The organism is Bradyrhizobium sp. SZCCHNRI3043, from assembly GCF_032377735.1.
GTDB lineage: Bacteria > Pseudomonadota > Alphaproteobacteria > Rhizobiales > Xanthobacteraceae > Bradyrhizobium.
In genome coordinates this window covers 226,919-284,589 of sequence record NZ_JAUHID010000005.1, presented here as the reverse complement: position 1 = coordinate 284,589, position 57,671 = coordinate 226,919, and the positions used below count along the sequence as shown (strand labels likewise).

43 protein-coding genes, 1 tRNA gene and 2 pseudogenes (1 of these 46 cut by a window edge) are annotated in these 57,671 nt (G+C 64.5%); 25 read left to right on the top strand and 21 right to left on the bottom strand.

The features are described from left to right. Nucleotides 1-68: 68 nt before the first annotated feature. The 3 genes from QX124_RS14230 to QX124_RS14220 are packed head-to-tail and all read left to right on the top strand — an operon-like array spanning nucleotide 69 to nucleotide 3,213. A complete protein-coding gene (locus QX124_RS14230; RefSeq protein ID WP_315797479.1) occupies nucleotides 69-251 on the top strand; it encodes a hypothetical protein in 183 nt (60 codons plus the stop codon). Next, nucleotides 248-2,179 (top strand): ethylbenzene dehydrogenase-related protein, encoded by a 1,932-nt coding sequence (locus QX124_RS14225; protein ID WP_315797478.1) that lies wholly within the window; start codon nucleotides 248-250, stop codon nucleotides 2,177-2,179. Before QX124_RS14230 ends, QX124_RS14225 begins: the two co-directional genes overlap by 4 nt. Further along, nucleotides 2,179-3,213 (top strand): 2Fe-2S iron-sulfur cluster-binding protein, encoded by a 1,035-nt coding sequence (locus QX124_RS14220; protein WP_315738084.1) that lies wholly within the window; start codon nucleotides 2,179-2,181, stop codon nucleotides 3,211-3,213. The genes QX124_RS14225 and QX124_RS14220 overlap by 1 nt, the downstream gene beginning before the upstream one ends. A gap of 40 nt (nucleotides 3,214-3,253) precedes the next feature. Here QX124_RS14220 and QX124_RS14215 read toward each other — a convergent pair whose 3' ends face one another. Then, nucleotides 3,254-4,111: a VOC family protein gene (locus tag QX124_RS14215; RefSeq protein WP_315797477.1), complete on the bottom strand. Its 858-nt coding sequence runs from the start codon at nucleotides 4,109-4,111 to the stop codon at nucleotides 3,254-3,256. Nucleotides 4,112-4,261: 150 nt separating this feature from the next. Here QX124_RS14215 and QX124_RS14210 point away from each other — a divergent pair, with 150 nt between their 5' ends. Further along, nucleotides 4,262-5,572, top strand: coding sequence for an NAD(P)/FAD-dependent oxidoreductase (locus tag QX124_RS14210; RefSeq protein ID WP_315797476.1), 1,311 nt, complete (start codon nucleotides 4,262-4,264; stop codon nucleotides 5,570-5,572). Here the strand turns inward: QX124_RS14210 and QX124_RS14205 are convergent. From QX124_RS14205 to QX124_RS14175, 7 genes are all read right to left on the bottom strand, one after another. Then, nucleotides 5,569-7,197: an ABC transporter ATP-binding protein gene (locus tag QX124_RS14205; RefSeq protein WP_315797475.1), complete on the bottom strand. Its 1,629-nt coding sequence runs from the start codon at nucleotides 7,195-7,197 to the stop codon at nucleotides 5,569-5,571. The two genes, QX124_RS14210 and QX124_RS14205, sit on opposite strands and share 4 nt — an antisense overlap. Next, a complete protein-coding gene (locus QX124_RS14200; RefSeq protein ID WP_315797474.1) occupies nucleotides 7,194-8,024 on the bottom strand; it encodes an ABC transporter permease in 831 nt (276 codons plus the stop codon). Before QX124_RS14200 ends, QX124_RS14205 begins: the two co-directional genes overlap by 4 nt. A gap of 2 nt (nucleotides 8,025-8,026) precedes the next feature. Further along, complete coding sequence (locus QX124_RS14195; RefSeq protein WP_315797473.1) at nucleotides 8,027-9,004, bottom strand: ABC transporter permease; 978 nt, start codon at nucleotides 9,002-9,004, stop codon at nucleotides 8,027-8,029. A gap of 24 nt (nucleotides 9,005-9,028) precedes the next feature. Further along, on the bottom strand, nucleotides 9,029-10,645 hold the full coding sequence (locus QX124_RS14190; RefSeq protein ID WP_315797472.1) for an ABC transporter substrate-binding protein: 1,617 nt from the start codon (nucleotides 10,643-10,645) through the stop codon (nucleotides 9,029-9,031). A 276-nt stretch (nucleotides 10,646-10,921) separates the two neighbouring features. Continuing rightward, entirely contained in the window at nucleotides 10,922-12,532 is a 1,611-nt protein-coding gene (locus QX124_RS14185) for a sensor histidine kinase (RefSeq protein WP_315797471.1), read from the bottom strand. Next, nucleotides 12,529-13,230, bottom strand: coding sequence for a response regulator transcription factor (locus QX124_RS14180; RefSeq protein ID WP_315738076.1), 702 nt, complete (start codon nucleotides 13,228-13,230; stop codon nucleotides 12,529-12,531). The genes QX124_RS14185 and QX124_RS14180 overlap by 4 nt, the downstream gene beginning before the upstream one ends. A 23-nt stretch (nucleotides 13,231-13,253) precedes the next feature. Then, nucleotides 13,254-14,729: a DUF4173 domain-containing protein gene (locus QX124_RS14175; protein ID WP_315797470.1), complete on the bottom strand. Its 1,476-nt coding sequence runs from the start codon at nucleotides 14,727-14,729 to the stop codon at nucleotides 13,254-13,256. A gap of 210 nt (nucleotides 14,730-14,939) precedes the next feature. Between QX124_RS14175 and QX124_RS14170 the strand changes: the two genes are divergently transcribed. Further along, a complete protein-coding gene (locus QX124_RS14170) occupies nucleotides 14,940-16,301 on the top strand; it encodes a glycoside hydrolase family 3 N-terminal domain-containing protein (protein ID WP_315797469.1) in 1,362 nt (453 codons plus the stop codon). A gap of 20 nt (nucleotides 16,302-16,321) precedes the next feature. On the opposite strand, the gene QX124_RS14165 is transcribed toward QX124_RS14170, so the two are convergent. Next, the gene (locus QX124_RS14165; RefSeq protein ID WP_315738073.1) at nucleotides 16,322-16,609 is read right to left on the bottom strand and encodes a hypothetical protein; all 288 of its coding nucleotides are present in this window, start codon (nucleotides 16,607-16,609) and stop codon (nucleotides 16,322-16,324) included. A 289-nt stretch (nucleotides 16,610-16,898) separates the two neighbouring features. On the opposite strand from QX124_RS14165, the gene QX124_RS14160 reads away from it, so the two are divergent. Continuing rightward, nucleotides 16,899-17,093, top strand: a complete 195-nt coding sequence (locus QX124_RS14160; protein WP_315797468.1) for a hypothetical protein — start codon at nucleotides 16,899-16,901, stop codon at nucleotides 17,091-17,093. Between the two features lie 103 nt (nucleotides 17,094-17,196). Here QX124_RS14160 and QX124_RS14155 read toward each other — a convergent pair whose 3' ends face one another. Next, complete coding sequence (locus QX124_RS14155; protein ID WP_315738071.1) at nucleotides 17,197-17,781, bottom strand: hypothetical protein; 585 nt, start codon at nucleotides 17,779-17,781, stop codon at nucleotides 17,197-17,199. Here QX124_RS14155 and QX124_RS14150 point away from each other — a divergent pair. Next, nucleotides 17,774-18,334 carry a type 1 glutamine amidotransferase domain-containing protein gene (locus QX124_RS14150; RefSeq protein ID WP_315774903.1) on the top strand — a complete coding sequence of 187 codons (561 nt, stop codon included), beginning with the start codon at nucleotides 17,774-17,776 and terminating at the stop codon, nucleotides 18,332-18,334. The two genes, QX124_RS14155 and QX124_RS14150, sit on opposite strands and share 8 nt — an antisense overlap. Before the next feature lie 266 nt (nucleotides 18,335-18,600). Next, a pseudogene (locus QX124_RS14145) lies at nucleotides 18,601-20,890 on the top strand (FdhF/YdeP family oxidoreductase). A gap of 14 nt (nucleotides 20,891-20,904) precedes the next feature. Here QX124_RS14145 and QX124_RS14140 read toward each other — a convergent pair. Together QX124_RS14140 and QX124_RS14135 are read right to left on the bottom strand one after the other, a co-directional pair. Continuing rightward, entirely contained in the window at nucleotides 20,905-22,398 is a 1,494-nt protein-coding gene (locus QX124_RS14140) for an HWE histidine kinase domain-containing protein (RefSeq protein ID WP_315797467.1), read from the bottom strand. 13 nt (nucleotides 22,399-22,411) lie between these two features. Continuing rightward, entirely contained in the window at nucleotides 22,412-28,591 is a 6,180-nt protein-coding gene (locus tag QX124_RS14135) for a HAMP domain-containing protein (protein WP_409997701.1), read from the bottom strand. Between the two features lie 650 nt (nucleotides 28,592-29,241). On the opposite strand from QX124_RS14135, the gene QX124_RS14130 reads away from it, so the two are divergent. After that, nucleotides 29,242-29,433: a hypothetical protein gene (locus QX124_RS14130; protein WP_315797465.1), complete on the top strand. Its 192-nt coding sequence runs from the start codon at nucleotides 29,242-29,244 to the stop codon at nucleotides 29,431-29,433. Nucleotides 29,434-29,457: 24 nt separating this feature from the next. Beyond that, complete coding sequence (locus tag QX124_RS14125; protein ID WP_315756589.1) at nucleotides 29,458-29,589, top strand: hypothetical protein; 132 nt, start codon at nucleotides 29,458-29,460, stop codon at nucleotides 29,587-29,589. A gap of 10 nt (nucleotides 29,590-29,599) precedes the next feature. On the opposite strand, the pseudogene QX124_RS14120 reads toward QX124_RS14125, so the two are convergent. After that, nucleotides 29,600-30,027: pseudogene (locus QX124_RS14120) on the bottom strand (SDR family oxidoreductase); the annotation flags it as partial. A 211-nt stretch (nucleotides 30,028-30,238) separates the two neighbouring features. On the opposite strand from QX124_RS14120, the gene QX124_RS14115 reads away from it, so the two are divergent. Both QX124_RS14115 and QX124_RS14110 read left to right on the top strand, forming a co-directional pair. After that, nucleotides 30,239-30,403 (top strand): hypothetical protein, encoded by a 165-nt coding sequence (locus tag QX124_RS14115; RefSeq protein WP_315738065.1) that lies wholly within the window; start codon nucleotides 30,239-30,241, stop codon nucleotides 30,401-30,403. Nucleotides 30,404-30,475: 72 nt separating this feature from the next. Beyond that, entirely contained in the window at nucleotides 30,476-30,844 is a 369-nt protein-coding gene (locus tag QX124_RS14110; protein ID WP_315797464.1) for a PRC-barrel domain-containing protein, read from the top strand. Between the two features lie 85 nt (nucleotides 30,845-30,929). On the opposite strand, the gene QX124_RS14105 is transcribed toward QX124_RS14110, so the two are convergent. Together QX124_RS14105 and QX124_RS14100 are read right to left on the bottom strand one after the other, a co-directional pair. Beyond that, nucleotides 30,930-31,205 (bottom strand): hypothetical protein, encoded by a 276-nt coding sequence (locus QX124_RS14105; protein WP_315738063.1) that lies wholly within the window; start codon nucleotides 31,203-31,205, stop codon nucleotides 30,930-30,932. A gap of 265 nt (nucleotides 31,206-31,470) precedes the next feature. Then, the gene (locus QX124_RS14100) at nucleotides 31,471-31,626 is read right to left on the bottom strand and encodes a hypothetical protein (protein ID WP_315738062.1); all 156 of its coding nucleotides are present in this window, start codon (nucleotides 31,624-31,626) and stop codon (nucleotides 31,471-31,473) included. Nucleotides 31,627-32,755: 1,129 nt separating this feature from the next. Here QX124_RS14100 and QX124_RS14095 point away from each other — a divergent pair. The 3 genes from QX124_RS14095 to QX124_RS14085 all read left to right on the top strand — a co-directional run bounded on the left by QX124_RS14095 (nucleotide 32,756) and on the right by QX124_RS14085 (nucleotide 35,750). Then, nucleotides 32,756-34,792: an acyltransferase family protein gene (locus tag QX124_RS14095; protein WP_315797463.1), complete on the top strand. Its 2,037-nt coding sequence runs from the start codon at nucleotides 32,756-32,758 to the stop codon at nucleotides 34,790-34,792. Between the two features lie 149 nt (nucleotides 34,793-34,941). Continuing rightward, nucleotides 34,942-35,415, top strand: coding sequence for a hypothetical protein (locus tag QX124_RS14090; protein WP_315759349.1), 474 nt, complete (start codon nucleotides 34,942-34,944; stop codon nucleotides 35,413-35,415). Nucleotides 35,416-35,537: 122 nt separating this feature from the next. Next, nucleotides 35,538-35,750 (top strand): hypothetical protein, encoded by a 213-nt coding sequence (locus QX124_RS14085; protein WP_315738059.1) that lies wholly within the window; start codon nucleotides 35,538-35,540, stop codon nucleotides 35,748-35,750. Nucleotides 35,751-35,832: 82 nt separating this feature from the next. Here QX124_RS14085 and QX124_RS14080 read toward each other — a convergent pair whose 3' ends face one another. The 3 genes from QX124_RS14080 to QX124_RS14070 all read right to left on the bottom strand — a co-directional run bounded on the left by QX124_RS14080 (nucleotide 35,833) and on the right by QX124_RS14070 (nucleotide 37,412). Beyond that, on the bottom strand, nucleotides 35,833-35,994 hold the full coding sequence (locus tag QX124_RS14080; protein ID WP_315797462.1) for a hypothetical protein: 162 nt from the start codon (nucleotides 35,992-35,994) through the stop codon (nucleotides 35,833-35,835). Between the two features lie 472 nt (nucleotides 35,995-36,466). Beyond that, on the bottom strand, nucleotides 36,467-37,204 hold the full coding sequence (locus tag QX124_RS14075) for an FkbM family methyltransferase (protein ID WP_315797539.1): 738 nt from the start codon (nucleotides 37,202-37,204) through the stop codon (nucleotides 36,467-36,469). Nucleotides 37,205-37,335: 131 nt separating this feature from the next. Further along, nucleotides 37,336-37,412, bottom strand: a tRNA-Arg gene (locus QX124_RS14070). Nucleotides 37,413-37,897: 485 nt separating this feature from the next. On the opposite strand from QX124_RS14070, the gene QX124_RS14065 reads away from it, so the two are divergent. The 6 genes from QX124_RS14065 (at nucleotide 37,898) to QX124_RS14040 (ending at nucleotide 49,080) form a co-directional block, all read left to right on the top strand. Continuing rightward, nucleotides 37,898-43,117: an alpha-2-macroglobulin gene (locus tag QX124_RS14065; RefSeq protein WP_315797461.1), complete on the top strand. Its 5,220-nt coding sequence runs from the start codon at nucleotides 37,898-37,900 to the stop codon at nucleotides 43,115-43,117. Nucleotides 43,118-43,206: 89 nt separating this feature from the next. After that, entirely contained in the window at nucleotides 43,207-45,321 is a 2,115-nt protein-coding gene (gene pbpC / locus QX124_RS14060; RefSeq protein ID WP_315797460.1) for a penicillin-binding protein 1C, read from the top strand. Nucleotides 45,322-45,372: 51 nt separating this feature from the next. Further along, the gene (locus tag QX124_RS14055; RefSeq protein WP_315797459.1) at nucleotides 45,373-47,115 is read left to right on the top strand and encodes a glycosyltransferase family 39 protein; all 1,743 of its coding nucleotides are present in this window, start codon (nucleotides 45,373-45,375) and stop codon (nucleotides 47,113-47,115) included. Next, nucleotides 47,116-47,907, top strand: coding sequence for a phosphatase PAP2 family protein (locus QX124_RS14050; protein ID WP_315797458.1), 792 nt, complete (start codon nucleotides 47,116-47,118; stop codon nucleotides 47,905-47,907). Nucleotides 47,908-48,004: 97 nt separating this feature from the next. Next, the gene (locus QX124_RS14045) at nucleotides 48,005-48,742 is read left to right on the top strand and encodes a glycosyltransferase family 2 protein (protein WP_315780016.1); all 738 of its coding nucleotides are present in this window, start codon (nucleotides 48,005-48,007) and stop codon (nucleotides 48,740-48,742) included. Further along, a complete protein-coding gene (locus QX124_RS14040) occupies nucleotides 48,742-49,080 on the top strand; it encodes a lipid-A-disaccharide synthase N-terminal domain-containing protein (RefSeq protein WP_172109779.1) in 339 nt (112 codons plus the stop codon). Before QX124_RS14045 ends, QX124_RS14040 begins: the two co-directional genes overlap by 1 nt. Nucleotides 49,081-49,225: 145 nt before the next feature. Here QX124_RS14040 and QX124_RS14035 read toward each other — a convergent pair whose 3' ends face one another. Together QX124_RS14035 and metC are read right to left on the bottom strand one after the other, a co-directional pair. Beyond that, nucleotides 49,226-50,920, bottom strand: a complete 1,695-nt coding sequence (locus QX124_RS14035; RefSeq protein WP_315797457.1) for a Na/Pi cotransporter family protein — start codon at nucleotides 50,918-50,920, stop codon at nucleotides 49,226-49,228. Nucleotides 50,921-51,040: 120 nt separating this feature from the next. Next, the gene (metC, locus tag QX124_RS14030; RefSeq protein ID WP_315797456.1) at nucleotides 51,041-52,234 is read right to left on the bottom strand and encodes a cystathionine beta-lyase; all 1,194 of its coding nucleotides are present in this window, start codon (nucleotides 52,232-52,234) and stop codon (nucleotides 51,041-51,043) included. Nucleotides 52,235-52,549: 315 nt separating this feature from the next. Between metC and QX124_RS14025 the strand changes: the two genes are divergently transcribed. From QX124_RS14025 to QX124_RS14010, 4 genes are read left to right on the top strand one after another with little or no spacing between them, the layout of a single operon-like run. Beyond that, nucleotides 52,550-53,566, top strand: coding sequence for an amino acid ABC transporter substrate-binding protein (locus QX124_RS14025; RefSeq protein WP_315738050.1), 1,017 nt, complete (start codon nucleotides 52,550-52,552; stop codon nucleotides 53,564-53,566). Nucleotides 53,567-53,594: 28 nt separating this feature from the next. Beyond that, nucleotides 53,595-54,800 (top strand): amino acid ABC transporter permease, encoded by a 1,206-nt coding sequence (locus tag QX124_RS14020; RefSeq protein WP_315757537.1) that lies wholly within the window; start codon nucleotides 53,595-53,597, stop codon nucleotides 54,798-54,800. Further along, complete coding sequence (locus QX124_RS14015) at nucleotides 54,797-56,317, top strand: amino acid ABC transporter permease (protein ID WP_315797455.1); 1,521 nt, start codon at nucleotides 54,797-54,799, stop codon at nucleotides 56,315-56,317. Before QX124_RS14020 ends, QX124_RS14015 begins: the two co-directional genes overlap by 4 nt. A gap of 22 nt (nucleotides 56,318-56,339) precedes the next feature. Continuing rightward, on the top strand, nucleotides 56,340-57,083 hold the full coding sequence (locus tag QX124_RS14010; RefSeq protein ID WP_315711850.1) for an amino acid ABC transporter ATP-binding protein: 744 nt from the start codon (nucleotides 56,340-56,342) through the stop codon (nucleotides 57,081-57,083). A 71-nt stretch (nucleotides 57,084-57,154) separates the two neighbouring features. On the opposite strand, the gene QX124_RS14005 is transcribed toward QX124_RS14010, so the two are convergent. Next, a protein-coding gene (locus QX124_RS14005; RefSeq protein ID WP_315797454.1) for a cysteine synthase A crosses the window boundary here: on the bottom strand, nucleotides 57,155-57,671 show its final stretch. Its footprint extends 518 nt past the window's final position; the window shows 517 of its 1,035 coding nt (coding positions 519-1,035); its start codon lies beyond the right edge, outside the window; it ends in the stop codon at nucleotides 57,155-57,157.

Here is a 57,671-nt window from a genome sequence, read left to right as displayed (position 1 = left end):
ACGGCGCTGTGACGCCGAAGTCGGACGAAGTTGCTCACTTAGTAAAGCGTATCCGGGGGACGACAAAGTTGCTGGACGACATCACCATCGAGACGCGTGATGCGGGAATGGATTCGGGTCGAGGGGCGGCCTGCAGGGTTGACTACTTAATCATCCCGCGCCGGATCGATCCGCTGAGACGAAATACGGTCGCCGGGTCGGCGGTGAATCGCGCCGATCGCGTGCGCGCAGCTCTGGAGGCGCACGCATGAAGATCCGCAAGACCGACTATGGAACGATCATCCTGCACTGGACCCTGGTTGGGGCCACTGTGATCGCCTTCATGACAGGGCTTCGCATGGCGACCGAAGCGCCTGGACACGCGTGGATCGCCAACAATCTCGACTGGCTGCTGCCCCGGCACCGGACCTGGACCTGGCACATGCCGGCTGGGGTCGTGCTCGCGAGCGTGGCCCTCGCCTACATGATCTATATCTCGAAGTCAGGGCTCGGTCGCCGCGTCACCATCGACAAGATGCGCTTCAAGGGCTTGCTCGGCCGCCGGCCGGCGCGGCTGGGATCGATCAGTGTGATGCTGCATTGGGTGCTTTTCATCTCCATGGCGATCCTGATCGTCACCGGAGGCATGCTCTTCTTCGGCGTGGCCTCCGGCTACGTCACCATGATGATCCACTGGTACGCGACCTGGGTGATCCCGGCCTTCGTGGTGCTGCACGTCCTGGTTCACTTCAGCATCGGCGGAAAGATGCAGCTCTATCGCGTGTTCCGGCCGGCGCCCTTGCCGCCCCCGCCGCCGAAGCTCGATCCCGTCGAGCTCCTCACGATGCTGGTCGAGCAGTCGGAAAAGCTGGAGGAGGCGGAGGCGCCTCCGAAGAGGCCGGCGCCCGCTGCACGGCCTGCAGCGCGTGAGCCGATGCCGGCGCCGCGGCGCATGGAGGAGCCGATGCGGGCGCGCTCCGAGCCGCGCGTGCCGCCAGGCCGCATGCGTCCGCCGTCGGCACCTGCAAAGGGTAATTCCCGCCGCCGCAATCCGAGCTTCCAATCCAACCCGTTCATGGTCGCGATCGCCGCAGCCATCGTGATTGGTTCGGCGATGTTCGCCGCTGACTACTACGCCGAGGACACCGTCACGGTGTACCGGATTGCCACGTCCGACGCGCCGACCCTCGACGGCGATTCGTCGGATCGTGTCTGGCGCAACATCCAGCCGCACATGGTCACGACCAACCAGGGCGACAATTTCGACGGTACCGGCGAATCGCGGGTGTGGATCAAGGCAGCGCATGACGGCACGTGGGTCTACTTCCTCGTCATATGGGAGGATCCGACGCGGTCGTTGAAGCAGCTGCCGCTGATCAAGAAGGCGGATGGCTGGCATCTCCTGCAGAACGGATTCGACAAGGGCGACGAGAACGACTTCAACGAGGACAAGTTCTCGCTGTTGTTCACGACGCTGCCGATCACCTTGGCCGCGGACCGAACGTTTCACATGAGCTCGCAGCCGATGCCGGACAAGCCGCCGACCCTGTCCGGTCGCGGCATCCACTACACGCCGGCGCCGAATCTCTATGCCGACGCCTGGCTGTGGAAGGCGACGAGCGGCGGCCCGACCGGATGGATGGACGATGATCATTTCGGTCCGCCTGCGGAGCCGACACCGGATCAGGTCAAGGGACTCACGCCCTACAAGGGTGGGTTCGCATCGGATCCGGGCACCGCGAACTATTCGGACAATTTCGTGATCGACAGGGAGGCCGCAAGACTAGGGAATCGGGGTGTGAGACCGAAGCGTCTTCCGAAGGACGTCGCCGCGATGACCGCGGCGATGGGCGAGATCAATCTCGATCCGAACATCGGCGAGAGTGAAGGCGCACGCTGGTTCATGACGGAGGCCGAATCCGTGCCGTATTCGGCCGAGGCGGATGCGCAGACGCCGATCGGGACCGTCGTGCCCGGTGTTCTCGTCAGCGGCGAGTTCACCGGTGATCGCGCGGACATCCGTTGCGCGGCGCGTTGGGCCGCGGGCCATTGGACGCTCGAAATTGCCCGCAAAATGGACACGAAAAGCAAGTACGACGTTCCGATCAAGAATGGCGTGTTCATGCGTGTCGCAGCGTTCGACCATACCCAGATCAGACATACGAGGCAGATCCGGCCTATGCGACTTGAGGTGCAGTGATGGGTAAGATTTGCAAAATCCAGTACAACAGGGAAACGTTCTACGCGAATGTGGGCGATATCCTGCTCGACGGCGCCATCAACAGCGGCGTGGATCTGCCCCATGACTGCCGCAGCGGAATCTGCGGATCCTGCAAAGTGACGGTCGTCGACGGCAAGCTGTTCGGCGGCATGGAAGGCGACATGGCGCATGCTTGCCAGGCGCGTGTGGTGTCCGACCTGAAGATCATCACGGAGCCCGTGCCGGACACGGTGACGATGAATTGCGAGGTGGGTGATCTCGTCCGGCTCGCGCCCGATGTCGTCGGTGTCACCATCGAGATGCCGAAGCCGCTGCGATTCTTCCCCGGGCAATACGCCAAGGTCCAGTACCGCGGTTTTCCGACGCGTTGCTACAGCCCGACCTATCCGATGGTCGGCGCGCCTGACAGCCATCTGCTGTATCTGCACATCCGCATCCTGAAGGATGGCTTGGTGTCGTCGGCGCTTGGCCGCGACATCCAGGTCGGCCATCGCGTCAAGCTGACGGCGCCGCTGGGCACTGCGTTCTTCCGGCAGAAGCATCGCGGTCGAATCATCCTGGTCGCGAGCGGCACGGGCTTTGCCCCGATGTGGGCGATCGCGGTCGCCGCCATCACCGAAAATCCGAAGCGCGAGATCGTCTTCATCGTTGTGTCGCGCACCTTGCAGTCGTTCTACATGCATCAGGCGCTGTGCCGGCTCGCGCGCTTCCCGAACGTGAAGATCATCCCGATCGTGTCGGAGCCGCAGAACGTCTCGCCGGCGATTCGCAGCGGCCGGCCGACCGAACACATGCCGGAGCTCACACCGAACGACGTCGTCTACACCTGTGGCGCGCCGGCCATGACGGAGGCGGTCGCGAAGATGGCGCGCGGGGCCGGAGCGAAGTGTCACTGCGATCCGTTCGTATCATCGGCGCAGCCCTCCGAGTCGAGCGGCGGACTCATGAATCGGCTGGTCGGGTGGCTCGACAGCCAGCGCGGCCGGCCGGCCATGTTCCAGCCGGCGGAATGAGATCGTGGCGGCCGCGACGCGCGTGGCCGCAGTCCGGCGCTCAGCCGGCCACGAAAGCGAGCAGAGTGCCCGTGGCCGATACGGGCGGCACGACCAGGCTCGCACCGCTGCGCACGGCTGCAGCGCTCAGAGTCTTTTCGGTCGTGGTCAGATCATGTGAGGCCAGCACGAGGCCGGCGCCGCCCCGCTCCGGCAGACCGGCAAGCGACACGCCCGGATAGCGCGCTGCGAGCTGGTCCCTGGTCAGGAACACGAAATCGGCGCGGTCACCGCCCGAGGTGACGGTCACTGCGCCGTCGGCTTCGTCTCGCCCGTCGCGATCGATCAGGCGCGACAGGTGAGCCGCGTCCTTGGCCGGGTCCGGCGTCACGATCAGCGCCTGCTTCAGTTGCCTGGCGGCGTTGGCATGGCGCATCAGTTCCGGGATCCACACCGTCTCGCGCGTCTTGTGCTGGCAGGCGAAAATGCGCAGGCCGCCCGGAGCCTCCGCGACCGGCCATTGAAACACGCGGAATTTCGCTGCCGAGATGGTCCCGTTGGGCAGCGGCACCGGTCGCTCGAAATCGATGGGACCAATCGGCTCAAAACCTTTCGCGCGGATTTCCTCGGCGCCGGCCGCGGAATCGATCGCCGTGAAGGCGATGCGCTCGATGCCTTCGCCGCGCTGGGCGAGGAAGTTGCGGGTCGGAACGTTATGGTCGGTCTCGGCGAGGATGCCGAGCAGCTCGATGTAGTCCGGATCGAGCATGATGGTGTAATTGCCGGATCCCATCTTGGCGCTGTGCGTGCCGCGCGGAGACAGCGTAAAACCCAACCGCTTCCAGGTATCCGCCGCCGCGTCGAGATCCTTCACCACGACGACCGCGTGATCGATACCGATGACATTCTTGAGGGCCACGCGTTTGTCTCCTTGCAGCGAACTTGGCATATTGGCGGCCGAACTATGCCCAATCGACCCATGCACCGCAACCGGCGCAGCCGGGCGCCGGGCGCAAGGCAAGATCGACCTCCGGGATGTTGGTCGATCAGCAAGGATGAGCTGTCCTCCATGAGCATGACCGCAGAAAACGTTCAATGGCCGCCGTCCTTGTGGGCCGCACAGACCCCGCCTGGCCCTGATCTGCCCGTGCTACAGGGCAGCTTGCAGGCCGATGTCGTGATCATCGGCGGCGGCTTCACCGGCTTGTCGACGGCGCTGCATCTGCGCGAGGCCGGCGTCGATGTCGCGATCGTCGAGGCGATGGAGCCGGGCTGGGGCGCATCCGGCCGGAACAACGGTCAGGTCATTCCGACGCTGTCACGCCCGGATCCCGAGGATCTCATCGCCCGTCACGGCGCTGCCGGCGAGCGCTTCGTTGCGATGCTGCGCGACAGCGCCTCCGCGCTGTTCGAGACCGTCAGGCGCTACAGGATCGATGCGGAGCACGAGCAGGCCGGGTGGGTGCAGCCGGTGCATTCGCCCGGGCGGATCAAGATTGCCGAGCGCCGGTTCAAGCAGTGGTCGAAGTTCGGCGCCGATGTCGAGCTGCTCTCACGCGACCAGACGCGCGACATGCTCGGCTCGGACGCCTGGCATGGCGGCTTCTGGAACAAGACCGGCGGCCACATCAATCCGCTCGCGCTGGCGCGTGGCTTGGCGCGGACGGTGCTGAACCTGGGAGGCCGGATCTATGCGCGCTCGCCGGTGATCGATTTCGCCCGGCGGGGGGATCGCTGGATCGTGCGCACCGCACGAGGGGAGCTGTCGGCGCGCGCGCTGGTGCTGGCGAGCAATGCCTATAGCGGCGAGTTCTCCAAGGCGCTCGCACCGGATATCGCGCACGAGGTGATGCCGGTGCTGTCGTGGCAGATGGCGACGCAGCCGCTGTCGGACAATGTGCGGAAGACCGTCATCCCGGCGCGGCAGGCGATGTCCGATACCCATGGCGAACTCTATTTTGCGCGTTACGACGCCCGCAACCGACTGGTCACCGGCGGCGCCGTGATCGGCCCCGGCAATAAGGCCGAGCGGCTGAAGGCGCGGGTCGCCGAACGCCTGCAGCGCCTGTGGCCGCAGATCGGCGAGGTCAGGTTCGACTACGTCTGGAACGGCTATGTCGGCATGACCACGGACTACATGCCGCGGATTCATCGCCTCGGTCCTGATGCCTATGGCTGGACCGGCTGCAACGGCCGGGCGGTCGCGCTCACGATCCCCCTCGGTGCGGAGCTTGCGAAAGCGGTGCGCGGCGTGTCGGCGAACGAGCTGGCGCTGCCATTCACGGAGCCGGTCACCATTCCGGCGCACGCCCTGCTGCGTCCGTTTGCGCCGCTGATGCTGCTCTTGTACCGATACCGTGACGCGCGCGAGATCAGCTAAGAGGTGGGATGTTCGGTCCGGGCGAAGTCGCCGCCCGGAATGGCCTCGAGCAGAGCCTGCGTATACGGATGCTGCGGGTTGCCGAACACGTCGTGCGTGGGTCCATGCTCGACGACGACGCCGTCCTTCATCACCGCGACCAGATCGCAGATCTGGGCTGCAACGCGCAAGTCATGCGTGATGAAGATGATCGACAGGTCGAGCCGCTCGCGCAGGCTGGTCAGCAGCTTCAACACCTGCGCCTGGACGGAGACGTCGAGAGCGGACACCGGTTCGTCCGCGACCAGCACCTTGGGCCTTAGTGCCAGCGCGCGCGCCAGCCCGATGCGCTGACGCTGACCTCCGGAGAACTCATGCGGGAAGCGATCGGCGGCGGACGGGTCGAGCCCCACCAGGCTGAACAGCTCGCGCGCCTCGGTCAGCGCCTGGTCTCGCGCGGCGCCATGCACGATCGGTCCCTGCGCCACCAGTTCGACCGCCTTGCGCCGGGGATTCAGCGAGGCGAACGGGTCCTGAAACACCATCTGCATCTGCCGGGTCCGGCTTCTGATCTCGCTGCGCGAGAGGCGAGCCCAGTCCTGACCGTCGAGCAGGATCGTTCCTGCATCGGGATCGATGAGGCGGATGATGCAGCGGGCGAGGGTGGATTTTCCGGAGCCCGATTCGCCGACAATGCCGAGCGTTGCACCCTTTGGCAGTGCGAGCGAGACGTCCCTGACCGCATGAGTGACGCGCTCGCCGCGGCCGAGGAAGCCACCGGTGCGATAGGTCTTCGAGACGCCGGAGATGGTGAGGATCATCCGGTCCGACAGCTCGCGTGCCGGGGGCGCCGCCACGGGCGGCACCGCGGCGATCAACTGCCTGGTGTAGTCATGCTGCGGCCGTTGCAGGATATCCGCCGCCGCGCCCTGTTCGACGACGATCCCATGCTGCATCACGACGACGCGGTCGGCGATCTCGGCGACGACACCGAAGTCGTGGGTGATGAACAGCACCGCGGTCTTGCGCCGCTGCTGCAGCTCGCGGATCAGCTTGAGGATCTGGGCCTGCGTCGTGACATCGAGCGCCGTGGTCGGCTCGTCGGCGATCAGCAGCTTCGGATCGAGCGCCAAGGCCATGGCGATCATCGCGCGCTGGCGTTGGCCGCCGGACAACTCGTGCGGATACGCCTTCGCCGCGCGCGGCGGATCGGGAATATGGACGTCGGACAACAGGGACAGCACGCGCGACCTGATCTCGGCCTTGGAGAGATCGGTATGGATGTCGAAGACCTCGCCGATCTGGTCGCCGATCGTGCGCAACGGATTGAGCGCGGTCATCGGCTCCTGGAACACCATCGCGATCTCGGCGCCGCGAATGCTGCGCATCTCGGCCGCCGTGGCGGTGCAGAGATCGCGCCCGGTAAACAGGATGTGTCCGCCATCCGTGCCTACACCGTCGGGCAGCAGCCGCATGATGGCATTGGCCATCATCGACTTGCCGGAGCCGGACTCCCCGACGATGCAGACGATCTCGTTTTCGGCGATCGCAAGCGAGACCTCGGAGATGGCATGCGTTCGGTCGGCGCCTTTCGGCAGCCGTACGCTGAGGCGATCGACGGTCAGAACGGGCTTGGCTGGACTCATCGCTGCTTCAGCCGTGGGTTCAGTGCATCGTTGAGGCCCTGGCCGACCAGCGACACCGCAAGCACGGTGATGAGGATGGCAACGCCGGGGATCGCCGACACGTACCACTGCACGCGCAGCACATCGCGCCCGAGACCGATCAGGTTGCCCCAGGAGGCGACGTTGGCGTCGGACAGCCGCAGGAAGGCGAGTGCACTCTCCAGGAGGATCGCAACCGCCATCACGACGCCGGCATAGACGATCACCGGCGGCAGCGCGTTGGGCAGGATCTCGCCCAGCATCAGCTGGGTGTCGCGCATGCCGAGGGTGCGTCCGGCCTGGACGAATTCGCGGCCGCGCAGCGAGAGGAACTCAGCCCGCGTCAGCCGCGCCGGCGCCGGCCATGAGACGATGCCGACGGCGATCGTGACCGTCGTCAAGGTCGAGCCGAACACCGCGACCAGCACCAGCAGCAGCACGAAATTCGGCAGTGTCTGGAAGGCCTCGGTGATGCGCATCAGGATGTTGTCGACCCACCCGCCGTAGTAGCCGGCGAGTGCGCCGACCATGATTCCGATCGCCACGGCAATGAACGTGGCGACGCCGCCGATCAGCAGCGAAATGCGGGCGCCGTGAAAGACCTGGGCGGCAATGTCGCGGCCGGAATTGTCGGTGCCGAGCAGGAAGCGCGGATTGGCGAACGGCCAGATCAGCGGACGCCCGGCGAGCGCGAGCGGATCGCGCGGATAGAGATAGCCGGCGCTGATCGCCATGCCCACCACCACAAGAAGCAGGATCAGGCCGAACACCGCGGAGGGACTGCGGAAATAGCGCTTCACGGCGTCCATGCTCAGTTCTCCGCCGTGATGCGCGGGTCGAGCCGCGCATAGAGCAGATCGGTGATGAAGTTGACCGCAATCACCAGGAGCGCGGAGACGAACACGATGCCGAGCAGGGTGTTGAGATCGCGCTGGACCACCGATTCATAAGCAAGGCGTCCGAGGCCAGGCAGCGAGAACACGGTCTCGACGACGACGGAGCCGCCGAGCATCGTCCCCGCCTGCAGTCCGATCAGCGTGACCATCGGCAGCAGCGCGTTGCGCAGAACGTGGCGGGTGATGATGCGGGTCTCGTCGAGGCCCTTGGCACGTGCGGTGCGGACGAAATCGAGGTTCTGGACCTCGAGCATGGATGCGCGCATGATGCGCAGATAGATGGCCAGGAAGATCAGGCCGAGCGTCAAGGACGGCAACACCAGGTGGCGGGCGACGTCGAGCACGCGCCAGAGGCCGCTCGTGACCGCGCCGATATCCTCGAAGCCGCCGGCTGGCAGCCACTGCAGGTAGATCGAGAACACGACGATGGCCATCAGACCAAACCAGAACGACGGGGTCGCGTAGAAGATCAACCCCACGGTGGAGATCAGCGTGTCGGGCCACCGGTTGACGTCGCGCGCAGCGATCACCCCGAAGACAAGACCGAAGAAAAAGGCAAAGGACAGGGACGAAGTCATCAACAGCAGGGTCGGCGGCAGCCGCTCCAGGATCACGGCGGCGACGGGCTTGCCGTAGATCGCGGAGAATCCGAGATCGAGGCGCACCAGCCGCCACAGGTAATTGGCCAGCTGCATCGAGACCGACAGATCCAGCCCATAGAAGCGGCGCAGCTCGCGGGCAGTCGCAGCATCGCCGCCGCCCATCTGGGCCATCATCGCGTCGACCGTGTCGCCCGGCGCGAGTTGCAGCAGGAGAAAGACGCCGATCAGGATCAGGAACAGGGTGGGGATCGAGGCAGCGAGCCGCCGCCCCGCAAGGCTCAAGATGCGCATGGCCTTATCCTGACGGATTCCGGCTCAGGCGGAAAGCCACAGATCGTGCCAGCTCGACGATCCCCAGCGCGGCGTGTTCGAGTGGTTGCGCGCCTTGGCCGTGATCACGGTGACGAAGATCTGCTCGATCGGCATCCACACCGGCAGCTCGGTATTGGCCTCGCGCACGAAATCGGCATAGAGCGCCTTGCGCTTGGCCGGATCGACCTCGGTCGCCGCGTCATCGATGATCTTGTCGATCTTGGCGTCGTCCCACCCCCACTGGTTGGTCCACGGCGCGCCCTTGGGCTGCCCGGAGCGGTACCAGACCGTGGTCGAGACGGCCGGATCGTTGCGATACTGGTGCCAGCCGGTCGCGAGGTCGAAGGCGTGCTCGTCATAGACCTGCTTCAGGAAACCGCCGCCATCGTTGCGCACGATCTCGATCGCGATGCCGACCTCGCCCAGCGATTGCTGGAGGAAGGTCGACCACAGCGAGATGTCCTCGCCCCATGGCGCGGGCAGCAGCCGCAGCGAGAAGCGGCTGCCACCGGCGCCGGGCTTGTAGCCGGCTTCGTCCAAGAGCGCCGCCGCCTTGGCCTTGTCGTAGGGATATTGCGGCGTATTAGCGCCGGGGTAGAAGTCGGTCGAGGTCGACGGGATCGGGCCGGTGCCCAGCTTGGCGAAATCGCCGAGGAAGTTCTCGATGAAGAAAGGAACGTTGATCGCATGCGCGATGGCACGGCGGACCCTGACATCCGCCAGCTCCTTGCGGCGGACGTTGAACTCGAGCGTGTTGGTGCGCGCGTTGCCCTCGTTGCCCTTCGTCGAGACGATGAAGCGCTTGTCCTTGCCGAGCCGCGCCATGTCGGAGATGGTCAGGCCAGAGAACGGGCTGTAGTGCAACTCGCCGGCCTCCATCTGCGCGGCTGCGGCGGCGCGGTCGGTGATCACTTTCCACACGATGCGATCGAGGTAGGGCGTGTTCGGCCGCCAATAATCGGTGTTGCGCTCGGCCATGATATATTGCCCGCGCTCGTACTTCACGAACTTGAACGGACCGGTGCCGATGGGGGCGAGGTTGGCGGGGTTCTGCCGGATGTCGCCGCTCTCATAGATGTGCTTGGCCGAGACGTAGCCGAGATCGGGTAGCGCGCGCAGGAGCAGGTTGAGCGGCATCGGCCGCTCGTAGCGGAAGATCGCGGTCTGCGGATCCGGCGTGTCGACCGCTGTCAGGAACAGCTGCAAGGTCGATCCGTAGTTGAGGATCTTCTTCCACATGTTCATCGCGGTGAAGGCGACGTCCTCCGACGTGAACGGCTTGCCGTCATGCCAGGTGATGCCCTTGCGCAGCTTGAAAGTGACGGTCTTGCCATCCGGCGTCGCCTCCCAGCTCTCGGCAAGCACGCCGACCGGCTGGCCGTTGGCATCGAGGTCGACGAGGTTCTCCTGGATCTTGCCTCCGATGATGTAGACGCCGGTCGATGCCTGAAGGCTCGGGTTGAGCTGGCGCTGCTCGGCGCCGTAATGCACGTTGAATACGCCGCCTTTGCGCGGGGTCTCTTGGGCGAAGGCCCGGAATGGATTGACCACGTTCGCGGCGATGGCGGCGGAGGTCAGGAGGGCGGTCCGGCGGCTGATCTCGAAACGGCTCGAATTCATCAAGGTCTCCCGAAGGCCAAGCGGGGACGCTGGCCGATGGTGCAATTGCGGCGAAGATTACGCGGATCGCGGGTCCAAGTCATTTGCGAATTGCGATGCAGATCTGCGGCATTCTCGGCCGGTCCATGCAGCCGGCGGCACCGTGGCATACATTGCTCGTATACAAACGAATGGGAGAAGATCTTCGCCGACGGGGACTTGAATGAGGTGGGGATTGCCGGCTGCCACGAACCGACCGGAGGCAACTCTGACGCGGCGCCAATAGACTGCGCTATCTCAGGTCGACGTCATGGGGCCTTCGATCGGCAGCCGCAGCTCGAACGCAACACCGTTGTCGCCCGGCCGCAGCGAGATCTCGCCGCCATGGCTTGCCATGATGGCGCGCACGATCGCCAGCCCCATGCCGGTACCGCCGCTGTCGCGCCGGGTCGTGAAGAAGGCATCGAAGATGCGGTCGCGGTTCTCCGGCGAGATCGGATCGCCATCATTGCTGGCGATGACGATCAGCATCTCCTTGCTCTCCTCGGCCTCGAGGCGGATGCGCCGGGCGCCGTGCCGGACGGCGTTGTCGACGAGATGCGTGAGCACGATCAGCGCGGTCTCGTTCGGGAGCATGGTGCTGCGCTCGACCGGGCCGGACGTCTCGATGACGGTCGAGGGGAAACGCGCTCGCAGCGTGCTGACGGCCTCGGCTATGCTACCGGCCTCGACCGTCGACACCGTCTCCGCCCGTGCCAGCTCGCGCAAGCGTTGGGCCAGCGCCGCGAGGCGGTCGGCGTCGCCAAGGATGTTGGTGAGGAATTTCTCCTGCTCGGCGCGTGTCAAGGTCTCGGAAGGGCTGGCCAGAGAGTCGAGCAGCAGCTCGGCTGCACCCTTGATCGAGGTCAGCGGCGATTTGAGCTCGTGCGTCAGATGCGCGGAAAAGCTCCGGATGTAGTTGGAGCGTTGGGCCAGTTGCTCGGCCATGGCGAAGAAGTGCTCGGCGAGCTCCGCGAAGTCGCGGGTGCCGTAATGGGCGAGCGGACGGAAACCCGCGGGATCGTTGCGTCCGATCCTGCCGGCGCGATCGACCAGCTCGCGCATCGGCCGTGTGATCGTGCGTGCCACGATGAGGCCAACCAGCAGCGTCGTGAGGACGATGGCGGAGCCTGCGGCAACGAACTTGCCGCGCTCTTGATAAAGATGCTCGAAGATGTTGCGGGGCGTCCGCGAAGTGTAGATGACGCCGGCGACGCGATCGTTGACGACCACCGGCATGGCCGAGAAGACATGAACGCCGACGCCGCGGCTGATCGAATAGATCGGTGGCGGCGTCTTGTCGGGGATACGAATGCGGAGCGCCGCGCTGTAGCGTCCCTTCAGCGCGACGGCCACTTCATCGACATGGGCGAGTGACTTGCCCATTTCATCGCGGCCGGCGATCACGACGCCTTGCGGATCGAGCACACGGAATCCGGCCAAGGTGACCTTCTGCGTCTCCCTGACGATCGGAAGCAACCGCGCGCCGATCGCGACATAGGCGGGATCCGCAGGATGGATCGCGTCGCGGGCGTCCGGGCGGCGGACGAACAGATCGTTGGCCAGCAGATCGAGCAGGGGACGGATGGGTGTCACCTCGTCTGCGGAATCGGGGCGTGCCTCGGGCGGGATTTCGGCGCCGAGCGGAAGGCCAGCGGCAAGGCGCGCGGACACCTCCTCGGCAAAGACCGCCGCGAGCACACGGCTCTGCGCGATCAGCTCTGCCTGTGTCTGACGGATCAGCTGGTTGTCGTAGATGCGAAAGAAGAACAGCCCGACCAGGGGCAGGGTGGCGACCAGCGCCAGCACGCCGAAGACGATCTGTCCCAGCGACGGCCGCCATTTCGCCCTGGGCTTGGGCGCGATCATGAGGCGCCGCAGCGGCCGAGCCGGAAGCCCACGCCATGGACGGTCTCGATCGCGTCGTCGCAATGCGCGGCTGCGAGCTTCGCTCTGATGTTGCGGATGTGGCTGTCGATCGTTCGGTCGGAGACCTGGATGTTGAGCTGATAGGCGGCGGTCATGATCTGCTCGCGACTGAAAACGACTGCAGGACGCGTCATCAGCGTGCGCAGGATGCTGAACTCCAGCGCTGTGAGCGTCAGCGGCGTATCGCCGAAGCGCGCCAGATGCTGCTGCGAGTCGAGACGAAGCCTGCCGTGCGCCAGCTCCTCCGGTTCGAGCGTACGATCCGCAGCACCGGAGTTGACCCGACGGAGAATGACGTTGACGCGGGCAACCAGCTCGCGCGGGCTGAACGGCTTGGTCACGTAGTCGTCGCCGCCGATCTCGAGCCCGAGAATGCGGTCGATCTCCTCGTCGCGCGCCGACAGGAACAGGATCGGCACCTGCGAGGTCCGGCGGATGCGCCGGCAGACTTCGAGCCCGTCGAACTCCGGCATGCCGACGTCGAGCACGATGAGGTCGGGCCGGTCCTCGGCGAACCTGACCAGCGCGGCCCGACCGTCGGCCGCCTCCGTCACCGCCATGCCGGCCTTGCTCACGGCGACACGCAGGACCTCGCGGATATGCGCGTCATCGTCGACAATGAGGATTCGGGGGGACACGGCCAGGGCTCCGCGGCGAGGCATCAACTGGGATTCTGCGTTAGAGGATGTCTATCGAGATAGCGCTGCAAGCGCCAGCCGCGAAAACTCCAGGATCGCCACGACGCCATTTCGGCCACCTGCTGGTCCAGCAGCCGGTCGTGGATCCGGGGCAGACCGGCGTCCTGCGGCAACAGCAACATGGCGCGCCGCACGGCCGGCAGGGCTTGGGTACCGAGGCTGGAGAGATAGTCCCTATCGATGGCGGAGCCGCTGCGTCCTGCCTCACGGCTGCTGGTCACGTTGTAGTCGGCGATCAGCCCGTTGAAATTGACCAGCGCGCAGCCGTAGAGCGTCGCCGCGAGCGCAAGCAGGTTCATGCGCACGAGCCATGTATTGGGCTTCTCCAGAATGATCCGCGCCATGATCAGGATCAGTCCCACGGCGACCAGCGCCATCCATATCAGAGCCGCGATGCGCCACTGCGTCAGGAGATAGCTCTCGATATAGATGTGGACCCGCTGAATCGAGGATACGACCAGCATCACGTTCTGTCCGACCCAGAGATAGACGAGCGGGCGGATGAGCCGCGACCCCTCCTGTCCCGAGCGGACGGCGGCGATGACAAAGGCGGCCGCCAGAAGTGCCGTAGCGATCAGCGGGTAGGCGCCTCGGTGGGCGTAGGTCGCGTAAGTCATTCCGTTGGGAAGCGCCGCATGTCCCCACAGATAGACGCCATCCAGGGCGGTCTGGATCGCAAACAGCAGGTTGAACAGAATCAAGGAGCGGACGACGGTCTGCTGGTTGAGGAGGGGGCTGACGACCGACGGCGCCTGGTCGTCGCCATCGAGATCGATCGGAGGACGTTGCGTCTTGCCTCGTTGGCGCCAGCGCAAGTTGATGAATGGCCAGATCAGGGACACCATCAGGAGCCAGAAGATGGGACGGCCTACGCTCAGGCTCGACGCAATGTGCTGAGGATGCAGTTCGTCGAGCCATTGCTCGATGACGGGATTGGCTGCCGCGAACAGGAGAATGAAGACGAGGCTGAGGGCGAGGGGGATGCTCCAGGTCAGCACGATGCGTGTAAAATCGTTGGCACGAAGCGTGGCCAAAGTATCGGGGATCAGTTGGAACGGTCCGATCAGAAGAAGTTGCCGTGCTGCGCTCAGCGGCACGAGAAGTCCTTCGGCGGCCGGATCGGTCGACAGGGCGACGGCCGATATCGTCCCGAGGACGACGATCAATACCGACAACGTCGTCAGGTCCTCGATCGCGGGCAACAGGCCTGCAACGAGGACGATATTCGCAAGAATCGCGCGCGGGCGGTGGATCCGGTCGTGATTGGCGAGGAGGCTGGCTGCGAAGAGCGCTGCCGCAAAGATCGGGAAGGAGAGGCCTAGCGTCTGGTCGTAAAGCAGGATGTCGGCGAGCCCGAGCAGGCCGATCGCGATGATGAACTTGTGCCACATGGACTCAGATGCCTCTGGGGAAGCCGTCAGCTCGGCGGAGCCATTCATTGAAGTAGTCCTTGGTTGAGTCACGACTCGGTCGGCAGCGCCCGCCGATGAAGCGAGCATGACCCCCGCGCGTGCAGCGGTGCCGGAGACGGTCTGCAGCATTTCAGGATTTGTTTGCAGATTTCGTGCAGACGCGATTCCACATCTGGCGCAGGGGAAGCGTGATTGTTACGCAATGGTCGTCTTTCCCTGGGATGATCGGCTGCACACATGCTCGGACGTATCAGGACCGCGGTTCTCTGGCTTCTTGCTCTGCTCTTCATTTTCGTCACGCTGAACAGCAACGAGCCCTATCTGGTTCGGCTGCGGGGCAGTGGCCACGCAGCCCTGCTTCTCATAGGACTTGCCGTTCCGCTGCTACTGATGCTCGGCGGTCGGTGGCGGCGGGATGCCGCCGGACGCGCGCTCGTCGTGGCATGGTGTGTTCCGCTGATCATGCTGACGTCGACGCAGTTCATGTTTGCTTGGCGCAAGTACGAGACGTTCCGCACGCCCCCGGACGTGGCGCATCTGCTCGGCCGGCATTTCATCGTCGGCTACACGGCCGTGGACGACGCCGCCGCGCTGGCGCGACAGGGATTGATCGCGGGCGTCTATGTGACACACCACAACGTACGTGGCCGGACCGAGCCTCAATTGCGCGCCGAGATCGCGCGATTGCAGGCCGAGCGCCGGAGCGCCGGGCTGTCGCCCCTGCTGGTTGCGGCGGATCAGGAGGGAGGCACTGTCGCACACCTGTCTCCGACCCTGCCGAACATGCCCGGCCTCGCGACGCTGGCCGATCTGCCGGCCTCTCGCCGCGCGCAGGATGCGTTCGCGATGGGACGTACCCAAGGTGAGGCGCTCGCGGCTGCGGGCATCACCTTCAATCTGGCTCCTGTCGTCGACCTTCGCCCGAGCTGGACGCGCAACCGACTGGACTTCCACACCTTGATCGGCCGGCGCGCGATCTCCAACGATCCCACGGTGGTCGGCGACATCGCGCTTGGTTATGTCCGCGGCTTGGAAGCAAGCGGTGTTCGCGCGGCGGTGAAGCACTTCCCTGGCCTCGGGCGCGTCGCGGCGGACACGCATCACTTCTCGGCACAGCTCGACACGGCAGTCGATGTGTTGGAACAGTCGGATTGGCGGCCGTTCCGACAAGTGCTGCAGGGCTCGCACGCGGCAATGATGGTCGGTCACGTGATGGTCTATGCGATCGATCCAGAGCGGCCTGCCTCACATTCCAAGGCCGTGCTCGATGGCCTCATTCGCGGCCGCTGGAACTATCAGGGCGTGGTCGTGACGGATGATCTGGTGATGGGGGCGGTCTATGGCCGTGATCTGTGCAAAGCCGTCGTGGAAGCGCTCAATGGCGGCGCCGATCTCTTGCTGGTGGCCTATGACGGGACCCAGTTCCATCGCGTGCTTGCTTGCGCCAAGGAAGCTCTGGCGGAAGGACGCATCGATCTCGATGCACTCCGGAGGAGCGATGAGCGGCTGAGGCGCTGGAGGCCTGAGGACAATCCGTCCGAGCCTTCGACCATCTCGACGGTTCGGGTGGAAGGCGTGCGTCGGAATGTCGTCGACTGACTCGCAGCAGGAGCCCACACTCAGCGCGGGCCGTTGCCCGTCCAGTTGCGCCAGGCGACGTTGGAGAGGCTACGCAGGTCGGTCGCCAGCGGGCGTCGCGTCTGCTTATCGTGCTGGGCAATGACCTGCTCGGACTCACGAATCTTGAGCTGGAGCTCAGCCACTTGCCGCTTGGTCAGTTCCAGCGCTTTCCCGTCGGCGCTCTCGCCGACGGTGAACCGGGCCGTCTCGATCTGCTTCAAGACCGCACGATTCTTTTTGAGCTGGGCGCGATGCCAGGCAACCTTGCTGTCACTGTCCGCAACCATGGTGCACTCCCGCGAAATGCCGCGAAGACTAAACAACCAGGTCTTGATTCGCGACGGCTCCAGGCCGGCATCGGCAACATGGGAATACCATTTGTCGATCTGTTGTCCTGATTACTTGGGGCACGAACGCTCCAGTCCCCCGCGAGCGTCTCGATCTCATTAATCAGTTCGGATGCCCCAGCCTGTGGAGTGGCTTGCGTAAGTTCATGATTTGTTCTAGATTGCAGCGATGCTTGCCTATGGGTGCTCCATGCGCGATCTGTGTTGGGTCCGAGACGAGATCGATCGAATGCGTCTACAGGTCGGGCGGCAGCGTCGTGAAATCTTGCAACTGCGGCGAGCCGGAGTGGCGACAGCCGCGGCCGAGGCGCTGTTGCAGCGCATGCTGCAAACTCTCGAGCGGCTGCGGCAGCAGCGCGAGCAGCTCAAGGTGGAGCAGGCGAGCCTGCTGCCTCGCAAGCAGCGGGGCGCCCGGCACGCATGAGATGCTGGCGGCGTTGGGAGCATCGCGGAGCGATGCCAGTCATCTGGAGCCAGAGCGAAAAACGGACCCTCCGGACGCGAGGGCTCTGACCGGCCGATGTGCGTCAGCGGTTCGATGCTTGCGACAGGTCGTTGTTCGGCGCGCCCGAGCCGACTTCATCCTGATCCGTTGCACCCTGGCTGGGGCGTGCGGAGCCCTGCGACTTCCTGTTGGCTGCCGTCGTTGGCGCTGGTTCGGAGGTACGAGCCTCGGGCAAGACGATGTCCGGCGGCACGGTCATGAGCTCTTCCGCGGTAGCCTCGCACGATTTGATCTCGAAATTGTTGTCCAGGATCTTTTCGCCGTGCGTGCCGAGCGTGATGAGATCAGCCTGTTCCGCAGCCTCCCAGACCTCGCGCTCGGTACGAAACGGACGGGTCAGCTGTTCGTCATTCTCAAACAATGCGTAGGGCACGAGCGCCTCCAGATTGCGATCCATCGAGGCAGCGATGCCGCGCTGCTCAAAGCCGGCCGTCCATTCGAGGCAGGCACGTCCAGACAAACTGCTGCAGGTGCTGGCTGGTTCCACGCAGGAGCTTGCCGATCCGATCGACCAGTTGTGACGATCCGTCCGGCCCGCCCGGCGGAACATGGACGCAAGCGCGAGGTTGCCCGCGGTGTCGAATTTCCAGGAGAATTCAATGGACATCAAGGGAAAGAAGATCGCGATCCTCGCGACCAACGGGTTCGAACAATCCGAGCTCGAAGTGCCGTGCGACCGCTTGAAGCAGGCGGGCGCGACCGTCGAGATCATCTCGCTCGCGCCGGGCGAGATCAAGGGCTGGGATGACAAGGATTGGGGACGGTCCGTCAAGGTCGACAAGACTTTGGACCAGGCTTCTGCTGCGGACTACGACGCCGTCGTGCTGCCGGGCGGTCAGATCAATCCGGATCTGCTGCGTCTGGAGCCGAAGGCACTGCGGTTCATCAAGGAGATCTTCGAAGCCAAGAAGATCGTTGCTGCGGTCTGTCATGCGCCGTGGCTCCTGATCGAGACCGGAATTGCCAAGGGGCGCAAGATGACGTCCTACAAATCGATCAAGACGGACGTCGCCAATGCCGGCGCGCAGTGGCAGGACGCGGAGGTCGTTGTCGATCAGGGCGTGATCACATCGCGCGATCCCAGCGATCTGGAAGCCTTCAGCGCCAAGATCATCGAAGAGGTCAAGGAAGGCCGCCATCTCAAACGCAATGCGGCCTGAGTCCGCAGCGATCGGGGCGCGGGGACGGGCCCAGCGTCCGAAGGTGTTCGGACGCTGGGCCGCAGTCCACACGGAGCGCCTCCAGCGCAATGGGGGAACGCCGCCAGAGGCCCAGAAAAGACGCGCGGCGGGCTGGGTCGTTCCCAATTCCGCCCCCGATCGCACATTGGCCAGTGGTCGACGGCCTCGCAACGTTCAGTGAGACGTCGGAACTTCGCTGCTTATCCCGGGTTTGCCGCTCTTGAACGGGCCGCGGGAGATGTGTCGTGAGTGAGAAAGCAAAAATCGAGGACTACAAGGCTCCGGCCGGCGGTTGGGGATCGGTGCGCGCGGTCGCGAGCATCCTGACGCAGGAGGAGGTCACGCTGCTCGGCAGCGAGATCCTGCTCAAACAGAACAAGCCAGGCGGCTTCATGTGCGTCAGCTGCTCCTGGGCCAAGCCGGCAAAGCCGCACCCGTTCGAATTCTGCGAGAATGGCGCCAAGGCAACCGCGTGGGAAATCACCGGCAAGACGGTCGGACCGGAGTTCTTTGCTCGGCACACGTTAGCTGAGTTGCGGACCTGGTCGGATCATCAGCTGGAAGAGCAAGGGCGTCTTGCTCATCCCCTGCGCTACGATGCTGCGGCGGATCGCTATGTCGCCGTGAGCTGGGAGGAGGCCTTTCGTGACGTCGGCGCGGAGTTGAACAATCTCGATCCGCATTCGGTCGTGATGTACACCTCGGGCCGGGCTTCGCTCGAGACCAGCTACATGTATCAGTTGTTCGGCCGCATGTACGGCACCAACAAATTTTCCCGACAGCTCCAACATGTGCCACGAATCCACATCAGTGGCTCTGCCGGAGGTGATTGGCGTCCCCGTCGGTACGGTGCTCCTTCAGGATTTCGACAAGGCAGATTGCTTCTTCTTCTTCTTCGGCCAGAACACGACGACCAACTCGCCGCGCATGCTGCATCCGTTGCAGAAGGCGGCACAACGCGGCGTGCCCATCATCACGTTCAATCCGCTGCGGGAGCGTGGGCTGGAGCGCTTCACCAATCCACAAAATCCCATTCAAATGGTGCTGACCGGGGGAACGCGGATCAGCACGCAGTATCATCAGCTGCGCATTGGCGGCGATGGTGCGGCGCTACTCGGATTGTGCAAGGCCGTGATCGAGGCGGATGATGCCGCGGTCGCGACCAAGAGCCCGCGCGTGCTCGATGTCGCCTTCATCGAGCAGCACACGTCCGGCTTCGAAGCTTTCGCAACCTGCTGCCGGCAGGCGTCGTGGAGCGATATCGAACGCTCCTCCGGCCTCACGCGCAGCGCTATTCTGGAGGCCGCCAAGGTCTACGCAGGCTCACGCGCCGTCATAGCCAACTATGGGATGGGAATTACCCAGCATCGCCATGGCGTCGAGACCGCCAAGATGATCGTGAATCTGCTGCTATTGCGCGGCAACATCGGGAAGCCCGGGGCGGGTATCTCGCCTGTCCGCGGCCATTCCAACGTGCAGGGGCAGCGTACCGTGGGAATCTCGGAGAAGACCAAGCTGGTGCCGCTCGACAAGCTGGCCGAGCTTTATTCCTTCGAGCCGCCGCGCTGGGACGGTCTCAGCACGGTCGATGCCTGCCAGGGCATCATCAAGGGCGACGTGAAGGGCTTCGTCAGCCTCGGCGGCAATTTCCTGCGCGCCGTTCCGGAACGTTCGCTGATGGAGCCGGCATGGTCGAAGCTGCGGCTGTCGGTGCAGATCGCAACCAAGCTCAATCGCAGTCACCTCGTTCCGGGCGAGGTGACCTATCTGTTGCCGTGCCTCGGCCGCATCGAAATCGACCGGCAGGCGGGCGGAGAGCAGGCGGTCTCGAAGGAGGACTCCACTACCTGCATTCACGGCTCGCGCGGCCAGCGCCAGCCAGTCGCCGAGACCCTGTTGTCCGAACCAGCCATTGTCGCCGGTCTCGCCAAGGCCACCCTGAAGCCAAATCCGCGAGTCGACTGGGATGCCTGGGTCGGCGACTACGCGCGCGTCAGAGATGCCATCGAGCGAACCTATCCCGACCAGTTCAAGGACTTCAACAAGCGCCTGTTTCAGCCCGGCGGCTTTCCGCGGCCCATTGGCGCCCGCGAACGCAAATGGAAGACATCGACCGGCAAGGCGAACTTCACCGTGCCCAAGGCGGCACTCAATCCGCCGGAGGAAGGCAATGGCGTGTACCAGTTGATGACCTTGCGCGCCGACGGCCAGTTCAACACCACCATCTACAACGAGGACGACCGATTTCGCGGCGTCACGGGTGGCCGTCAGATCGTTTTCATGAACGCGAGCGACATGGCTGATCTGGGCATCAAGCAGGGCGAACTGGTTCGGCTTTCGACCGAGGCCGATGACGGCGTGGCGCGCTCGCTGGGCGGGCTCCAGGCAGTGGCGTTCGACATTCCGCGCTACAGCGTCGCGGCCTACTACCCCGAATGCAACGGATTGATTCCGCTATGGCACTACGCGGAGGGGAGCAAGGTGCCCGCCGCCAAGTCGATCCCGGTCCGGATCTCGCGCGACATGGCCGCCTGAGCCGTCCGGAGCGGTCAGCCGGCAGCCCGTTGTCGTGCGTCGCCCGGCGCCACCGTTGCGCAAGGGCTTGTGATCTCCGGCGGGGTCGCGCCGGGGCGGAGCGGGACGACCAGCCGGCACACCAATCCTTCGGGACGCCAGTCGAACGAGGCGCGCCCACCGAGCTGGCTTTCCACACTGGCCATCAGGCTGCGCGTGCCGAAGCCGCGCGAGGTCGGCGCGCGCACCAAGGGACCGCCGGTTTCAATCCAGATCAGATCCAGGCGCTCATTCTCGATGGTCCATTTGACTGAGAGATGCCCGGAGCGGACCGACAGCGCGCCGTATTTGGCCGAGTTTGTCACCAGCTCGTGCAGCGCCAGCGCCAGCGTCTGCGCGGTCGCCGGCTCGAGTTGCAGCTCGGCGCCGTCGAAGGCGACCTGGCCGCCAGTCGCATAGGGCGCGAGTTCTTCGGCCACCAGCCTGCTTATCTTCGCACCTTCCCAGCTTGATAGCGAGAGGATGGTGTGTACGCGGGCCAGCGCGCTGATGCGCCCCTCTACCGCGTCGACATAGGTCTTCACGCTGTCGGCTTTTGTCAGGCGAACGATCGACTGGGCCAAGGTCAGCGCATTCTTGGCGCGATGATCGACCTCGCGGGTCAGTAGGTTCTGGCGTTCCTCGGCGCGTTTGCGCTCGGTGATGTCGATCGTGACCCCGCTGACGCGGATCACGCGACCGGTCCTGTCGGTTGTCGCTGCGGCCGTTCCGACGCACCAGCGTTCTTCGCCATCTGGCCGGTTGATCCGGAACTCAGCCTCATACGATGTCGTGCCTCGGCTGAATTCCGCGACCACTTGGCGGGCACGCTCGGCATCCTCCCGGTGCAGGAGCGCCATGATGTTCACGGTGTTCAGCTCGAAGCTCTGAGGCGAGACGCCGAAGATGCGGTACTGGCCCTCGTCCCACATCCAATCGCCATTGACACCGTCCCAGTCCCACGAACCCATCCTGCCGGCCGCGATCGCCATGCTCCGACGCTGCTCGCTCTCGACGAGCTTTGCTGTCGATCGCTCAAGCTCGGCCGTGCGGGCCCGTACCCGGTCCTCCAGCTCAAGGTTGAGATGTTCCAGCTCGCGTGTCTTGCGATAGAGCTCGGCAAAAACCTTGATCTTGGCGCGCAGCACCTCCGGCACGACGGGAACCGGTACGTAGTCGACGGCGCCCATCTCATAGCCACGAAGGCGGTCGAAGTCGCTCACCTGGATGGCGGAGATGAAGATGATCGCAATCTTCTGGAACCTCGGATGCTCACGGATCATTTGCGCCAGTTCGAAGCCGTCGAGCTCGGGCATGCAGACGTCGACGAGGATCACCGCGATCTCGTTCTTCAACAGAATTTCGAGCGCCTCGCGCCCGGAGGTGGCGACTACGAGTTTCTCGCCGAGTTCCTTCAGGATGACCTCGTAAGCCAGCAGCTTCGCCGGCTGATCGTCGACCAGGAGGATGTTGACCTTCGCATGTTCCATCATGATGAACCGTTCAGCGGTGCAGCCACATGCGGATCGCAAGGAGCAGCTGCTCGGTGTTGACGGGTTTTGCCAGATAATCGGAGGCGCCAGCTTCGAGACACTTTTCGCGGTCTCCCTTCATGGCTTTCGCGGTCAACGCGATGATGGGGAGCCGGACGAAGGCGGGATTTTGCCTAATGACGCCGATCGTCTGGTAACCATCCATCTGCGGCATCATGATGTCCATCAGGACGATCGAGATCGCGGGATTGCTCTGCACCAGGTCGATCGCTTCGCTTCCGGTGGTCGCCGTCAGCACTTTCATGCCGCGGCGTTCCAGCACGCTGGAGAGAGCAAAGATGTTGCGGGCGTCGTCGTCGACCAGCAGCACCGTCTTGCCGATCAGATCTTCGTCGGAACTGTTCAGCTTCTCCAGCATGCGCTGCTTCTCGAGCGGCAGTTCCGTAATCACACGGTGTAGGAACAACGACGTCTCGTCGAGCAGCCGCTCCGGTGACTCGACGCCCTTGACGACGATGCTGCGCGCCATCGTATGCAGTTCCGCATCCTCCTCGGCCGACAATTCCCGCCCGGTGAAGACGACCACCGGAACGCTCGACAAGAAATCGTCGGAGCGCAATTGATCGAGTACGTCGAACCCGCTCATGTCGGGCAGCCGCAGATCGAGAACCACGCAATCGCACGGCGCGCTGCGCAGCGTCTCGAGCGCCGAAGCTCCCGTATGCGCCGCGATGATCTCGATGTCGTCGTGATCCAACAACTGGCGGATGCTGAGTTGCTCGGCCGCGTTGTCCTCGACGATCAGTAGCCGCTTGCGTCGCGGCTTGGCGTATTCCTTGATCTGCGACAGGGCCGCGCTGACGCCTTCCGTTGTCGTGGGCTTGCTGACAAAGGAGAACGCGCCACGCGCCAAAGCGTGCTGGCGGTCTTCGTCGAGCGTGATGATCTGCACCGGGATGTGCCGCGTCAGCGGATTATGCTTGAGCTGGCTCAGAACGGTCCAGCCGAGCATGTCCGGCAGGAAGACGTCGAGAGAGATCGCGGCCGGTTGATACTGCTTGGCGAGGTCCAGCGCCTCGGCGCCGCGGCCGGCGATCAGCACCTTGAAGCCCTTGTCGCGCGCGAGGTCGATCAGGACGCGCGCGTAGTGCGGATCGTCCTCGACCACGAGCAGGATCGTATCGCCGGGTTCGAGATCGAGACGATCGTCCGGCGGGGGCTCGATCCCGCGCTCCGGCGCGGCCGCTTGCTGTAGTGCTGGGGGTTGAACATAGGGAACGGGCGATGCTGGACTGACGCGGGGCGTCGTTGCGGGACCTGAATATTTGAGCGGCAGATAGAGCGTGAAGGTGCTGCCCTTGCCGGGTGCGCTCTTGAGATGGATCTCGCCGCCCAGGAGGTTGGCGAGCTCGCGGCTGATCGCGAGCCCGAGGCCGGTGCCACCATATTTGCGGCTCGTGCCGGCATCCGCCTGCTGGAACGCCTCGAAGATCAGTTTCTGCTTGTCTTGCGGAATGCCGATGCCGGTGTCCGAGACTTCGAACGCGATCACGGCCGGTGCAGTGTTGAGCACCGGATGTTCTGCGCTCCATCCGCCGAGCGCCGCAGATACCTTCAAGCGCACCCCTCCTTCGGCGGTGAACTTGAAGGCGTTCGAGAGCAGATTCTTCAACACCTGCTGCAGGCGCTTGGAATCCGTGACGATGCTACGCGCAAGGTTCGGGTCCACGTCGATGTTGAAGGCGAGCAGGCGATTTTCCGCCTCGTGGCGGAACGGACGTCCCACGGTTTCCAGGAGGTTGGTGGTGAGGATCTCCTCGGCATCGACCGTCACGGTGCCGGACTCGATCTTGGAGAGATCGAGGATGTCGCTGATCAGATTGAGCAGATCGGTGCCGGCGCCATGGATGGTGCGGGCGAACTCGACCTGCTTGAGGGTGAGATTGCCGTCCGGATTCTCGGTCAGCTGCTGGCCGAGGATCAGGATGCTGTTGAGCGGCGTGCGCAGCTCGTGCGACATGTTGGCGAGGAACTCGGACTTGTACTTGGATGTCAGCGCGAGCTCGGTCGCCTTTTCCTCGAGCGCGCGGCGGGCCTGCTCGATCTCCTGGTTCTTGCGCTCGACCTCGACGTTGCGCTCGGCGAGCTGTTGCGCCTTCTGCTCGAGCTGCTCGTTGGTCTGTTGCAGCTCGCGCTGCTGGGTCTGAAGCTCCGCGGCGAGCTGCTGCGACTGCTTCAACAGCCCTTCGGTCTGCATCGTGGCTTCGATCGAATTGAGCACGATGCCGATGGAGTCGGTGAGCTGCTCGAGGAACGTCATCTGCGACGTCGTGAACAAACTAAGCGATGCCAGCTCGATCACCGCCTTGACCTGGTTCTCGAACAACACCGGCAGCACCACGAGGTTCTTCGGGACGGCGCGGAGCAGGGCGGAGCCCACGGGGATGACGTCGGATGGAATCTCGGAGACGAGCCGCTGTCGCTTGTCGATCGCGCATTGTCCGATCAGCCCCTCGCCGAACTGGACGTGAGTCCGGTGAGGATAGATGCCGTCATCGGCGTATGAGGCAAGCAGGCGCAGCTGTGGCGTGGACTCGGTCTCGACCTGGTAGATCACACCGCGGTGGGCGTTCACCAGCGGCGTCAGCTCGGTCAGCAGCAGGCGGCCGACGGTGGTCAGGTCGCGCTGGCCCTGCAGCATGTTGGTGAACTTGGCCAGGTTGGTCTTGAGCCAGTCCTGCTCCGTGTTGAGGTCGGTGGTGAGCCTCAGATTGGTGATCATCGTATTGATGTTGTCTTTGAGCTCGGACACCTCGCCGCGGGCATCGACCTGGATGGAGCGGGTGAGATCGCCCTTGGTCACGGCCGTCGCGACCTCGGCGATGGCGCGCACCTGGGATGTCAGGTTGGCCGCAAGCAGGTTGACGTTGCCGGTCAGATCCTTCCACGTGCCGGCCGCGCCGGGCACGTTGGCCTGGCCGCCGAGCCGGCCCTCGACGCCGACCTCGCGGGCAACGCTCGTCACCTGGTCGGCGAAGGTCGCCAGCGTCTCCGTCATGTTGTTGATGGTTTCGGCGAGCGCTGCGACCTCGCCCTTCGATTTGACCGTGAGGTTCTGCTTGAGATCGCCATTGGCGACGGCGGTCACGACCTTGACGATGCCGCGGACCTGCTCGGTCAAATTCGCGGCCATGAAATTCACGGTATCGGTGAGGTCCTTCCAGGTGCCGGCAACGCCCGGCACCTGCGCCTGTCCGCCGAGCTTGCCCTCGGTGCCGACCTCGCGTGCCACGCGCGTCACCTCGCCGGCGAAGGCGTTGAGCTGATCGACCATGGTGTTGATGGTGTTCTTCAGCTCGAGGATCTCGCCCTTCACGTCAACCGTGATCTTGCGCGACAGGTCGCCGCGCGCCACGGCGGTTGTCACCTCGGCGATGTTGCGGACCTGCGTAGTCAGGTTGGCCGCGAGCAGGTTGACGTTGTCGGTCAGGTCCTTCCAGGTGCCGCCGACGCCGGGCACAACGGCCTGGCCGCCCAACCGGCCCTCGGTGCCGACCTCGCGCGCGACGCGCGTCACTTCGGCCGCGAACGAGCGCAACTGCTCCACCATCGTGTTCAGGGTGTCCTTGAGCAGCAGGATCTCGCCGCGCACGTCGACGGTGATCTTTTTCGACAGGTCGCCGCCGGCGATCGCGGTCGCGACCTCGGCGATGTTGCGCACCTGGGCCGTCAGGTTCGAGGCCATGAAGTTGACGCTGTCGGTCAAATCCTTCCAGGTGCCCGCGACTTCCGGCACCTCGGCCTGGCCGCCCAACTTGCCTTCGGTGCCGACCTCGCGCGCCACGCGCGTCACTTCGGAGGCGAAGGCGTTGAGCTGATCGACCATGGTGTTGATGGTGTTCTTCAGCTCGAGGATCTCGCCCTTCACGTCGACGGTGATCTTGCGCGACAGGTCGCCGCGCGCCACTGCTGTGGTCACCTCGGCGATGTTGCGGACCTGAGCCGTCAGATTGCCGGCCATCGAGTTGACGCTGTCGGTGAGATCCTTCCAGGTGCCGGCGACGCCGGGCACGTTGGCCTGGCCGCCGAGCCGGCCCTCGGTGCCAACCTCGCGCGCGACGCGCGTCACCTCGCCCGCGAAGCGGTTGAGCTGATCGACCATCGTGTTCAGCGTCTCTTTGAGGCTCAGGATCTCGCCGCGCACGTCGACGGTGATCTTGCGCGACAGGTCGCCTCCGGCGATGGCCGTTGCCACCTCGGCGATGTTGCGCACCTGCGCCGTCAAATTGCCGGCCATAGAGTTGACGCTGTCGGTGAGATCCTTCCAGGTGCCGGCGACGCCGGGCACCTCGGCCTGGCCGCCGAGCTTGCCGTCGGTGCCGACCTCGCGCGCCACGCGCGTCACTTCGCCGGCGAAGGCGTTGAGCTGGTCGACCATCGTGTTCAGCGTTTCCTTCAGCTGAAGGATCTCGCCGGAGACGTTGACCGTGATCTTCTTCGACAGGTCGCCCTTGGCGACGGCGGTGGCGACCTCCGCGATGTTGCGGACCTGGCCGGTCAGGTTGGAGGCCATCGAGTTGACGCTGTCGGTCAGGTCCTTCCAGGTGCCCGCGACTCCGCGCACCATGGCCTGGCCACCCAGTTTGCCCTCGGTGCCGACCTCGCGCGCGACGCGGGTCACCTCGCCGGCGAACGCGTTGAGCTGGTCGACCATCGTGTTGATGGTGTCCTTCAGCTCCAGGATCTCGCCGCGCACGTCGACGGTGATCTTCTTCGACAGGTCGCCATTGGCGACGGCGGTCGTCACCTCGGCGATGTTGCGGACCTGCGCCGTCAGGTTCGACGCCATCGAGTTGACGCTCTCGGTGAGATCCTTCCAGGTGCCGGCGACGCCGAGCACGTTGGCCTGGCCGCCGAGCCGACCGTCGGTGCCGACCTCTCGCGCCACGCGCGTCACCTCGCCGGCGAACGCATTGAGCTGGTCGACCATTGTGTTCAGCGTTTCCTTCAGCTGAAGGATCTCGCCGGAGACGTTGACCGTGATCTTTTTCGACAGGTCGCCGCTGGCGATGGCTGTGGCGACGTCGGCGATGTTGCGGACCTGTGCCGTCAGGTTCGACGCCATGAAGTTCACGTTGTCGGTCAAATCCTTCCAGGTGCCGGCAACGCCGGGCACCTGGGCCTGGCCGCCGAGCTTGCCCTCGGTGCCGACCTCGCGCGCCACGCGGGTCACCTCGGAGGCGAAGGCGTTGAGCTGGTCGACCATCGTGTTGATGGTGTCCTTCAGCTCCAGGATCTCGCCGCGCACGTCGACCGTGATCTTGCGTGACAGGTCACCGCGGGCGACTGCAGTGGTGACGTTGGCGATATTGCGGACCTGAGCGGTGAGGTTGCCGCACATCGCGTTGACGGAGTCGGTGAGGTCCTTCCAGGTGCCGGCAACGCCGGGAACGATGGCCTGACCGCCGAGCTTGCCGTCGGTGCCGACCTCGCGCGCCACACGCGTCACCTCCGACGCGAACGACCTGAGCTGATCGACCATCGTGTTGATGGCTTCCTTCAGCTGCAGAATTTCACCACGCACGTCGACCGTGATCTTCTTCGACAGGTCGCCATTGGCAACCGCGATCGTCACCTCCGCGATATTGCGGACCTGGCCGGTGAGGTTGTTGGCCATGGAGTTGACGCTCTCGGTCAGGTCCTTCCAGACGCCCGTGACTTCGGGAACCTGGGCCTGGCCGCCGAGCTTGCCCTCGGTGCCGACCTCGCGCGCCACGCGGGTCACTTCGGACGTGAAGACGCTGAGCTGCTTGATCATCGTATTGACGATGGTCGCCGACTGCAGGAACTCGCCGCCCAGAGGCCGGCCATCGACGTCCAGTTTCACGGTCTGCAAGAGGTCGCCTTGGGCCACGGCGGCAACCGCGCGCGTCACCTCACGGGTGGGCCATAGAAGATCGTCGATCAACGTGTTGATCGAGCTCTCCATATCCGCCCAGGAGCCGCTTGCGATGCCGAACCGCACGCGCTGGCGCGTCTTTCCCTCCCGTCCCACGACCTGGCCGACGCGCTCGAGCTGCTGCGCCATCCGCTCGTTGGCCGCAATGATCTCGTTGAACGTGTCGGCGATCTTGCCGTCGATGCCGAGATAGTCGCCGCCCATACGCACGGAGAAATCTCCGGAACGCATGGCCTGGAGAGCGCGGAGCAGGTCCTGGCTGGCATCGGCCGCCTCGGCTCCGTTGCCTTGGCGGCCAAACCCTTGGCGCTCGGGCATCGGACTGGCAGCAGAATCGAGATCGCTCATCAAGTTCCCCGTGGCAGACCGTCTACCAGCAAAAATCCGAGACTCGGATAGCCGGCGGCCATAGAAGCCGCCGCAACTACTCAAATCAAGCCAGGATGCCGATTTCCAAGGCTAATGGAACCGGCCTTTACTGGCGCGAGTGCTTCAACTCCAATCCAGGAAAAGGGTTCCCATGTATTCGTCGCTGACGAAGGAGGCGATTTCCATTGGAACGGGGAAAGGGGGCGCGTCTCATTCGAGTAAGAGGAGAACCCGCCTCAAGTTCGCTATTGCTGCCGTCTTGATGCCTCCGAAGGGGACTAGCAATGGAAACCACGGCAGAGACGGGGATGCCGGAAGCAATGGCGCCGAGATGCCGACGGATCCGAAGATCCCGAGACGCCTAAGAATGCAGGCCCTTCACGTTGGCAGTGTCGCGTCGCTTCTGAGCAGGACCCGCGCTGCAACGTGCGCCATGTTCCACCAGCGCAGAGCGAACATTAATATCGTGTAACAGAGTTGCGGCGGTCCGCCGTGGCTCCCAGCTGATTGAGATGAAACGATCGGATCTTTTCAGAGAGAACGCAGACAACTGTCTCCAGTTCGCGGAGCGCGCCGACGGAGAGCCGGCGTTCCGGCGCTATCGACGCATGGCCCAAGGTTGGAAAGCGCTCGCGCTCCAGCAGGATTGGCTCGATGGCGAAATCGCACCGCTCGGCGAGTACCGGACCGCGCTACGCGAGTAACCAATCTGGATGGAGGAGCGTCCCATGACCCCCCGCACCGTTCTCATTGCGCTGCTGACGGCCTTTAGCCTGGCCTCGGCCGTCGCCGCGTTCACGACGATTCGTCAGGTGCATACGGAAGCGTATTCGCTGCCGCAGCCCATCACCCACATCTGAACCAGCGGCAGCCGAACTTCTCCATCTTCTCCATCGTGGCCCCGCCGGAGACCTGAAGCGGCGTCCAGATCGGCCCGGGCGCGACGGCGTTCACGCGTATGGCCTTCGGTCCGAGCTGCTTGGCCAACGACTTCACATAGTTCATGGGTCGCCGCCTTTGTTCGCGCATAGTCGTAGAGATCCGCAGAGCCATCATAGGCCTGCTCGGACGAGGTGCCGATGATGACCGATCCCGGCTTCAGATGGGGCAGGGCGGCCTTGATGATCCAGAACGGGGCATAGGTATTGGTTTTCATCGTCGCGTCGAAATCTTCGGACGAGACATCCAGGGTCGACTGACGCGTCTGCTGCCGCGCGGGTGTTATTGACGACAATGTCGAGTCCGCCGAGTGCTTCGACGGCCTGTTGCACCAGCCGCCGGCAGAACGTCTCCTCTCGAGGGACGTGGTCAACAGCCTGAGATCGCCAACGTTTCGTTTGGATCGCTCAAAGCACCGTGTTGCGCCAGATGCGCGGTCGGCTCTGCGGCCTGTTGGCTCAAGGAGGGAACGAACAGGCGCGGCCCGCGTCGTTTCGATCGAATCGCAGCGGCGTCAGCGCTATCCAATCCGGCGCCCTTCGTGGATCACCAACCAAGGAGAGCCATCCGATGGCGCAGCAAGGCCAAGGCATCGTCAGGACAGGACGCGGTGAGGATCAGCCCGCCGACAAGGAGCGTGCGCAGCAGGTTCATAAGACCACATCTCCGGATGCTCCGTCCCGCGAGGCGACACGTCATCCCGAGCAGGACGGTAACCCGTCGGAGGCCGACTGAGAGCGCTTCAGGCTCTTGGGAACGGCCGGTGACGGCCGAACGTTATCGATCCACTCGCACCGGGAGGACCACATGACGTCGATGCTCGATGAACGCGAATATGGCAACCTGATTGGAAGCGACAAGGTCGAAGGCACGGTCGTTTATGGCGCCGACGACACCAAGATCGGCACCATCGAACGCGTGATGATCGACAAGCTGAGCGGGCGGGTCTCGTATGCCGTCCTGGGCTTCGGCGGTTTCCTCGGGCTTGGGAATGATCACTACCCGTTGCCCTGGCAATCCCTGAAGTACGACACGCGACTCGGCGGCTACGTTACCGGCGTGACCGAGAACCAACTGCGAGGAGCGCCGAAATATTCCGACGAGCGTGAGTGGGACTGGGGGGATGCCGGGGCGGGGCGCAAGGTCGACGACTATTACGGCGTCCAACTCGCGTAGGACCGCCGATCCCGTTCATTGCCCTGGCGAGGCTTGCTGACGAACGTGGCGCGTAGCGGCCATCGTCAGCGATCTCCGATGAATCTCAGGCGGCCGGCGGCTGAGCGCCGCTTTCGGCCGCCGATCCAGCCATCATGCTGCGGCGGCTCGACAGCCAGATCGGGATCTCGCGGTAGCAGGTGCCTTTTTCATTCATCTCCGCGACCGTCCACCGGCTCGGATGCCGTTCCTTGCCGACGAAGACCCAGTCGTCGGCGGCGGGCGGCGGCTCATTCGGCCTCGTCCTCAGCCATGCCGAACGAGCTCCTTTCGGCAAGCGATCCTGCTTCATCTGATAGAGATCATATACTGGTGAACGCATGACGCTACTCGTCCTCAAGCAACCGCAATCCTCAACACCCTCAGCGTGTCGCGTCGTCGCGGCGGAATTGTGGGAGCGGCGCGGCCAAGCTGTGCAAAAGCACGATCAAGCCTGCAATGGACGGCATCTGCCATATTCTTCGCGTGGCGCGTATCACTTCGAAAAGGCGACGCGCGGGGCCGTTCAACAACCCCGCGAGCCCGGACCGACGCCGATTGCGTCCGGCAATGAAGAGCCGCCAGCCTCGACCGGCAGACTGATCAAATCAGAAGAAGGCGTAGCTGAGATCGAGACCGTAGGTGGCGTGGAGAATGAAGCCAAACGCAGTGGCGCCGCAGAGCATCAGGATCGTGCGCAGCTTCTCGGAGTCGATACGAGTCTCTTCGAGATGGGTCGGGAGAGCCTTGATGAGTGTTGTCATTGTGGGACCTCTGTACGCGAAACGAAGACGGAGAGTGAGTTTTGAAAAGTATATCCGAGGTTGTTAGATCCCGTTTCTGGGGAGGTGGTTTTTGTAGGGCCCCAGAAGAGTTCTAATTGTGAAAGAGGAACCCAGCATCGTGCAGTTTTTGGGGCAAAGTTGCGGAAAGTAAATGATCAGTAAATTAAATCTGAGGTTGATATTAGTTGCGTGCAGTATTGTTGCACGTTTTGGCTGTTGAAAGAAGTTGCCAGGTTGCGGAGACGCGGCGTCGCACGTTTTTAAGCCAAATTCCTTCAGGGAAGCGGTTTAGGCGCGCTCAGCCTGCGCGGGCCGGTGCCGATAAGCACTGTCCGAGGTACGACGCCAATGCGGTTGCAAAAGCAACTCGAAGTATAGAGGCAGCCCACCTCGACCTCGGCCGATTTGTGGCGAGGTGTTAACGGCTATGGCGATGTCGCCACTCGCTCGCCAGCTTCTTTGGCATGACTGGTATCATGTGAGTGGTGACGACGGAAGGCGGTCGCTGAAATCTCGCGGGTGGGTGTGCTCATCAAACAACAGCCGCACAATCATCGAGCGTGGATCCCGCGTGCGTCTCGCGTCGAGCCTAGTTGAGGCGTCAGCGTGGCAGGCGTTTCGTGGATGATGATCGCGGGAGTACGCGCGGCACGTCTGCCCGCGTGACGACAGCGCGTTGCTAGGCCGGGGCAATCAAGGCGGAGGGCTGGTCAGTCACGGACACACAAGCGGTCCTTGTGTCGAAAGCTGCGTCGGGCGGGGGCGCGCTGGCGCAGTGAATGATCCGGCTTGCCGGCATGTTGGCCTTGACGGTGCTGCCATTCTCTCTGGCGCGTCGGGCTTCCAATCACCGCCTCGAAGTCAGCACCGGGATCGGGACCGAGTGCGAGTTCTCTTGATGCTCGCGGGATGACCCCCGCAGGCGAATGGCCTCCCGCTGGGTCTGCGATCCGTCGGCGTCCCCACGCGGCGGGGCCGTGAGATGGTGCGGCAATTCGGATACACCAACCAAGAACGGTATTTCCGTGTGTTTCGGTACGTTGCAATCCATTTGCGGACATGTCAGCAGGTAACTCGTTAGGGCGAATGGCCCGCCCAGGCTACCAGCATGACGCGCACAAAGGTTTTGGAGTACCGGCCGGACATCGATTGGCTGCGCGCCGTAGCCGTGATTTCGGTCATTGGATTTCATTTCGAGTTGCCAGGTTTTGGCGGCGGGTTTGTCGGCGTCGATATCTTCTTCGTCATCTCCGGTTATGTGATCTCCCGGCTCATCTGGACCGGCATTCAATCCAATTCGTTTTCGTTCATCGCCTTCTACGAACGAAGGGCGCGGCGCCTGCTTCCGGCGCTCTACCTGATGATTGTCGTCACCGGGATAGTCGCGTGGTTCTTTGCGCCTCCTGGCGACTACCGAATGTTTTTCGGAAGCGCGGTCTCTACGCTTCTGTTTTCGTCGAACATCTTCTTCTGGTCGCAGACCGGCTATTTCGATCTTCCAACGATCGGGAAGGTTCTCATCCACACTTGGTCATTGTCGGTGGAGGAGCAGTTCTACTTCCTGTTTCCGGTCGTGACTTGGCTCTGGAGCAGGCTGTTTCCCGACCCAACGTCGAAGCTGTCGCTCGGACTGATCGTCACCGGAACGGTCGCGCTGTGCGTGCTCGATGAGCTTTGGATCAAGCAATCGCCCTCTGCCGCCTTCTACATCGCCCCGCTGCGGGCCTGGGAGTTTTTGATCGGAAGCATCGCGTTCTTTCTGCATCGATGGTCACCGGTCAGAAGCGAGGCGCGTCTCATCCTTGCGACAGCCGGCATGGGCTCCATGCTGATTCCCGTGGTCATCTTCCGCGCGGAGACACGATTCCCCGGGTTGCATGCGCTGATTCCCTGTCTCGGTACTGCGTTCTATATTGTCGCCTTCAATCAGGAGCAGGGCAGGCCCCGGCTGCCGTTCCGCGAGACCGGAGCCTTCCTCGGCCGTCTGTCCTATTCGCTCTATCTTTGGCATTGGCCGGTGTTCGTCCTCGGCAGGGCCGCGCTGCCGCTCGATGTCGCGACCTCGGCGTTTGCTACCGCCGGGCTCCTGCTGTGCTCGCTGCTGCTGGCCTATCTCTCTTACGTCATCGTCGAGCGGCCGGCACGCGCGCGAACGGAGTGGGTTGGCGTGCGTGGCTCCCCGGTGATCGCGGGCATTGCCGTCGTCCTGATCGCGGTCGGAGTTCACGGCATCGCTCATGACGGCTACGCCGATCGCTTCCCGCAATCCCAGGCACGAATGCTCCGGTACGATTCCCGGACGATGGAGCCGTTCTATCGTGCGCACAGCTGCTTCTTGCAGCCCGATGAGCCGCCATCGGCCTACGACTTTGATGCGTGCCTGAAGCCGGCCGCAAACAAGCGCAACATTCTGCTCGCCGGCGACAGTCTCGCCGCACATTATGCCTGGGGATTGCGCAGCTACCTATCCTCCGATGCCTATCATCTTCTGCAGCTTACGTCAGCGGCCTGTCCCCCGTTCGTCGAGCTCAAGCTGAGCACCTCGCGAAACTGCAACGACGTCAATCAGCTGCTACGCGATCAGATCAGGGCCCACGGCTTTGACGGCGTCGTTCTTTCCGGCAATTGGCGCGCCTATCTCGAAACCTACGGCCAGCCTCCTGCACGGCGCGTCGATCGGTATTTGAACGCGCTGCTGGCGGCAGCTCAGGAAGCCGGCGTTCCAGTTCTGCTCCTCGGTCCTTCGATCGAGTTCCCCGCTCCCTTGGCTTCGACGTTGTTCAACCATGAGCAGACGCACGTCCCAATCGGCAATTCGCTCTTGCCGCGAGAGGGGGCGTTCAAGGCGGACGACCGCTTGAAGGAGATCGCCAGCGCGTATCCGCTCGTTCAATACGTTTCCATTCTCGACACGATTTGCAGCAAGAGGCGTTGCCCGCTGACGATCGACGCGGAAACGCCGATTGTTTGGGACACCATCCATTTCACCCCGGAAGGGTCGAGGTTTGTCCTTTCGCAACTCGCGCCGCAACTGGATGCGTTCTTGCGGAGACTGGGGCAGCCCTCCGAGACCGGGACGCACGAACTCGTGGCTGGCGACGGTCCGACGGCAACCCGGAACGTCGCTCCATCCCAGGTTCAATGATGAGGAGCGATCGAGCACGGGACCTGCGGGAGCCATGAACCTTCGACTGGGGTCGCGCGTTCGCCTGCCGCTGATGGCGGACGCTGCCTTCGCTGAGCCGCGAAGGTGGTTCAACGTCATGTTTTCTCAAGCCGTTGGGGACGACAGACATGAATCCGATCATCAAGGCCATGGCTGTGCTTGCATGCGCCGCGTGCTGGAGCAACGCCGCGCCGGCCGAATCGGTGCGCTGGAACACCTATAGGATCCCGGAGACCGGCACGTCGGTCGACATTCCCGTCTCGATCTTCAGCGACACGGCGGGCCAACCCGGGGGCTATGGCCAGCGCTTCCAGACCGCGGACGGTCGCGCCAATCTGACCGTGCAGTCGATGCCCAATGACACCCGGGAGTCGCCGGCGCGATTCCTCGCCCAGAAGAACCCGCCGCCGAACATCCAGTACAAGCGGATCACCTCGCGCTTCTTCGCGGTGTCGAGCTACAAGGGCGATTACGTCTGGTATAATCGCTGCAACTTCGTTGGGGGCTATGTCCACTGCGTGCTGATCAACTACCCCCGGGCCTGGGAGCGCGATTGGGACGGCATCGTCACCCGCATCAGCCTGTCGCTGAATCGGAGCTGAGCGGGACGCCCATAGCGAAGCCTGGGACCGGCGGCTTTGATCCGCCTCAATGATACCGTCGGGCTCCGTCGCATAAGCTTCGGCTTCATTTCAGCCGCCGCTTACAGACGAGCCCGCCCCTCATGGCCGCCGCGTCCTTCACCGTCCGGGCCGAAAGCGCCAGCGCGATCGCCACCATCAGGTGCCGCAGCGCGCAGGATGCGCTGCTCACGGCAAACGCCTATCTGCGTCTCGGCGCTGCCTGCGTCAGCATAGAGACTCCGGGTGGACAGAGGATGAGCCCAGACCGGCTCGATGCGCTGCTCAACGATTCCGGCGGGCGCATCGGCTTGTGAAGCCGGGCGTCATGCAGATCGGCAATCATCGCTGGCGTGATCGCGACGGCCTGCCCGGTGCCTCCCGGGAGCACATCCAGGTTCAGGGTGACGACGCTTCGATGCGGTCGTCGGGCAGCACCGTCGGCCACGAGACATCCGCGATATAGGGGCCGTAGAGGACGTCCTGACGCCGCTGGTAAATGATCGTGAGGGCGACAGCGGCGATGAAACAGATTGCGGCAAACATGGCTAGTTCAAACATGGTTCAACTCCATCGCCCAAGACGTGGCGGATGAAGGGCGCCGGCGTCAAATGGAAGCCGCCATTAAGCTGAAGAGCAAAGCTTGATGCGCGTTGGTTTTCCGGACGAGCAGTCTGCAAGCAGACAGCCAAAGTGAGCCGGCGGCGCCCGCGCGGCTCAATCTCGGATCGAAATTCCGGCCACTCGGCCGCGAGCTACTCCGCGACGGTCGACTGATCGGTATTGAGCTCTGGAAACATCGCCCGGCAGCTCAGGCAATAGGATTCGAAAATGAAGCTCAGCAACGCGGACATCGGTAACCCCTACGGTCGATTTGATGTTCGGCAACATGCCGGGGGTCTGTTTCACGACGACTTCGTAGGCGCGGCGAAATGGTTTCGATCGGCTCCCGGAATGTTTCGTCCTGCGCGGGGGAGGGGCGATTGATCAGCGACTGTGACATCATCATCGACCAGCCCGGCTCATCCGCAGTTCAGGACGTGGGCGCGTGCAAGCTCCTGAAGATGAAGTTGTTGCAGTAGTCCTTTCGCTTCCAGAACCATTCGCCATCGGCGCGCTGGTGGATCTCCGGGTCGAAGCCGGACAACGGAAGCAATCTCCCGCGGCTCAGGAATTGGCCTCGATAGCCAAGACCCCGCAGGAGCAAGAACGTCTCCTTCACCCTGTCGAGCGTCGCTAGGCGGTGGTCGCACTCGACCACGATCAACGGCCGGCATCGGCGCAAGGTGCGCTCGGCGCCGCGCAGCACGTCGAGTTCGGCACCCTCGACGTCGATCTTGATCGCAGACACGTTTCCCGTATCGGGGAGATAGTCGTCCAACGACGTCGTCTGCACCTGGATCGTCTTCGAGGTCTCGGCGGGGCGGAGCAGCGAGGCCCCGGGCTGGTGCCCCTCGGGCACGAACAGGGTCTTCTTGCTGGAGCACGAATAGACGGCGCGCGCTTCGACCACGACGTTGTCGAGCGAGAACCGCTTGCAGAGCCGCGCCAATCTTTCGGCCAGGTCCGGCTGGGGCTCGAAGGCGACGACCCGCCCCGGCGCCGACCACCGCGCCAGCCAGTAGAGAAAACTGCCCTTGTTGGCGCCGATGTCGCAGACGACGTCGCCGCGCCGGATGTGACGCCGCAGCTCGGAAAGCTCCGTCTTGTGGTCGCGGAATCTGGACCGCAAAATTCTCACCAGAAACCGGGATGCTTCATGTTTCGCCAACCGAGCCCCCCAATGCCATGGCCACGCATGCGCCAAACGAAGGCAAGCTTGGGTGCGCACGCCCTGTCGTTCACGGCAATGTTTCGAAATGGACGAGCGGCGGGGCGCCACGATGGCGCTGGCGTGGCGATTGGCGATCCCAGCAGGACTCGAACCTGCAACCCGCGGAGTAGAAATCCGCTACTCTATCCAGTTGAGCTATGGGACCGTCGTCGCGACGTGAACGGCACGGGCGGACGTCGCGGGATGACTCCCCGAGGCGAAGCCCCGCCGGTACGGCCATCCCATAGCATGGGTCATATGAAAAATCTTCCGTTTCGCCAAGACCGTCCGAACCGGATACGGGCCGGCGGCGACCAAGCGGAGGCGGAGGAGGGTCATCAAGGGCCGTTCGCGCGTCAGCGGCGCTGGTCAAACGGCTGCCGCGGTCTTTGCCGGTATGCCATGTCCTGTGAACATGTCCTTTGAATTGCCGTTGATGAACAGATTTTCCCGGCCGCGGCCGCCTGCCGATGGCAGCCAAGGCCACGGGTCGCTATCTTGGCCCCTACAACTCTTGCCATCAGTCCGTCACCATTTCGCGTCCATTCTCGCCACCAATCGGCCAAACACGGGCGTCGATCCGTGCACCGCCAGGACCTGTCCGGAAATCTTTCCAGAGAACTTTCAAAGAGCCGTCCAAGGAGCTGTCCCATGATCGGTCTGGTTCGCGCCGCCGCCCTCTGCGCCATCATGGTGCTCGGCCTCGTGTCCGCCCATGCCGCCGACAAGGCGTTCAAGCGCGACGACTTGGCCGACGCCGCCATCAAGCTGGAGGCGCAGATCAAGAGCGAGGCGGGGGCGGTCAACAAGCCGCTCGCGACCTTGCGCACCGACGCCGATGCTGCGCTGCGCCGCAACGACCTCCGAACGGGTCTGCAAATCCTCGGACAGATCGCCACAGTGGCCCCGGATGATTCCGGTAATTGGCTGCGGCTGGCGCGCACCGTGCTCAACCAGATCAAGCCGATCAACTCGTCGGAGCAGACCTTCCTGCTGGAGCGCGCCTCGACGGCGGCCTACATCGCCTACCAGCGCGCCGGCAATGCCGGCGAGGAGGCGGACGCGCTCGCCGTGCTCGGCAAGACCATGGCCGAGCGCAAGCTGTGGCGGCCGGCGCTCGATACACTCAGGATGTCGCTCGAGCTGCGCGAGATCGCCGACGTCCGAGGACAGTATGAGCGGATGCGCGACGAGCACGGCTTCAAGCTGCTCGACTATACCGTTGACTCGGACTCGGCGAGCCCGCGGGCCTGCTTCCAGTTCTCCGAGGATCTCGCCAAGCGCACCGACTTCTCGCCGTTCGTGGCCCAGGCCGGCACCGACAAGCCGGCGCTGACCGCGGAGGACAAGCAGCTCTGCGTCGAGGGCCTCAAGCATGGCGAGCGCTACAACATCAACCTGCGTGCCGGGTTGCCGTCAGGCGTGAAGGAAAGCCTGCCGAAATCGGCCGAGTTCAACATCTATGTCCGCGACCGCAAGCCGTTCGTGCGCTTCACCGGCAAGGCCTATGTGCTGCCGCGCACCGGCCAGAAGGGCATTCCGCTGGTCAGCGTCAACACGCCCGCCGTCAACATCAACGTCTTCCGGATCGGCGACCGCAACCTGATCAACACCGTCATCGACAGCGACTTCCAGCGGCCGCTGTCGAGCTACCAGCTCACCGATCTCGGCAATGACCGCGGCATGAAGGTGTGGAGCGGCGAGCTCTCGACCGCGATGACCCTGAACCAGGACGTCACCACCGCCTTTCCGGTGGATCAGGCGCTCAGCGACATGCAGCCGGGCGTCTATGTGATGACGGCCGCGCCGAAGGGCCCGACCAGCGGCAATGACGAGGACAGCGGCGGCCAGCTCGCCACGCAATGGTTCATCGTGTCCGATCTCGGTGTCGCCGCGTTTTCCGGCAATGACGGGATCCATGTGTTCGTCAATTCGCTGGCGTCCACCGATCCGGTGGCGCGCGCCGAGGTGAGGCTGGTGGCGCGCAACAACGAGATCCTGGCGAACCGCAGGACCGATGAGGCCGGGCACGCGCTTTTCGAGACGGGGCTGGCGCGGGGCGAGGGCGGGCTGTCGCCGGCGATGCTGACGGTGGTCGGCGAGAAAGCCGACTACGCCTTCCTCAGCCTGAAGACGACCGCCTTCGATCTCTCCGACCGTGGCGTGTCCGGCCGCGAGGCGCCGGCCGGGCCGGACGCCTTCGTGTATTCCGAGCGCGGCGTCTACCGGTCCAGCGAGACCGTCTACCTCACGGCGCTGCTGCGCGACGGCAAGGGCAACGCCATGACCGGCACGCCGCTGACGCTGGTGGTCGAGCGCCCGGATGGAGTCGAGTTCCGCCGCGCCGTGCTGCCTGACCAGGGTGCCGGCGGGCGGTCGTTCAGTGTGGCGCTGAATTCGGCGGTGCCGACCGGCACCTACCGCGTGCGCGCCTTCACCGATCCCAAGGGGGCGTCCGTCGGCGAGACCACCTTCATGGTCGAGGACTACGTCCCCGAGCGGCTGGAATTCGACTTGTCGTCCAAGGACAAGCAGATCAAGGCTGAGACTCCGGTGGAGGTGAAGGTCGACGGCCATTTCCTCTATGGCGCGCCGGCCTCCGGCCTGCAGCTCGAAGGCGACCTCCTGGTCACCACCGCCTCCGAGCGGCCGGGCTTCCCGGGCTATCAGTTCGGCGTCGCCGACGAGGAGAGCGCCTCCAACGAGCGCACGCCGATCGAGGGCATGCCCGAGACCGACGACAAGGGGGCGGCGACGTTCCCCGTGAGCCTGGCCAAGCCGCCATCCTCGAGCCGGCCGCAGGAGGCGCAGATCTATGTGCGCATGGCCGAGACCGGCGGCCGCGCCGTCGAGCGCAAGCTGGTGCTCCCGGTGGCGCCCAAGGCCGCGCAGATCGGCATCAAGCCGTCGTTTACCGGCAAAAGCGTTGGCGAGGGCGACAAGGCCGAGTTCGACGTCGTGTTCGTCTCGCCCGAGGGCAAGACGCTGGCGCGCAACGGCCTGCGCTATGAGCTGCTCAAGATCGAGTCGCGGTACCAGTGGTATCGGCAGAACGCCTATTGGAATTACGAGCCGGTCAAGTCGACGCGCCGGGTCGGCGATGGCGACGTCACGATCGCCGCCAACAAGCCGGCGCGGCTGAGCTTCCTGCCGGAGGCCGGGCGCTATCGCCTCGACGTCAAGTCGGCGGATGCCGACGGTCCGGTGACGTCGCTGCAGTTCGACGTCGGCTGGTACACCGACGGCAGCGCGGATACGCCGGACCTGCTCGAGACCTCGCTCGACAGGCCGCAATATGCTTCGGGCGACACCATGGTGGTGACGGTCAATGCGCGCACCGCCGGCAAGCTCACGGTCAACGTGCTCGGCGACCGGCTGCTGACGACGCAGACCCTCGAGGTCAAGGAAGGCACCAGCCAGGTCAAGCTCGCGGTCGGCAAGGACTGGGGCACTGGCGCCTATGTCGTGACGACGCTGCGCCGTCCGCTCGATACGGCCGCGCAGCGCATGCCGGGCCGTGCGCTCGGCGTCGCCTGGTTCGGTATCGACAAGTCGGCGCGCACGCTCAACGTGGCGCTGACGCCGCCGGCGCTGGTGCGTCCGGGCTCGGCGTTGAAGATTCCGGTCAAGATCGGCGGGCTCAACCCCGGCGAGGACGCCAAGATCGTCATCGCGGCGGTCGATGTCGGCATCCTCAACCTCACCAACTACAAGCCGCCGGCGCCGGACGACTATTATCTCGGCCAGCGCCAGCTCTCGGCCGAGATCCGCGATCTCTATGGCCAGTTGATCGACGGCATGCAGGGCACGCGCGGCCAGATCCGCTCTGGCGGTGACTCTGGCGGCGCCGAGCTGCAGGGCTCGCCACCGACGCAGAAGCCGCTGGCGCTGTATTCGGGCATCGTCACTGTCGGGCCAGACGGAACTGCCGAGGTCAGCTTCGACATTCCGGAGTTCGCCGGCACAGCGCGGGTGATGGCGGTGGCGTGGAGCGCCACCAAAGTTGGCCGCGCCAATGTCGACGTCACTGTGCGCGATCCCGTGGTGCTGACCGCGACCCTGCCGCGCTTCCTCCTGTCAGGCGATCGCGGCACGCTGTCGTTCGATGTCGACAATGTCGAAGGTGCGCCCGGCGACTATGTCGTCAGCGTGAAGGCGGGCGGTCCGGTCAAGGTGTCCGGCAATGCCAACGTCACGATGAAGCTCGCGGCCAAGCAGCGGGCGTCGGCGACCCTGTCGCTGGACGCCAGTGGCACCGGGCAGGCGCAGCTCGATGTCGACATCAAGGGCCCCAATGGGCTGGCGCTGGCACGGCACTATCAGTTCGACGTGAAGCCGGCGACCCAGGTACTGGCGCGTCGCTCGATCCGCACACTCGCGAAGGGTGAAAGCCTGACGCTGACATCGGACATGTTCTCCGATCTCGTGGCGGGCACCGGCACGGTGTCGCTGTCGGCGGGGCTCTCGACCGCGCTCGATGCGGCGACCATCCTCAAGGCGCTCGACCGCTATCCGCATGGCTGCTCGGAGCAGATCACCAGCCGCGCGATGCCGCTGCTCTATGTCAACGAGCTCGCGGTCGGCGCGCATCTCGCCATGGACACCGAGGTCGACCAGCGGATCCGTGACTCCATCGACCGGCTCCTTGCACGTCAAGGATCCAATGGCTCGTTCGGGCTGTGGTCGGCAGGCGGCGATGATCCCTGGCTCGATGCCTATGTGACGGACTTCCTGACCCGCGCCCGCGAGAAGGGATTTGCGGTGCCGGACGTACTGTTCAAGAGCGCGCTCGACCGCATCAGGAACTCGGTCGTCAATGCCGAGGAGCCGGAGAAGACGGGCGGCCGCGATCTCGCTTATGGCCTCTACGTGCTGGCGCGCAATGGCGCGGCGCCGATCGGCGACCTGCGGTATCTCGCCGACACCAAGCTCGGCAATCTCGCCACCCCGATCGCCAAGGCGCAGCTTGCCGCGGCGTTGGCGCTGGTCGGCGACCGCGCCCGTGCGGAGCGGGTCTATGCCGCCGCGGCCGACAGCCTCGCGCCGAAGCCGGTCTTGGTGTTCGGCCGCACCGATTACGGCTCCGACCTGCGCGATGCAGCGGCGCTGGTGTCGTTGGCGGGCGAGGGCAATGCGCCGCGGGCGACGTTGAGGCAGGCCGTCGCCCGTGTCGAAGCCGCGCGCGGGCTGACGCCGTACACCTCGACGCAGGAGAATGCGTGGATGGTGCTGGCGGCGCGCGCGCTGGCCAAGGAGACGCTGACGCTCGACATCAACGGCCAGGCCGTAAAGCAGGCGATGTACCGCAGCTACAAGGCGGCGGAGCTCTCAGGCCAGCCGCTGAAGATCACCAACACCGGTGATGCGCCGGTGCAGGCAGTGGTCTCGGTCTCCGGCTCGCCGCTGACGCCGGAGCCGGCCGCGTCGAACGGTTTCAAGATCGAGCGCGGCTACTACACGCTCGACGGCAAGCCGGCCGATATCAGAACCGCGAAGCAGAACGACCGTTTCGCTGTCGTGCTGAAGGTCACCGAGGCCAAGCCGGAGTACGGCCACATCATGGTGTCGGACTATCTGCCGGCGGGGCTTGAGATCGACAATCCGCACCTGGTGTCGTCGGGTGACAGCGGCACCTTGGACTGGATCGAGGACGGCCAGGAACCGGTCAACACCGAGTTCCGCGACGACCGCTTCACCGCCGCGCTCGACCGCGCCGCGGATTCCAAGTCGGTGTTCACGGTCGCCTACGTCGTGCGCGCGGTGTCGCCCGGCAAATACGTGCTGCCGCAGGCCTATGTTGAGGACATGTACAATCCCTCGCGCTATGGTCGGACGGGCACGGGCTCGGTGGAGGTCCGCGCGGCCAAATGAGCGAGGGTGGGACGAGCGATCGTGAGCTGGGTGGCAAGACGGACCTCCACACTCCGCCATGCCCGGTCGCTCCGCGCGCTCCGAACGACGTGGATGGCCGGGACAAGCCCGGCCATGACGGCAGGAGAGGGCGGGGCGTCAAACGGCTGTTCGCCATTGCGCTCGCATTGGTCGCGTCGGTCTCCGTCGCCGCCTGGACCATCTCCCTCGGCCCGCTGCCGCTGGGCGAGGCGAGGGCGGTCTCGACCACCGTGGTCGATCGCCACGGCAAGCTGCTGCGTGCCTATGCGATGGCGGACGGGCGGTGGCGGCTGCCGGTCAGCGCCAAAAAAGACGTCGATCCGACCTATCTGAAGCTGCTGCTGGCCTATGAGGACCAGCGCTTCTTCGACCATCACGGCGTCGATCCGCGCGCGCTGGTGCGGGCGGCCATCCAGCTCGGCTCGCACGGCCACATCGTCTCCGGCGGCTCGACCATCACGATGCAGCTGGCGCGGCTGCTCGAGCCGCGGCGGCAGCGTTCGCTGCATGCCAAGCTCCGGCAGATCGTGCGCGCGCTCGAGCTCGAGCGAGAGCTGAGCAAGGACGAGATCCTCGATCTCTACCTGACGCTGGCGCCCTATGGCGGCAATCTTGAAGGCATTCGCGCCGCCTCGATTGCATATTTCGGCAAGGAGCCGAAGCGGCTGTCACTGGCGGAAGCGGCCCTCTTGGTGGCGCTGCCGCAGTCACCGGAGACGCGGCGGCTCGACCGGCATCCCGAGGCCGCTCGACGCGGCCGCGACCGCGTGCTCGACCGCATGGTGTCGGAGAACGTGATCTCCGCCGAGGACGCGGCGCAGGCAAAGGCGCAAGCCGTTCCGGCCTTCCGCAAGCCGATGCCGATCCTGGCGCCGCATGCCGCCGACCAGGCCTCGGCGGCCGTCAAGGATCAGCCGATCATCCGCCTGACGCTCGATGCGTCGCTGCAGAAAGTGCTGGAGCCGCTGGCGCGCGATCGCGCCATCGCATTGGGACCGAACGTCTCGGTCGGCATCATCGTGGTCGACAATGACAGCGGCGACGTGCTCGCCCATGTCGGATCGGCCGACTACTTCGACGAGAAGCGGGCAGGGCAGGTCGACATGACCCGCGCGGTGCGCTCGCCGGGCTCGACCCTGAAGCCGTTCATCTATGGACTCGCCTTCGAGGACGGCTTCGTGCACCCGGAGAGCCTGATCGAGGATCGCCCGGTGCGCTTCGGCTCCTACGCGCCGGAGAATTTCGACATGACGTTCCAGGGCACGGTGCCGGTGCGCAAGGCGCTGCAGCTGTCGCTGAACGTGCCGGCGATCGTGCTGCTCGATCGCGTCGGGGCGAGCCGGCTGTCATCGCGGCTGAAGCAGGCCGGCGGCAATCTGGTGCTGCCGAAGGACGAGGCGCCCGGCCTTGCGATGGGGCTCGGCGGCGTCGGCGTGACCCTGCAGGACCTCGCCCAGCTCTATGCAGGCTTTCCGCGCCTCGGCACCACCAGGCCGCTGCGCGAGATCATGACGGCTGAGGGGACTGACGGCGCGCGCGAGCCGATGCGGCTGATGGATTCGGCGGCCGCCTGGCAGGTCGGCAACGTGCTGCTGGGGACGCCGCCGCCGGAAAACGCAGCCCGCAACCGGATCGCCTTCAAGACCGGTACCAGCTACGGCTATCGCGACGCTTGGTCGGTCGGCTTCGACGGCCGCGTCACGATCGGCGTCTGGGTCGGCCGGCCTGATGGCGCGCCGGTGCCCGGCCTGATCGGTCGCGTCGCCGCGGCGCCGATCCTGTTCGACGCTTTTGCCCGCAGTGGCAAGCTGCCAGCAACATTGCCGAAGCCGCCCAAGGGGGCGCTGGTCGCCAGCAATTCAAAGTTGCCGCTGCCGCTGCGCCGGTTCCGGCCGATCGGCGAATTGGTGCGGACCGGCGCCGAACAGGCGCCGCACATCCAGTTCCCGCCGAACGGCTCGCGCATCGATGTCGACCGATCCGCGGGACGCGAGGCATCGGTGATGCCGGTGAAAGTGTCGGGCGGCGTGCTGCCGCTGACCATGCTGGTCAATGGACTGGCCGTCGGCGAGATCGATAGCCGCCGCCAGCGCCTGATCGATCCGCCCGGGCCGGGCTTTGCCCGCCTCACCGTGATCGACGCCACGGGCGCTGCGGACACAGTTGTGGTCAGAATCCAGTGAGGGTTCGCTAAGCGGTTGTCGACATGGCGGTTTCAGCGTATTCGGAACCCCATGGTCGAGACCTATGCCCGCCCCCGTTTTGGAGAGCCACGCGAGCCGAAGAACCTGGTCAATCCAGGCAATCGGCTGGTGCGGATGATCGATGCCGTCACCGTGAACCACACCAGGGCGGCGGCGTTCCTGCTCGTCTGCGGGCTGCTGTTGTTCCTGCCGGGCTTCTTCACGATCCCGCCGATCGATCGCGACGAGGCGCGCTTCGCCCAGGCGACCAAGCAGATGGTCGAGAGCGGCGATTACGTCGACATCCGCTTCCAGGACGACGTGCGCTACAAGAAGCCGGTCGGCATCTACTGGTTGCAATCGGCCGCGGTCGAGACGGCGTCGGCGATCGGTCTGCCGCGTGCGCAACTGCGCATCTGGGTCTACCGCATTCCCTCGCTGATCGGCGCGATCGGCGCGGTGCTGCTGACCTATTGGACCGCGCTCTCCTTCGTGACACGGCGCGGCGCCGTGTTCGCCGCCTTGCTGATGTGCTGCTCGGTGCTGCTCGGCGTGGAAGCCCGGCTCGCCAAGACCGACGCGATGCTGCTGTTCACCGTGGTGGCTGCCATGGGTGCGCTGGCGCGCGTCTATCTGTCGTGGCAGCGCGGCGAGGATCCGGTGCATCCGCCCTGGGGACCGCCTGCGATCTTCTGGACGGCGCTCGCCGGCGGCATCCTGATCAAGGGCCCGCTGATCCTGATGTTCGCGGGACTGACGATCGTGGCCCTGGCGATCATGGATCGCGGCGCCGGCTGGCTATCGCGTCTGCGCCCTCTGTGGGGACTGATGTGGATGCTGGTGCTGGTGCTGCCCTGGTTCGTGCTGATCTTCCTGCGCGCCGGCGACACCTTCTTCGCCGACTCCGTCGGCGGCGACATGCTGAGCAAGATCGGCGCCCAGGAGTCGCATGGCGCGCCGCCGGGCCTCTATCTGCTGCTGTTGTTCATCACCTTCTGGCCCGGCGCGCCGCTGGCCGCAATGGCGGCGCCTGCGGTGTGGCGCGCGCGGCGCGAGCCGGGGGCGCAGTTCTTGCTGGCCTGGCTGCTTCCGTCCTGGATCGTGTTCGAGGCGGTGCTGACCAAGCTGCCGCATTATGTGCTGCCGCTGTATCCGGCGATCGCGATCCTCACGGTGGGCGCGCTGGAGCGGCGGGTGCTGGCGCGCAATTGGCTGCGGCGCGGCGCCGCCTGGTGGTTTGCGATTCCCGCCATCACCTCGGTGGTGGCCGTGATTGGCGCCATCATCGTCACGCACCAGCCGGTGTTCCTGGCCTGGCCGTTCGTCGCGGCGTCGCTGATCTTCGGCCTGTTCGCCTGGTGGCTCTATGACGACGGCCGTGCCGAGCGCTCGCTCTTGAATGCCGGCGTGGCGGCGATGTTCCTGGCGTTCGTGGTGTACGGCGCCGTGCTGCCGGCGCTGACGCCGCTGTTTCCCAGCGCGGAGATTGCGCGCGCTCTCCGCAACGTGGTCTGCGTCGGGCCGAAGGCGGCGGCGGCAGGCTTCCACGAGCCGAGCCTTGTCTTCATGACGGGGTCGTCGACGCAACTCACCGACGGCTCCGGCGCTGCCGACTTCCTCAGCCAGGGCACCTGCCGCTTTGCTTTGGTCGAGCAGCGCACCGAGCGCGCCTTCGTGCAACGGGCCGAAGCGATCGGGCTGCGCTACAACGTCGCCAAGCGCATCGACGGCTACAACATCTCGCAGGGCCGTCCGGTCTCGATCGCGATCTATCGCTCGGAGGGCACCGAATAGATGTCGGCGCCCGACAGCCCCGCGCGATCGTCAGGCTATTTCGCCCAGCTCGCGCTGGTCGGCAAATTCTCGCTCGGCCGGCTGGTTCGCCAGCCGCAAACGGCGCCGGAGGCCGCGAGCCGGCAACGCCTGGGGCGCGAGCTTCTCCTGCTCGGCGCCATCGGCCTGAGTGTGGTCCTGGTGCTGATGTTCGCGTTCGATGCTTACGAGATCGGGCTGATGCCGGCGCGGGGAACACCGAGCCTTTGGCCGGTGCGGATCATCACCGAGTTCGGTCAGGATGAATACGTGCTGGGACTGTTGGCCGTGGGCGTCGTCGCGACGATCCTGATTGCGCCGCTGTGGCCGGAAGCCAGCCGCAGCCGTCTGCTGAATTTCGCGACTCACGTTCAATACGCCTTCTTCGCGGTGCTGAGCGCGGTACTTGCTGCCCAAGTGCTGAAATACATCATCGGCCGCGGCCGCCCCTTCGTCGGCGGCAAGGCGAATGCCTTCAATTTCGACCCGTTCAACGGCACGCCGGCCTATTTCAGTATGCCGTCCGCGCATGCGGTGACGGCCTTCGCGCTGGCCTTTGCAATGTCCGCCATCTGGCCGCGGTTGCGCGTTCCCATGTTCATCTATGCCGTCGTGATCGCCTTGAGTCGGCTGGTGCTGCTGGCGCATCATCCGAGCGACGTGGTCGCCGGCGCCGTGGTGGGATTGGCCTGCGCCATGCTCGTCCGCTACTGGTTCGCAGCTCGTCGGCTCGGCTTTCGTCTCGGCAAGGACGGCCAAATCGTACCGCGCTAAAGGGGTTGATAGCGGGCCCCAAGCCCCATAAGAAGCCTCCGCCGGAGCGCCCCGGGGCAGGAACCGGCCCGATCACGCCCTTACGAGTCTCAAACTCTTGTCGACCGAATCCCCCGTTGCCGTCTCCATCGTCGTTCCCGTGCGCAACGAGGCCGGCAACATCACGCCCCTGATCAGCGAGATCGCGACCGCGCTCGATGGTCTGTGGCCGTACGAGATCATCTACGTCAATGACGGCTCGACCGACGAGACCGCGCAGCGGCTCGCCGAGGAAATGGCACGGCGGCCGAACCTGCGCGTCCTGCGGCATGAGACGTCTTCCGGCCAATCGGCGGCTGTCAGGAGCGGCATCCGCGCCGCTCACGGCGCTGTCGTCGCGACGCTCGACGGGGACGGGCAGAACAACCCTGCTTTTCTGCCCGAGCTCATCGCCGCGCTCGAAAAGGGCGGTGCGCATGTCGGCCTCGTCGCAGGGCAGCGGGTCGGCCGCAAGGATACTGGCTTTAAGAAACTGCAGTCACGGCTCGCCAACAAGATCCGCAATGCGGTGCTGCACGATGGAACGCGTGACACCGGCTGCGGCCTCAAGGCGGTTCGCCGCGACGTGTTCCTGATGATGCCGTATTTCGATGGTCTGCACCGCTTCCTGCCGGCGCTGGTGCGGCGCGAGGGCTATGACATCGCCTATGTCGACGTGATCGACCGGCCTCGGCACTCCGGTGTCTCGAACTACGGGTTCTTCGACCGGCTCTGGATCGGGATCATGGATCTCGCCGGCGTGTGGTGGCTGATCCGCCGCAAGAAGCCGACGCCGGTTGCGATCGAGGTGAAGTAATGCTGATTCAATTCGGGCAGGCGTTCAGCAACTATCTCTACGACATCTTCATCGCCAAGTTCGATTTCTGGCTGGTGTTCGGCCTCGCCGCACAACTGGCCTTCGCTGCGCGCTTCCTGGTGCAGTGGATCGCCAGCGAGCGCGCGGGCAAGAGCGTCGTGCCGCTCGCATTCTGGTTCTTCTCGATCGGGGGAGGGCTGATGACGCTGATTTATGGTCTCGTGAAGCGCGAGCCGGTCATCATCTTCGGCCAGCTGCTGTCGAACATCATCTACGTCCGCAACGTGATGTTGATCTTCAAGAACCGCCAGCGGGAATCGCAGACGCTGAGCAACTGATCGAGCCGTAGGGGTCTCACCACCGCCGACATTCCGGGTTCAATCGCCACGTGCAGCCGCGTCGCGGCTGCACATTGACGCTTGCCCAGGAATGACGGTGGTCGTGAAACCGGAAGAGTAGTTTCACTGATAGGACGCGCAAGACTCAACGCGGCAATGGCTGGGCCGACGATGCGGGCAGGGCGGCGGTCTCTGCGCTCTCGACTGCTTCGCTGCGGCGGGTCGCGACCTCGCCGGCCGCGTCGAGCACGGGATAGGCGACCGAGCAGATGTGCGAGTGGATACGCCTGAGATCGCGCAGCACGTCGAGATGCAGCGAGGTGGTTTCCAGCGTCTCCGAGCGGCCCTCGCGCAGACGTTCGAGGTGCCGCTCGGTCGCGCCGAGTTCGGCGTTGCGGAGCTCGGCTTTCTGATCGAGCAGTTGGTGGGCTTGCTGCGCATCGCCGGACATGAAGATGCCGAACGCGATGCGGAGCGCCTCCATGATCTGGCGATGAAAGGCCTGCAGCTCGTCGGCGCCCTCAGCGGAGAACTGGAACCTGCGTTTGATCTTCTTGGTCGCGAGCTCGCTCAGGTTCTTGTCGATGATGTCGCCGATATGCTCGAGGTTGATCGCGAAGGAGATGATCTCCATCGCGCGCTTGCCCTCGCGCTCGTCCAGGCTGCCGCGCGTCAGCTTGGTGATGTAGAGCTTGATGGCCTCGTCGAGCCGGTCGACGACGTTGTCCGCGCGTGACACCTGATCCACGAGGCCACGGTCGTTGGTCATCATCGCGGTCATGACGTTGCGCAACATGGTCTCGACCAGATCGCCCATGCGCAGCGCCTCGCGCGCCGCGTCCGCAAGCGCAAGCGACGGGGTTTCCAGCGCGGTCTCGTCGAGATAGCGCGGCTTCGCCGGATCGACCTCGGCTGGGCGGTCCGGAAACAGTCGCGTGAGCAACTTCTCCATGCCGCCCAGCAGGCCGATGAAGACCACGGCCGTGCCGAGATTGAACGCCATGTGGAACTGCGCTGTCAGCTTCGACAGATCCGGTTGCCACGATTGCAGCAAATTGGCGAGCGGATGCAGGAAGGGTGTGATCAGCGCGACGCCGATGATGCGGTTGAGGAGATTGCCGACGGGCAGGCGATAGCTCGCGGGATTGTCGCGGTGCGCGCCCTCGAACACCGGGTTGACGGCGCTGCCGAGATTGGCCCCGAGCACGAGCGCCAGCGCCGCATCGGCCGTAACGAAATGCGCATAGGCCAGCGACATCACCAGCAGCACGCTGGCGACGCTGGAGTGCACGACCCAGGTGACGAGCGCACCTAAGATGATGCACAGCGTGACATCGGCCGTGATCGCCTGCATGAACACGCGCATCGCTGGCGCTTCTTCGGCGGGTGCCAACGTATCGATCAGAATATGCAGCGACAGCAGCATCAGGCCGAGGCCGATTGCTACCCGGCCGAGATCCTTGATGCGCGATCGCGGCCCACTGCGGAACGCCACCAGGCCGAGCACGAACAGGATGGGGGCGACCGCCGCCACGTTGAACGAGAGCACCTGGACGATCAGCGTGGTGCCGATATTGGCGCCGAGCATGATCGCGAGCGCCGGGATCAGGCCGACCAGGCCTTCCGCTGCGAAGGAGGTCGTGATCAGCGCGGTCGCCGTGCTGCTCTGGAGCAGAGCGGTCAGACCGAGGCCGGCAGCGAGGGCGCTGAAGCGGTTGCGCAGCGCCCGCGACAGCAGCAGCCGGAGATCCGGGCCGAAGGCGCGGAGAATGCCGCTGTGGACCATGTGAAGGCCCCACAGCAGCAACGCCACGCCGCCCATCAGATCGAGCAGAACCATGATTTCCGTTCGTTCGAGCTTTCCTTGCCGCGCAGGCTACCCCCAATCGGCGGGACATCAACGCCAATTTGTCGGCCCCGGCTGCCCGATCGCGCGGCGCTCCGCTGGCTGCGAGCGTGCTTAAGCCGCGTTGAACGCCGCAAAGCCCCGGTCGAGATCCTCCTTGAGATCCTCCACGTTCTCCAGGCCGATATGCAGACGCAGCGTGGGCCCCCCCGGCGCCCAGGTGGTGGCCGTGCGGTAGCTCGCGCAGTCGAACGGAATCGCAAGGCTCTCGAAGCCGCCCCAGGAATAGCCCATTCCGAACAGCGTCAGCGTGTCGAGCATCGCATCGACCGCGGCTTGTGGCTTTGGTTGCAGCACGATGCTGAACAGGCCGGAGGCGCCGGTGAAGTCCCGCTTCCAGATCGCATGCCCCGGATGGCTCTCCAGCGCGGGATGCAGCACCTCGATCACCTCGGGACGCGCGGCGAGCCAGCGGGCCATTTCCAGCCCCGAGCGATGATGCTGCGCCAGGCGCACGCCCAGCGTCCGCACCCCGCGCAGGGCGAGGAACACGTCGTCCGGGCCGGCGCAGACGCCGAGCAGGCGAATGCCCTCGGCGATCAGCGGCCACGCCTTCGCATTGGCCGAAATCGTGCCGAACATGATGTCGGAGTGGCCGCCGATATATTTGGTGGCCGCCTGCATACTGATGTCGACGCCCTGGTCGAGGGAGCGGTGGTAGAGCGGCGTCGCCCAGGTGTTGTCGTCGATGACCAGTGCGCCGTGCGCATGTGCGACCGCGGCAATGGCGGGGATGTCCGGCATTTCGAACGACTGCGAGCCGGGCGCCTCGACAACCACCGCGCGTGTATTTGGTTTGAGCAGTTGCTCAATTCCTGGGCCGATCAATGGGTCGAAATAGGTCGTCTCGACGCCGTAGCGTGCCAGCATGCCGTTGCAGAAATTGCGGGTCGGACGATAGATGCTGTCGCACACCAGCACGTGGTCGCCGGCCTTGAGCACCGACAGCAGCGTGGTCGAGATTGCCCCAAGGCCGGATGGTGCGATGCCGACGCCGGCGCATTGCGGTCCCTCCAGCGTCATCAGGACCTGCTGCAGGGCCTTCGTCGTCGGCGTGCCGTGGCGGCCATACTGGAATTCGCCGCGGTGTGCGTGCAGGTCCTCGGCGGTTGGATACAGAACCGTCGAACCATGAACGACGGGGGGATTCACGAATCCGTGCTGCGCCTTCGTATCCCGCCCCGCCGTGATCAGCCGTGTTTCGACGTTTTGTCGCACCGCCGCAGCGGGGTCATTCGATGATGCCATTCGCGTGTCTTTTCTCTCTTAACCTGCCGGGATAGCTCGAAATCGGGCAGCACTGCGGTCGTTAATAACAGAATGCAGAACAGGCCCGTCAACCCCTTGACCCGGACCGCCAGTCGTTCTGTGATGCCGGGGCAATTCGATCGCTGCACGTTGAGGGGCTTGCCGCGATTTCCGCTTCATCTCGCCTGCACGGCTTCGTCGTGCATGGTGTACGCCATATTCTTGGTATGGCGTTTGCAACGCGGATTCAGGTCGGGCCCCCCTGCGCGCTGAGACTTCATCGCTCCCCAAGGACGACCGCGAAAGGCTGTATTTATGAAACGCGTCACTCTGGCTCTCACTCTTGCTCTCGCCCCGGTGCTGGCGAGCGTCGGCGCCCAGGCCGAAACGCTCAAGACCGTCAAGGATCGTGGCATGCTCGCCTGCGGCGTCAGCCAGGGCCTCCCTGGTTTCTCGTCGCCCGACGACAAGGGCAACTGGACCGGGATCGACGTCGACGTCTGCCGCGCCATCGCCGCCGCAATCTTCAATGATCCGACCAAGGTGAAGTTCGTCCCGCTGTCCGCCAAGGACCGCTTTACCGCACTGCAGTCGGGCGAAGTGGACGTGCTGTCGCGCAACACCACCTGGACCCTGTCGCGGGACACCTCGCTGGGCGCCAATTTCGCCGGCGTGACCTATTATGACGGCCAGGGCTTCATGGTGAAGAAGGCCCTCAAGGTCAATTCTGCGCTCGAGCTCAACAGCGCCTCGGTCTGCGTGCAGACCGGCACCACCACCGAGCAGAACCTCGCCGACTACTTCAAGGCCAACAAGATGAAGTACGAGGTGATCGCGTTCGCCGGCGCCGACGAGACTGTGAAGGCCTATGAATCCGGCCGCTGCGACGTGTTTACCACCGACGTCTCGGGCCTCTACGCCGAGAGGCTGAAGCTGTCCAATCCGGCCGATCACGTCGTGCTGCCGGAAGTGATCTCGAAGGAGCCGCTGGGCCCGATGGTGCGTCACGGTGACGATCAGTGGTTCGACATCGTCAAGTGGACGCTGTTCGGGCTGGTCACCGCCGAGGAGCTCGGCGTGACGCAGGCGAACGTCGACGAGATGGCCAAGTCGGACAAGCCCGAGTTCAAGCGCGCCTTCGGCACCGACGGCAATCTCGGCGAGCAGCTCGGCCTCACCAAGGACTGGTTCTCGCGCATCGTGAAAGCGGTCGGGAATTATGGCGAGATGTATGACCGCAACGTCGGCGCAGGGTCCAAGCTGCAGATTGCGCGCGGTCTGAACCAGCTCTGGAACAAGGGCGGTCTGCAGTACGCGCCGCCGATCCGCTGATCGCTGCACGAGATCGGGGCTGCGGCGAATGAGCATCGAAGCGAGGCTACCGCCTCCGCAATATGGGCTTCGGCTGAAGCGCATGCTCGGAGGAAAGGCAGGATGGAACGGCATCATCCTGCAGATCCTGTTCGTCGCAGTCCTAGTGTGGGTTGGCTACGAGATCGTGGCCAACGCACGCAGCAACCTCGCAGCCCAACGTATCACGTCGGGATTCGGCTTTCTCAACAACACGGCCGGCTTCGACGTCAACCAGACCCTGATCAGCTACTCCGGCTCCGACAGCTACAGCCGCGTGCTGATCGTCGGCGTGCTGAACACCCTGCTGGTCTCGGTCATCGGCATCGTGCTGGCGACCATCCTGGGCTTCCTGGTCGCTCTAGGCCGGCTATCACCGAATGTGCTGCTGTCGCGTGTCTCCGGCGCCTATGTCGAGCTGATCCGCAACCTGCCGCTCCTGTTCCAGATCCTGTTCTGGTATCTTGCGGTGTTGGCGGCTCTGCCCGGACCGCGACAGAGCATCTCTCTTTTCTCGACGTTCTTTCTCAACAATCGTGGCTTCATCGTTCCGCGACCGATCGAGGAGCCCGGCCTGATGCCGTTCTTGATCGCGCTCGGTGCCGCGATCGTCGGCTCGGCCGGTCTGCACTATTACGCTCGGCGTGAGCTGTTCGTACGCGGCCATGCGATGCGGATCTGGCCCTACGTGCTGGGGCTGCTGATCGGCCTGCCGCTGATTGCAACGCTCGTGTTCGGCGTGCCGATTTCGTTCGAGGTGCCGGCGCTCAAGGGATTCAACTTCGCCGGCGGCTCGCGCATCATTCCCGAGCTCGTCGCGCTGACCCTGGCGCTGACCATGTACACGGCGTCGTTCATCGCCGAGGTGGTGCGTGCCGGCATCCTCTCGGTCCACAAGGGGCAGATGGAAGCGGGGCTCTCGCTCGGACTGAGCCGCGGCACCGTGCTGCGCCTGATCGTCGTGCCGCAGGCGCTCCGCGTGATCCTGCCGCCGCTGACGAACCAGTATTTGAACCTGACCAAGAACTCCTCGCTCGCGGTCGCCATCGGTTATCCCGATCTCGTTTCGGTGTTCGCGGGCACGACGATGAGCCAGACGGGTCAGGCCATCGAGATCATCGGAATCACGATGGGCGTCTATCTGGCGCTGTCGCTGATCACCAGCGCGATGATGAGCTTCTACAGCTGGCGGCTTGGGAAGAGACTTGGCGCATGACCGACATCACGGCCTCAACCTTCATCCGTCAGGACATGGCCGGAGAACGTCCGGCGCCCATCAAGACGACGGGGTTCGTCGGCTTCGTCCGCACGAGGCTGTTGAACTCGCCGACCAATATCCTGCTCACCCTGGTGAGCGCGCTGTTGATCTGGTTCACCGTGATCCCGGCGGTCAAGTTCCTGCTGGTCGACGCGGTGTGGGTCGGCAAGGACCGCGAAGCTTGTCTGGCGCAGAACGCGGGCCATCCGGTCGGCGCCTGTTGGCCCTACATTTCGGCGAAGTTCGGCCAGTTCATGTACGGCTTCTATCCGGAGGCCGACCGCTGGCGGGTCAATCTGACCTACGGGCTCGCGGTGGTGCTGCTGGCGCCGCTGCTGATCCCGCGCCTGCCGGCCAAAGGATTGAACGCGGGCCTGTTCTTCTTCGCGCTTCCGGTGGTCGCATTCTTCCTGCTCTATGGCGGTGGGCTGGAGGGCTTCGGCGTGAGCTGGACCACAGGCGCGCTCCAGCTGTTCGTCGAGAGCATCGATACGGCCGGTAACGCGCTGGTTCGCGCCGGCGACAATTTGCCGGTGGTCGGCATGCTGCTGTGGCTGCTCGGCAAGCTGGTCGTGCTGATCGGTACGCTTGCATCGCTCGTGATCTGGCCGCTGGTCTGGATCCGCAATGAGCTGCAGCAATCTCACCAGCCCGTGTGGAATGATCTCGTGCTCTCCGCGATCATTGTCACCGCGCTGGTCTTCATCGTCGGTGGCGGGAGCAGGGCGCTGCGCAGCGTGATCGCCACGGCCGCGTCCTTCGCCGGCATCGCCATCGTCATTGCGATCATGGGCCTCGATCGCGGCGGCCTTCCCATCGTCGATACAAGGCTGTGGGGCGGAATGCTGGTGACGCTGGTCGTCTCGGTGATCGGCATCGTCGCGTCGATGCCGATCGGCATTGCGCTTGCGCTGGGCCGCCGTTCAACCATTCCACTGATCCGCATCTTTTCGATTGCCTTCATCGAGCTGGTGCGCGGCGTGCCGCTGATCACGGTGCTGTTCTTCGCCACCTACATGCTGCCGCTGTTCCTGCCCGGCAATGTCAGGGTCGACGGCCTGGTTCGGGCGCTGATCGGCGTCGCGCTGTTCTCGGGCGCCTACATGGCCGAGGTCATCCGTGGCGGCCTGCAGGCCATACCGCGTGGTCAGGCGGAGGCATCGAGCGCGCTCGGGCTGTCCTGGTGGAAGACGACCAGCTTCATCGTGCTGCCGCAGGCGCTGCGCCACGTCATCCCCGGCATCGTCAACAGCTTCATCTCGCTGTTCAAGGACACCTCGCTGGTGTCGATCGTGGCGCTGTTCGACCTGCTCGGCAGCCTCAAGGCCTCGTTTGCCGATCCGGTGTGGGCGACGCCGACCACGGCCTTCACCGGCTTTGCCTTCACCGGCCTGATCTACTTCGCCTTCTGCTTCGGCATGTCACGCTACTCCATGCTGGTCGAGCGCCGCGTCAATGCGCACCGGCGCCATTGAGCCAGAGATCATCGAGAGACCCATGACTGCAAATTCGATCGTCAGCATTTCCGCCCTCAACAAATGGTACGGCGAATTCCACGTCCTGCGCGACATCAACCTCTCCGTCGGGAAGGGTGAGCGCATCGTGATCTGCGGGCCCTCGGGCTCGGGCAAGTCGACCCTGATCCGCTGCATCAACGCGCTCGAGGAATTCCAGGAGGGCGAGATCAATGTCGACGGCATCGATCTCGGGCCCAACCTCAAGCGCGTCGACGAGGTCCGCCGCGAGGTCGGCATGGTGTTCCAGAGCTTCAACCTGTTTCCGCACCTGACCGTGCTGGAGAACTGTACCCTGGCGCCGATCTGGGTGCGCAACATCCCCCAGAAGGAAGCCGAGGCGACTGCGATGAAGTTCTTGGAGCGGGTCAAGATCCCGCATCAGGCGCAGAAATACCCGGGCCAGATGTCGGGTGGTCAGCAGCAGCGCGTCGCCATCGCGCGCGCGCTGGCGATGAACCCGAAGGTCATGCTGTTCGACGAGCCGACATCGGCGCTCGATCCGGAGATGGTGAAGGAGGTGCTCGACACCATGGTCGATCTCGCCAAGGAGGGCATGACTATGCTGGTCGTGACCCACGAGATGGGCTTCGCGCGCGAGGTCGCCAACCGCGTCGTGTTCATGGACGCCGGCCAGATCATCGAATCGAACACGCCGCAGGAGTTCTTCGCCAACCCGCAGCATGCGCGCAGCAAGCTGTTCCTGAGCCAGATTTTGCGGCATTGATGAGGACGCGAATAGGGACTTGCGAATAGCGAATAGGGCGAGAAGTTCTACTCGCTACTCGCTACTCGCCCTCAAACGAAAGGCGGCTTGATGCCGCTGCGCCGCTCCAGCCAAGCCGGCACCGGCAGGTTCTTCGAACGCATGAATTCCGGATTGTACAGCTTCGACTGATAGCGCGTGCCCGAGTCGCACAGGATGGTCACGATGGTGTGGCCGCGGCCGAGCTTCCGCGCGAGTTGCACCGCGCCGGCGACGTTGACGCCGGTCGAGCCGCCCAGGCATAAGCCTTCATGCTGTACGAGGTCGTAGATCGTGTTGACGGCGTCCTCGTCGGACACCAGGAACGCGTCGTCGACCTTGGCGGTCTCGATCACGGGCGTCACACGACCGATGCCGATGCCTTCGGTGATGGAATCGCCGGGCGTCGATTTGACGACGCCGTTCTTGAACCATTCGTACATCGCGAAGCCGTGCGGATCGGCACAGGCGGTGACGATATTCTTGTTTCTGTCCTTCAAATAGCGGCTCGCGCCGGCGATGGTGCCGCCGGTGCCGACCGCGCAGATGAAGCCGTCGACCTTGCCGCCG

Coding starts and splice junctions, on each gene's coding strand:
- QX124_RS14165 (WP_315738073.1), bottom strand. CDS start 16,609: ATGGTTGCGGACAGTGACAGCAAGGTTGCCTGGCATCGCGCCCAGCTC.
- QX124_RS14185 (WP_315797471.1), bottom strand. CDS start 12,532: ATGATCGCGCCCAAGCCCAGGGCGAAATGGCGGCCGTCGCTGGGACAG.
- QX124_RS14125 (WP_315756589.1), top strand. CDS start 29,458: ATGACCCCCCGCACCGTTCTCATTGCGCTGCTGACGGCCTTTAGCCTG.
- QX124_RS14110 (WP_315797464.1), top strand. CDS start 30,476: ATGACGTCGATGCTCGATGAACGCGAATATGGCAACCTGATTGGAAGC.
- QX124_RS14080 (WP_315797462.1), bottom strand. CDS start 35,994: ATGTTTGAACTAGCCATGTTTGCCGCAATCTGTTTCATCGCCGCTGTC.
- QX124_RS14225 (WP_315797478.1), top strand. CDS start 248: ATGAAGATCCGCAAGACCGACTATGGAACGATCATCCTGCACTGGACC.
- QX124_RS14210 (WP_315797476.1), top strand. CDS start 4,262: ATGAGCATGACCGCAGAAAACGTTCAATGGCCGCCGTCCTTGTGGGCC.
- QX124_RS14105 (WP_315738063.1), bottom strand. CDS start 31,205: ATGCGTTCACCAGTATATGATCTCTATCAGATGAAGCAGGATCGCTTG.
- QX124_RS14050 (WP_315797458.1), top strand. CDS start 47,116: ATGTCGGCGCCCGACAGCCCCGCGCGATCGTCAGGCTATTTCGCCCAG.
- QX124_RS14205 (WP_315797475.1), bottom strand. CDS start 7,197: ATGAGTCCAGCCAAGCCCGTTCTGACCGTCGATCGCCTCAGCGTACGG.
- QX124_RS14140 (WP_315797467.1), bottom strand. CDS start 22,398: ATGGAACATGCGAAGGTCAACATCCTCCTGGTCGACGATCAGCCGGCG.
- QX124_RS14025 (WP_315738050.1), top strand. CDS start 52,550: ATGAAACGCGTCACTCTGGCTCTCACTCTTGCTCTCGCCCCGGTGCTG.
- QX124_RS14035 (WP_315797457.1), bottom strand. CDS start 50,920: ATGGTTCTGCTCGATCTGATGGGCGGCGTGGCGTTGCTGCTGTGGGGC.
- QX124_RS14040 (WP_172109779.1), top strand. CDS start 48,742: ATGCTGATTCAATTCGGGCAGGCGTTCAGCAACTATCTCTACGACATC.
- QX124_RS14055 (WP_315797459.1), top strand. CDS start 45,373: ATGGTCGAGACCTATGCCCGCCCCCGTTTTGGAGAGCCACGCGAGCCG.
- QX124_RS14150 (WP_315774903.1), top strand. CDS start 17,774: ATGGACATCAAGGGAAAGAAGATCGCGATCCTCGCGACCAACGGGTTC.
- QX124_RS14135 (WP_409997701.1), bottom strand. CDS start 28,591: ATGCGTTCCGGAGATTTCTCCGTGCGTATGGGCGGCGACTATCTCGGC.
- QX124_RS14090 (WP_315759349.1), top strand. CDS start 34,942: ATGAATCCGATCATCAAGGCCATGGCTGTGCTTGCATGCGCCGCGTGC.
- QX124_RS14010 (WP_315711850.1), top strand. CDS start 56,340: ATGACTGCAAATTCGATCGTCAGCATTTCCGCCCTCAACAAATGGTAC.
- QX124_RS14200 (WP_315797474.1), bottom strand. CDS start 8,024: ATGGACGCCGTGAAGCGCTATTTCCGCAGTCCCTCCGCGGTGTTCGGC.
- QX124_RS14175 (WP_315797470.1), bottom strand. CDS start 14,729: ATGAATGGCTCCGCCGAGCTGACGGCTTCCCCAGAGGCATCTGAGTCC.
- QX124_RS14065 (WP_315797461.1), top strand. CDS start 37,898: ATGATCGGTCTGGTTCGCGCCGCCGCCCTCTGCGCCATCATGGTGCTC.
- QX124_RS14220 (WP_315738084.1), top strand. CDS start 2,179: ATGGGTAAGATTTGCAAAATCCAGTACAACAGGGAAACGTTCTACGCG.
- QX124_RS14190 (WP_315797472.1), bottom strand. CDS start 10,645: ATGAATTCGAGCCGTTTCGAGATCAGCCGCCGGACCGCCCTCCTGACC.
- QX124_RS14160 (WP_315797468.1), top strand. CDS start 16,899: ATGCGTCTACAGGTCGGGCGGCAGCGTCGTGAAATCTTGCAACTGCGG.
- QX124_RS14015 (WP_315797455.1), top strand. CDS start 54,797: ATGACCGACATCACGGCCTCAACCTTCATCCGTCAGGACATGGCCGGA.
- QX124_RS14195 (WP_315797473.1), bottom strand. CDS start 9,004: ATGCGCATCTTGAGCCTTGCGGGGCGGCGGCTCGCTGCCTCGATCCCC.
- QX124_RS14020 (WP_315757537.1), top strand. CDS start 53,595: ATGAGCATCGAAGCGAGGCTACCGCCTCCGCAATATGGGCTTCGGCTG.
- metC (WP_315797456.1), bottom strand. CDS start 52,234: ATGGCATCATCGAATGACCCCGCTGCGGCGGTGCGACAAAACGTCGAA.
- QX124_RS14130 (WP_315797465.1), top strand. CDS start 29,242: ATGAAACGATCGGATCTTTTCAGAGAGAACGCAGACAACTGTCTCCAG.
- QX124_RS14155 (WP_315738071.1), bottom strand. CDS start 17,781: ATGTCCATTGAATTCTCCTGGAAATTCGACACCGCGGGCAACCTCGCG.
- QX124_RS14115 (WP_315738065.1), top strand. CDS start 30,239: ATGGCGCAGCAAGGCCAAGGCATCGTCAGGACAGGACGCGGTGAGGAT.
- QX124_RS14085 (WP_315738059.1), top strand. CDS start 35,538: ATGGCCGCCGCGTCCTTCACCGTCCGGGCCGAAAGCGCCAGCGCGATC.
- QX124_RS14095 (WP_315797463.1), top strand. CDS start 32,756: ATGACGCGCACAAAGGTTTTGGAGTACCGGCCGGACATCGATTGGCTG.
- QX124_RS14170 (WP_315797469.1), top strand. CDS start 14,940: ATGCTCGGACGTATCAGGACCGCGGTTCTCTGGCTTCTTGCTCTGCTC.
- QX124_RS14100 (WP_315738062.1), bottom strand. CDS start 31,626: ATGACAACACTCATCAAGGCTCTCCCGACCCATCTCGAAGAGACTCGT.